Here is a 53467-nt window from a genome sequence, read left to right as displayed (position 1 = left end):
TGGGGGGGGGGGGTGTTTTTTTTTGTTCCCCCCCCCCCCCCCCTCCCCCCCCCCCCCTCCCCCCCCCCCCCCCCCCCCCCCCCCCCCCCCGCCGCTCAAGGCGCTACCGCCCGTTGAACGCGTCCTTCAGGCGCGAGAACAGCCCCTGCTGCCCCGGCTGGAACTGCCCCGTGGGCCGCTCCTCGCCGCGCAGCTGCGCGAGCTCCCGCAGCAGCCGCTCCTGCTCGGGGTCGAGCTTGGACGGCGTGAGCACCTCGACGTGCACGATGAGGTCACCGCGCCCCCCGCCCCGCAGGTGGGTGACGCCCCGCCCGTGCAGGGGGATCGACTGCCCGGACTGCGTGCCGGGCCGGATGTCGACCTCCTCCATGCCGTCCAGCGTCTCCAGCGGCACCTTCGTGCCGAGCGCGGCCGCCGTCATCGGCAGCGTGACGGTGCAGTGCAGATCGTCCCCGCGCCGCTGGAACACGGCGTGCGGCAGCTCGTGGATCTCCACGTACAGGTCACCGGCGGGACCGCCGCCGGGCCCGACCTCGCCCTCACCGGCGAGCTGGATCCGGGTGCCGTTGTCGACACCGGCCGGGATCTTCACCGTGAGCGTCCGCCGGGAGCGGATGCGCCCGTCGCCCGCGCACTCCGGGCACGGCGTGGGCACCACGGTGCCGAAGCCCTGGCACTGCGGGCAGGGCCGCGAGGTCATGACCTGGCCGAGGAAGGACCGGGTGACCTGGGACACCTCGCCACGGCCGCGGCACATGTCACAGGTCTGCGCGGAGGTGCCGGGCGCGGCCCCTTCGCCGGAACACGTCGTACAGACGACGGCCGTGTCGACCTGGATGTCCTTGGTGGTGCCGAAGGCGGCCTCTTCGAGGTCGATCTCCAGGCGGATCATGGCGTCCTGGCCGCGCCGGGTGCGCGAACGCGGCCCGCGCTGCGACGCCGTACCGAAGAACGCGTCCATGATGTCGGAGAAGTTGCCGAAGCCACCCGCTCCGAAGCCGCCCGCGCCACCGGCGCCGCCGGCCTGGGACAGCGGGTCGCCGCCGAGGTCGTAGACCTGCTTCTTCTGCGGGTCCGACAACACCTCGTACGCGGCGTTGATCTCCTTGAAGCGCTCTTGCGTCTTCGGGTCAGGATTGACGTCCGGGTGCAGCTCGCGTGCGAGCCGCCGGAAGGCCTTCTTGATGTCGTCCTGGGAAGCGTCGCGGCGCACGCCTAGTACGGCGTAGTAGTCCGTGGCCACTTACGACTCCGCCAGGATCTGTCCGACGTAACGTGCCACTGCGCGTACTGCTCCCATCGTTCCCGGATAGTCCATGCGGGTCGGTCCGACCACGCCCAGCTTGGCCACTGCCTCGCTCCCCGAACCGTAGCCGACGGAGACCACCGACGTGGAGCTGAGCCCCTCGTGGGCGTTCTCGTGCCCGATCTTGACGGTCATGCCCGAATCCGTCGCCTCACCAAGCAACTTGAGGAGGACGACCTGCTCCTCCAGGGCCTCGAGGACCGGCCTGATGGTGAGGGGAAAGTCATGTCCGAAGCGGGTGAGATTGGCGGTGCCGCCGATCATCAGCCGCTCCTCGGTCTCCTCCACCAGCGTTTCGAGGAGGGTGGAAAGGACCGTGGTCACCGTCCCCCGGTCGTCCTTGTCGAAGGATTCGGCCAGGTCCTGCACCAGCTGCGGCACGTCCGAGAAGCGGCGGCCCGCGACCCGGCTGTTGAGCCGCGCCCGCAGGTCCGCGAGCGACGTCTCGCCGAACGGCGCCGGGCAGTCGATCATGCGCTGCTCGACCCGACCGGTGTCGGTGATGAGGACCAGCATCAGGCGGGCCGGGGCCAGCGAGAGCAGTTCCACGTGCCGCACCGTGGAGCGGGTCAGCGACGGATACTGCACCACCGCGACCTGCCGGGTCAGCTGCGCGAGCAGCCGCACCGTGCGCCCGACGACGTCGTCCAGGTCGACCGCGCCGTCCAGGAAGTTCTGGATCGCGCGCCGCTCCGGCGCCGTCATGGGCTTGACGCCCGCGAGCCGGTCCACGAACAGGCGGTACCCCTTGTCGGTCGGGATGCGCCCGGCGCTGGTGTGCGGCTGGGCGATGAACCCTTCCTCCTCCAGGGCGGCCATGTCGTTGCGGACCGTGGCCGGGGAGACGCCGAGGTGGTGGCGTTCGGTGAGCGCCTTGGAGCCGACGGGCTCCTCCGTGCCCACGTAGTCGTGGACGATGGCGCGCAGCACTTCCAGCCTGCGTTCACTGAGCATCGCGCACCTCCAGCTGCCGTCCCTCGCCCCGAGCCCCCGGTGGTGGCCCCTCGCCCTGGCACTCACCCCGGGCGAGTGCCAGCCTTCACCGAGTCAGTGTACGGCCGGTGGGTACAGGCCCGGCAAGGGCCGACCCCGTTGTCATGCCGACGGGTGCCGCCCTTGTCCTGCCTTGTCACGCCGACGGCCGCCGCCGCTGTCGCCCCAGGTCCCGCGGACGGGTGCCGCCGCCGTCGTGCCACGCCACGCCGACGGGTGCCGCCGCCCGCCCCCGCCCTGCCCCCCGCGCCCCGGCGGCGCTAGCGTCACCCCATGGACACGATCACGCCCTCCCCCGCCCCCGCCCCGGCCTGGGAGGAGGCGGGCTGGGAACGGCTCGCCGCGCGCGTGGGGCGGTGCAGGCTGCCCGTGTGGGACTGCACGGCCGGGCTCGTCGTCGGCACCGGCGCCGCCCTCATGATCGAGGCCGGGTCCAGCCTGCGCGAGGGCTCCCGGCTGCGCGCCGACGCCCGGCGGCTGCTCGGCGGCGACCGGCGTGTGACCCATCTCGCCCTCACCCACCCCCACTTCGACCATGTGCTCGGCGCCGCCGCGTTCGCGGGCGTCGAGGTGTTCGGCGCCGTCGGCCTCGACACCGTCCTGGAGCACGACCGCGACGGCCTGCGCGCCGACGCCGTCGCCCAGGGCCTCGACCCGACCGCCGCGGCCGAGGCCGCCGACCTCCTCGTCCACCCCCGCCACCTGGTGTGCGGGGAGTGGACCCTCGACCTCGGCGGGCTCCAGGTGCTGCTCGCCAACGTCGGCCCCGGGCACACCGGCCACGACCTCGCCGTCCTCGTGCCCGGCGGCCCGGGCGAGCCCGAGGTCGTCTTCTGCGGCGATCTGGTCGAGGAGTCCGGCGCACCGCAGGCAGGGCCGGACGCGGCGCCCCGGCACTGGCCCGCCGCCCTCGACCGGCTCCTCGACCTCGGCGGCGAGGACGCGGTGTACGTGCCCGGGCACGGGGCCGTCGTCGACGCCGCTTTCGTACGCCGCCAACGCGACGAGCTGGCCCGGCGGTTCGGTGTCGCCTGACGCCATGCCATAACGTCTGGCCCATGCGCAGCTACCACCCGGACCTGACCCCGCCCTGGAAGAAGCCGGCCGCCGTCCCCGAGGTGCCCGCCGAGGCCGACCTGGTCGTGGAGGAGGTCACCACGGGCTTCTGCGGCGCGGTGATCCGCTGCGAGAAGACGGCCGAGGGGCCGACGGTGACCCTGGAGGACCGCTTCGGCAAGCACCGCGTGTTCCCGATGGCGCCGCGCGGCTTCCTCCTGGAGGGCAGGGTGGTCACGCTGGTCCGCCCGACGGCGACCGCCGCACCCCGCAAGCCCGCGCGCACCGCGTCCGGCTCGCTGGCCGTGCCGGGGGCGCGGGCGCGGGTGGCCAGGGCGGGGCGGATCTATGTGGAGGGGCGGCACGACGCCGAGCTCGTCGAGAAGGTCTGGGGCGACGACCTGCGCATCGAGGGGGTCGTCGTCGAGTATCTGGAAGGCATCGACGACCTGCCCGCCATCGTGGCCGAGTTCGCCCCCGACGCCGACGCCCGCCTCGGCATCCTCGTCGACCACCTGGTCCCCGGCTCCAAGGAGTCCCGGATCGCCGCGGCCGTCAGCAGCGACCACGCCCTGATCGTCGGCCACCCCTACATCGACGTGTGGGAGGCCGTGAAGCCGTCTTCCCTGGGCATCACGGCCTGGCCCCGGATCCCCCGCGGCCAGGACTGGAAGACGGGCGTGTGCCGCGCCCTCGGCTGGCCGGAGAACACCGGCGCGGCCTGGCAGCACATCCTGCGCTCGGTCCACAGCTACAAGGACCTGGAGCCCGCGCTCCTGGGCAGGGTCGAGGAGCTGATCGATTTCGTGACGGCTCCATAGCCGGCCCCCTGCCAGGCGCCGGACGAGGAGATATCAGCCCGTCCGGCGCTTGAGGACGAGGCGCGGAGCGCCGACAGGGGGGACAGGGGCGCAGCCCCATACAGAACGCTCAGTCGACCAGATCCCGCACGACGGCGTCGGCAAGCAACCGCCCCCGCAGGGTGAGAACGGCCCGCCCCTCCACGAAGGGCCCGGCCTCCAGCAACCCATCAGCCAGCGCCCGCCGGGCCGCGGCAAGCCCGGCCTCCTTCAGCAGCCCCAACGGGCACCCCTCAAGCAGCCGCAGCTCAAGCAGCACCCGCTCGACCCGCCGATCCTCCTCCGAGAGGACCTCCCGCCCGGCCCCGGGCGACCGACCCCCCGCGAGCGCGGCGGCATACGCGCCGGGATGCTTCACGTTCCACCACCGCACACCCCCCACGTGGCTGTGGGCCCCCGGCCCGGCCCCCCACCAGTCGGCGCCCCGCCAGTACAACTCGTTGTGCAGACACCGCCCCGCCTCGGACGTGGCCCAGTTCGACACCTCGTACCAGTCGAACCCGGCACCCCCGAGGACCTCGTCGGCGATCAGATACCGGTCCGCGTGCACGTCGTCGTCGGTCATGGGCACCTCCCCGCGCCGGATCCGCCGGGCGAGCTGCGTGCCCTCCTCGACGATCAGCGCGTACGCCGACACATGGTCGGGCCCGGCCCCGATGGCGGCGTCCAGGGAGGCCCGCCAGTCGTCGTCGGTCTCCCCGGGGGTGCCGTAGATGAGGTCGAGGTTGACGTGCTCGAAGCCCGCGGCGCGCGCCTCGGCGACACAGGCCTCGGGCCGCCCGGGCGTGTGCGTACGGTCGAGGATCTTCAGGACGTGCTGCTTGGCGCTCTGCATGCCGAAGGAGACCCGGTTGAAGCCGCCTTCGCGCAGGGCGCTCAGATAGGCCGGGTCGACGGACTCCGGGTTGGCCTCCGTGGTGATCTCCGCGTCGTCGGCGAGCCCGAACTCGTCGCGTACGGCGGCGAGCATCCGTACGAGATCGTCGGCGGCGAGCAGCGTGGGCGTACCGCCGCCGACGAACACGGTCCGTACGGGGCGGGGGTCGTCGCCGAGGACCTTGCGGGCGAGGCGGACCTCGTCGACGAGGGTGTCGGCGTAGTTGTCGCGGGAGGCGAGGACGCCGCCGCTGCCGCGCAGCTCGGTGGCGGTGTAGGTGTTGAAGTCGCAGTAGCCGCAGCGGGTCGCGCAGTACGGCACGTGCAGATAGAACCCGAGCGGCCGCTCACCCGCTCCGAGCAGGGCGGAGGCGGGCAGCGCCCCGTCCTCGGGCATGGGCTCACCATCGGGCAGTACGGAAGGCATGCCTGCCATTGTCCCGGACGCCCCGGGCTCTCGGCGCGCCCCCGCCACTGACAGCCCGCCCGGCGGGCGCGCCCCGCCATTGACAGCCCCTCCGGCGTTTGAGGAGCGGGGTCCGGGGCGGAGCCCCGGTTTCGGGAAAGGGGTGGGTCCGGGGCGCCCCGCGAAGGCCCCCGCCCCCTCACTCCGCCTTGAGCACCAGCAACGCCAGATCATCGTCCGGCGGCCGCTGGGAGAATTCGTGGACCAGACGGCGGATGCGCTCGGCGACGAGCCCCGCGTCGAGTCCCGCGCACCCCGCCAGCGCCTTGGCGAGCCCGTCCCCGTCGTCGAAGAGGTGCAGCCCGGAGCGCCGCTCCGTGACCCCGTCGGTGACGCACAGCAGCGTGTCACCGGTACGCAGCTCGAAGGTGGTGCTGGTGTACGTCTCGTCGTCGACGACCCCGAGCAGCATCTGCGGCGCGGCCACGGGCCACACCTGCCCCTCGGCACCGAGCACCAGCGGCAGCGGATGCCCGGCGCACGCCACGGTGCACCGCACGCCGCCGTCGAAGGGCACCAGCTCGCCGTAGAGGAGGGACAGGAAGCGGGAGGTGGGGCCGTCGGTGGGCTCGTCCTGGCCGCCGGCGAGGGCGAGGACGGCCGCGGCGGCGTCGGCGGCCTCCGTGGCGTCGTCGAGGAGGAGCTGGTTGAGCCGGTCCAGGACCTCCGCGACCTGGTAGCCCTCGCGGGCGAGCAGCCGCAGCCAGGGCCGGGCGAGCCCGATCACGACGGCCGCCTCCGGCCCCTTGCCCTGGACGTCCCCGAGGGCGAAGCACCAGCGGCCGTGCCCGGCGGGGAACACGTCGTAGAAGTCGCCGCCCGGCCCGCCCTGCTCCCGGGGCTCGTACACGACGCTGCTCTCCACGCCGGGGATCTCCGCGACGGCGCTCGGGAGCAGGCCGCGCTGGAGGACCTGGCTGATGGTGGCCTGGCGCTGATAGCGGCGGGCGGCGCTGATGGCGAGCGCGACGCGGCGGCTGAAGTCCTCGACGAGCCCGGTGGCCTCGTCCGGGAAGCGCACGAGCCCGGCCCGTCCGATCACCAGGGTGCCGAGCTTCCGGCCGCCCGCCACCAGGCGGTACGCCAGCGCCGCGCCGCCCGACTCCCCGCCGCCCAGGGCGTCCCCGGGCCACAGCACGGCCACCGCGCCGGAGCCCACCGCCTCGGTCAGCCGCGGCGGCTCCTTCTCCAGGAGCCGCCGCAGCTCCTCTATGCGTTGTTCGCTGGTGTGCCAGACGCGCGCGAGGCGGGTGCCGGGGGCGCGGCCGTCGGCGGTGCGCCCGGGGCCCTCGGCCTCGTCGTCGAGCCAGACCGCGCACCAGTCCGCGAGGCGCGGTACGAGCAGCTGTCCGGCGAGCGCCGCGACCAGGTTCTCGTCGAACTGTCCGGCGAGCAGGTCGGAGGCCTCGGCGAGGAAGGTGAGCGCGCCGCGGTTGATCCACTCGGTGTCGTGGGTGGTTCTTCTGGGCATCGGCGCGAGGATCTCGGCGGAGCGCAGGCCGCGGTGCAGGACCTGTTCCCCGGCGTACGTCTCGATCTCCTGGACCAGGGGGAGCCCTTCGACGGGCAGCCGGGCCCAGACCGTCTTGGTGCCGGAGCGGTAGGTGATGCCCCAGGACTCGGAGAGGGTGGCGACGAGTTGCAGGCCGCGGCCGTACTCGGGGGTGCCGGGCTGCGGGCCGCGGGGCTCGCTGCGCACGGCGCGCGCCGGGTGGTGGTCGGACACCTCGACGACCAGGGCGTCGGTGCTCTCGCCCGGGCTGCCCTCGTCGAAGCGGCACAGGACGTCGACGGCGGTGCCCGCGTGCACGACGGCGTTCGTCACCAACTCGCTGACCAGCAGCACCGAGTCGTCGGCGAGCCGGTCGGTGATGCCGGTCGCGGCGGGCGCCCCGAGGTCGGCCCAGTCGGCGAGCGCCGCCCGGACGAACCGGCGGGCCGCGGCGGGCGCCAGCGGGTTTCCGGGCAGGGACGTGCGCACCACGGCCAGTGGCCCGGGGCGCGCCGCGGGCTGGGCGGAAGCACGAAAAGCAGTCTCCCGTTGCATCGGAATGGCCCCCACAGTGCGGCTCCTGAGCAGTTCGGACGAATACGCCTCAGGCGACACGGACAGAGTGACAGACTGACTGGGCCCATAAGCACCGAGTTACCGAAGTGGGCCACCATGAGTGAGAACAGTGCTACGCCCGCGCTCGGACGCGGTCAGATTCCGTCATCCGCCGATACGGGCAGTCCTGCGCGGATTTCGGCCCCGGGTGCCGCCGCGGCTCCCGGCCCAACGCCCCCACCGGCCGTCCCGGATCCGGGTGACCGATTCCGGCCTTCGGCGGCAGCCGTGGCGCCCGGCGAGATTCGGCCAGCCGGCGCGGGCAGCTCCGGCCGCGCCCCAGCTCCCTCGCCCCCGCAGCTCCCTGACCCTCTGTCACCGTCAACTGTCGCTGCCATACCGGGACTTGATGCCCCGAAGGGGCCCGGATCGACCGCCTCCGGAACCCCGCGCGCGTCCACACCACCGGCGCTCGACCCCTTGCCCACGCCCCCGGCGCCGGAGTGCTCCCACTCGGTTCACGCGGCCGAACAGCGCCCCGGGCGCTCTGTCCGCGCCAAGATCCCGTCCCCGTCGGGGGAGCCGTCCGCGTCCGGGGGTGGGCCCACGTCCGCGAAGACGCCCACGCCCAGGAAGGCGCCCACCCCCGGCAAGGCGCGCAAGGCCCTCGCTCCGGCCGCAGCGCCGCCCACCGTCCCCGCCGCACCCGCGGCTCCGCCCAGGCGGTCACCCAAACGCCCGCCCAAGTCCACCCGGACGCCGGACCCGGGCCCCGTCTCCGTCCCGGAGGCCGTCCCCGGCGACCCCTCGGGCGCGTCCGCCGCCGATCTGCGCGCCCTGCTCGCCGCCATGCGGGCCGCCCGCGACGGCAACTTCACCAAGGCCCCGCACACCAGCTCCGGCCTGGTCGCCGAGCTGGTCACGGTGTTCAACGAGCTGGTGGACCGCTCCACTCACTTCGACGGCGAACTCCTCCGCGTACGCCGGGAGATGGTCCGGCACGGCCGCCTCGACACCCGGTTCACGGCGAGCCCGGGGCAGGGCAGCTGGGCCACCCGGATCATCGAGGTGAACTCGCTCCTGGACTCCCTGGTCGCGCCCGCCACCAACGCGACCCGGGTCCTGAACGCCGTCGCGGGCGGCGACCTCACCCAGCGCGTCGACCTGCACGACGGGTCCCGGGAGCTGCGCGGCGATCTGCGCCGCCTGGGGCGCGCCGTCAACACGATGGTCGACCAGTTGTCACTCTTCACGGGAGAAGTGACGCGGGTGGCCCGCGAGGTCGGCACCGAGGGCAGGCTCGGCGGGCGCGCCAAGGTCCGCGGTCTGTCCGGGAGCTGGCGGGACGTGACGGAGGCCGTGAACACGATGGCCTCCCGGCTGACCGCGCAGGTCCGCGACATCGCGCTGGTCACCACGGCCGTGGCGCAGGGCGACCTGACGCGCACGGTCACCGTCGAGGCCACCGGTGAACTCCTTGAGCTGAAGCTCACGGTGAACACGATGGTCGAACAGCTCTCCGCTTTCGCGGCGGAGGTGACGCGTGTCGCCCGCGAGGTCGGCACGGAGGGGCGGCTCGGCGGGCGCGCGCAGGCCCGCGGTGTGTCGGGGGTGTGGAAGGACCTCACCGACAACGTCAACTTCATGGCGTCGAACCTCACCTCCCAGGTGCGCAACATCGCCCAGGTCACCACCGCCGTCGCCAACGGCGACCTGAGCCAGAAGATCACCGTGGACGCGCGCGGCGAGATCCTGGAGCTGAAGGACACCGTCAACACGATGGTCGACCAGCTCTCCGCCTTCGCCGACGAGGTGACGCGTGTCGCCCGCGAGGTCGGCACCGAGGGCAACCTCGGCGGGCGCGCCCATGTGCGCGGGGTGTCCGGGGTGTGGAAGGACCTCACCGACAACGTCAACTTCATGGCGGACAACCTCACTTCGCAGGTCCGCAACATCGCGCTCGTGTCGACGGCGGTCGCCCAGGGCGATCTGTCGAAGAAGATCACCGTGGAGGCCAAGGGCGAGATCCTGGAGCTGAAGTCGACGATCAACACGATGGTCGACCAGCTCTCCGCCTTCGCCGACGAGGTGACGCGTGTCGCCCGCGAGGTCGGCACCGAGGGCAACCTCGGCGGTCAGGCGCAGGTGCGGGGCGTCAGCGGCGTCTGGAAGGAGCTGACGGACAACGTCAACTTCATGGCGTCGAACCTCACCTCCCAGGTGCGCAACATCGCCCAGGTCACCACGGCCGTCGCCAACGGCGACCTGTCGAAGATGATCACGGTGACGGCGCGCGGCGAGATCCTGGAGCTGAAGGACACCGTCAACACGATGGTGGAGCAGCTGCGCGCCTTCGCGGACGAAGTCACGCGTGTGGCGCGCGAGGTGGGCACGGACGGCAGGCTCGGCGGGCGCGCGCAGGTGCTCGGCGTATCGGGGGTCTGGAAGGACCTCACCGACAACGTCAACTACATGGCGGACAACCTCACCGGGCAGGTCCGCAACATCGCGCAGGTCGCGACGGCCGTGGCGCAGGGCGACCTGTCGAAGAAGATCGACGTGGACGCGCGCGGCGAGATCCTGGAGCTGAAGACCACCATCAACACGATGGTGGACACCCTGTCGTCGTTCTCCTCCGAGGTCACCCGCGTGGCCCGCGAGGTGGGTTCGGAAGGGCAGCTCGGCGGTCAGGCCCGGGTCGAGGGCGTGTACGGCACCTGGAAGCGCCTGACCACGAACGTGAACGAATTGGCGCTGAACCTGACCACGCAGGTCCGTGCCATCGCCGAGGTCGCCTCCGCGGTGGCACAGGGCGACATGTCCCGCTCCATCACCGTGGAGACCCGGGGCGAGGTCGCCGAGCTGAAGGACAACATCAACCTGATGGTGTCCAACCTGCGCGAGACCACCCGCGCCAAGGACTGGCTGGAGTCCAACCTCGCCCGCCTCGCCGGTCTGATGCAGGGCCACCGGGACCTGATGGAGGTCGCCGACCTGATCCTGCGCGAGCTGACCCCGCTGGTGAACGCCGGGTACGGCGCGTTCTTCCTCGCCGACCCGGACGCCGACGGCACCGCCCCGCTGCAGGCCTCCCCCGCCAAGGGCCTCGCCTTCATCGCCGGATACGGCTCCGCGCAGGGCAGCGCCACCGAGGAGGAGGGCTTCCTCGTCGACACCGGCGGCATGCCCGCGCACGGACTGGTACGGCAGGCGGCCCTGGAGAAGAAACGCATCCTCCTCGACGAGGTGCCGCCCGACTACATCAAGATCCACTCAGGGCTCGGGGACGCGTCCCCGGCCAGTGTCGTCATCATCCCGATCCTGTTCGAGGACAAGCTGCTCGGCGTCATCGAACTGGCCACGTTCTCCCGCTTCTCCGACGTCCACCTGGCCTTCTTCGACCAGTTCGTGAACACCATCGGCGTCGCCATCAACACCATCATCGCCAACTCCCGCACCGAGTCCCTGCTCAGCGAGTCCCAGCGGCTCGCCACGCAGTTGCAGGAGCGCTCCGACGAACTCCAGCGCCAGCAGGCCGAGCTACGCCGCTCCAATGCCGAACTGGAGGAGAAGGCGGCGCTGCTCGCCACCTCCTCGCAGTACAAGTCGGAGTTCCTCGCGAACATGTCGCACGAGCTGCGCACCCCGCTGAACTCCCTGCTCATCCTGGCCCGGCTGCTCTCCGACAACCCCGACAACCACCTCTCCGACCAGGAGGTGCAGTTCGCGACCACCATCCACCGCTCGGGCTCCGACCTGCTCCAGCTGATCAACGACATCCTCGACCTGTCGAAGATCGAGGCGGGCCGCATGGACGTACGCCCCAAGAAGCTCCCGCTGATCAAGGTCCTGGACTATGTGCACGCCACGTTCCGGCCGCTCACCATCGACCGCGGCCTCGCCTTCGACGTGACGGTCGGCCACAACGTGCCGCGGGAGATGTTCTCCGACGAGCAGCGGCTCCAGCAGATCCTGCGCAACCTCCTGTCGAACGCGGTCAAGTTCACCGCGAACGGCCGCGTCGAGCTGCGCGTGCAGCACGTCACGCACTCCCCCGACCCGCTCCTGAGCGACCGCGGCGACCTGATCAGCTTCTCCGTCCAGGACACCGGCATCGGCATCCCGCCCGAACAACTCCCGGTGATCTTCGAGGCGTTCCAGCAGGTCGACGGCACCACCAACCGCAAGTACGGCGGCACCGGGCTCGGCCTGTCCATCAGCCGCGAGATCGCCGGTCTGCTCGGCGGCCGCATCACAGCCGAGAGCAGGCCCGGCGAGGGCTCCACCTTCACGCTGTACGTGCCCGTGGTGCACCCCGGCCACGGCGCGGCGGCCGCGGCGTACGCCTCCGCGCGCACCTTGCCCGCCCCCGTCCCGCACGACGAGACCACCTCGACCACGCACACCCTGCCGGAGACCGACGACAACTGGCCGGCGCCGACCAAACTGGAGGTGTGGAAGGAGGGGCGCGCGGGCCGGATACTGCCGGGCCGCCGGGTGCTCATCGTCGACGACGACATCCGCAACGTCTTCGCCCTGACCCATGTCCTCAGCCGCGTGGGCCTGGTGGTGCTGTACGCCGAGAACGGCCGCGAGGGCATCGAGACGCTGGAGCGCAACCCCGACACCGACCTGATCCTGATGGACATCATGATGCCGGAGATGGACGGCTACGAAACCATCGCCGCCATCCGCCGCACCCCCCGCTGGACCGGCCTGCCGATCGTCGCCCTCACCGCGAAGGCGATGCCCGGCGACCGCGAGAAGGCCATCTCGCAGGGCGCCACCGACTACGTACCGAAGCCGGTGGACGTGGACCAACTCCTGATGGCCGTCTGCGCGCTCCTGGACCCGGAGGGCGCCTCGTTCTACAAGCAGGCCAACGCGGCCCTCGAAGACCCCGCCGACCCGGAGCAGCCGGAGCCACCCGCCGCCGACCGGAGAGAGGCCGACCCCATCGGCCCCGTCGATCTCGTCGCCCCCATCGACCAGGTCGACCTCGTTGGACCCCGTGAATTCGTTGACTCGGAGCAGCCCGGCACGCAGGGGGAGCCTGCCGCGCCGCCCACGACTGAGTGAGGCACTTGCCACCATGAGCACAGAGGCGCCGACCGACAACCGTGCCAGCATCCTCCTGGTCGACGACATGGAGGACAACCTGATGGCCCTGGAGGCGGTCCTGGGCTCCCTCAACGAGCCGCTCGTGCGGGCCCGTTCCGGGGAGGAGGCGATGAAGGCCCTGCTGCGGCAGCGGTTCGCCGTGATCCTCCTGGATGTGCGGATGCCAGGCATGGACGGCTTCGAAACGGCGTCCAACATCAAGCGCCTCGACCAGACGAAGGACGTGCCGATCATCTTCCTGACCGGCACGGACAACGACGCGGGCTACGCCTTCCGCGGCTACGCGACCGGCGCGGCGGACTACCTCACCAAGCCCTTCGACCCCTGGGTGCTGCGCGCCAAGGTCACCGTCTTCCTCGAACTGCACCGCAAGAACCAGCAGTTGGAGCACATGCTGGCGCGCGAGCAGGTGCAGTTCGACGAACTGTCCGAACGGCTGTCCGCGATCGAGCGACATATGGCGGCGAGCAGCCTGACCGACGTACTGGAACTGCGCCACCACGTGGCGCACATGGAGGAACTGCTGCGGGAGATGCGGCGCGTGCGGGGCACGTGAGCGCCGGGGGCACGCGGGCGCGTGGGTCTCGCCCGACCCGCGCGCGGTCACCGCCCCGCGCGCCCGCGTGCGCTCACGCCTCGCGCGAGCCCGCGTACATCTCCTCGATCAGCGCCTTGTACTCGCGCTCCACGACCGGCCGCTTCAGCTTCAGGCTGGGCGTCAGCTCGCCGTGCTCGACATCGAGGTCGCGGGGAAGCAGCTTGAACTTCTTGACGGTCTGCCAGCGCTGCAGGCCGTCGTTCAGCTGCTTCACGTACCCCTCGATGAGCGTGACCGTCGCCGGGGCCGCGATCACCTCGGCGTAGGACTTGCCACCGAGGCCGTTCTCCTCGGCCCAGCCCATGATCGACGGCTCGTCGAGGGCGATGAGCGCGGTGCAGAAGTTCCGGTCGGCGCCGTGCACGAGGATGTTGGAGACGTACGGGCACACGGCCTTGAACTGACCCTCGACCTCGGCGGGCGCGATGTACTTGCCGCCGGAGGTCTTGATCAGGTCCTTCTTGCGGTCGGTGATCCGCAGATAGCCGTCGGGCGACAGCTCCCCGATGTCGCCGGTGTGGAACCAGCCGTCGGACTCCAGGACCTCGGCCGTCTTCTCGGGCTGACCGTGGTAGCCCTCCATCACGCCGGGGCTGCGCAGCAGGATCTCGCCGTCGTCCGCGATCCGCACCTCGGTGCCGGGCAGCGGCTTGCCGACGGTGCCGGTGCGGTACGCCTCGCCGGGGTTCACGAAGGACGCGGCGGAGGTCTCGGTGAGGCCGTAGCCCTCCAGGATGTGGATGCCGGCGCCCGCGAAGAAGTACCCGATCTCGGGCGCGAGCGCCGCCGACCCGGACACCGCGGCCCGCAGGCGCCCGCCGAAGGCCTCCCGCAGCTTGCTGTAGACGAGCCTGTCGGCGACCGCGTGCTTGGCGCCGAGCCCGAACGGCACCGAGGCCGCCCCGGTCCTGCGGAAGTTGTCCTGGCTGGTCTTCGCGTACTCCCGGGCGACCTCCGCCGCCCACTGGAAGATCTTGTACTTCGCGCCGCCACCGGCCCGCGCCTTGGCCGCGACACCGTTGTAGACCTTCTCGAAGATCCGCGGCACGGCGGCCATGTACGTGGGCTGCACCACCGGCAGATTCTCGATGATCTTGTCCACGCGGCCGTCGACGGCCGTGACGTGCCCCAGCTCGATCTGCCCGCTGGTCAGCACCTTGCCGAAGACGTGCGCGAGCGGCAGCCACAGGTACTGCACGTCGTCGGCCGTGAGCAGCCCCGTCGCCGCGATGGCCTTCGCCATGTACGACCAGTTGTCCTGCGGCAGCCGCACGCCCTTGGGACGGCCCGTGGTCCCCGACGTATAGATGATGGTCGCGAGGTGATCGGACCTGATCGCGTCGATCCGCTCCTTGACCACCTGCGGGTTCTTCTCCAGATAGGCGGCGCCCCGGGCCTCCAGCTCGGCCAGCGTCAGGACCCAGCCCTCGGGGTCGTCCGCCGCGGGCTCGACGCCCTCCGCGTCGAACACCACCACATGCTTCAGCTCGGGCAGGTTCGCCCGCTGCTCGCGCGCCTTCGCCAGCTGCTCGGCGTTGTCCGCGATCAGGACGCGGCTGCCGGAGTCACCGAGGATGAACGCCGACTCCTCGGCATTGGTCTGCGGGTACACCGTCGTCGTGGCCGCCCCGGCGCACAGGATGCCCAGGTCGGCGAGGATCCACTCGACGCGGGTCGCGGAGGCCAGCGCCACCCGGTCCTCGGGGTTCAGGCCCAGGTCGACCAGGCCGGCCGCGATGGCGAAGACCCGCTCGGAGGCCTCCGCCCAGCTCAGCGACCGCCACTCGTCGGGGCCCTCCCCCGAGGCCGCCGGGACGGGATAGCGGTAGGCCTCGGCGTCGGGTGTGTCCGCCACCCGCTCCAGGAAGAGGTGCGCCACCGAAGGCGGACGGTTCTCGATCAAGGTCTGTGTGTCGCTCACGACATCCTCCGGGCCCGCGACGGTGCGTCCTGACGGTGCGTTTCTACTGGCTACGTGACTGCGGTCGCTGCGCTCCCGTGCCTCTCCGGGCACTTGTTTAACTTGCGAGTAACCTACGAGCAGTGATCAGAGTAAAGGCCGGACGCCATGTGCGTAAGGGGCTGCAGCCTGTCACTTCCTACAGGTTCCGCCTCACAACGGATCCACCCGCCGGGTGAGGGCGAGACGCGAGGAGCGCCTGCCCGGTCACCGGGCAGGCGCTCCTCACCACACGTCCGGACCGCGCCGGGGGCTACTTCTTCTTGCCGGAGCCCTCGTCGCTGGACAGCACCGCGATGAAGGCCTCCTGCGGGACCTCCACGGAGCCGACCATCTTCATCCGCTTCTTGCCTTCCTTCTGCTTCTCCAGCAGCTTGCGCTTACGCGAGATGTCACCGCCGTAGCACTTGGCGAGGACGTCCTTGCGGATGGCGCGGATCGTCTCGCGGGCGATGACCCGGGAGCCGATCGCGGCCTGCACGGGCACCTCGAACGCCTGCCGCGGGATCAGCTCCCGCAGCTTGGCGACGAGCCGCACACCGTACGCGTACGCCGCGTCCTTGTGCGTGATCGCCGAGAAGGCGTCCACCTTGTCGCCGTGGAGCAGGATGTCGACCTTGACGAGCTGCGCGGACTGCTCGCCCGTGGGCTCGTAGTCCAGCGAGGCGTACCCGCGCGTCTTGGACTTCAGCTGGTCGAAGAAGTCGAAGACGATCTCCGCGAGCGGCAGCGTGTACCGGATCTCGACACGGTCCTCGGACAGGTAGTCCATGCCGAGCAGGGTGCCGCGCCGGTTCTGGCACAGCTCCATGATCGAACCGATGAACTCGGACGGAGCGAGGATGGTGGCCCGCACGACGGGCTCGTACACCTCGTCGATCTTGCCCTCGGGGAACTCGCTCGGGTTGGTGACGACGTGCTCGGTGCCGTCCTCCATGATCACGCGGTAGACCACGTTGGGGGCGGTGGCGATCAGGTCGAGCCCGAACTCGCGCTCCAGGCGCTCGCGGATCACGTCCAGGTGCAGCAGGCCGAGGAAGCCGACGCGGAAGCCGAAGCCGAGCGCGGCGGACGTCTCCGGCTCGTACACCAGCGCGGCGTCGTTGAGCTGCAGCTTGTCCAGGGCGTCGCGCAGCTCCGGGTAGTCCGAGCCGTCCAGCGGATAGAGCCCCGAGAAGACCATGGGCTTGGGGTCCTTGTAGCCGCCGAGCGGCTCCGTGGCGCCCTTGTGCAGGGAGGTGATCGTGTCACCGACCTTGGACTGGCGGACGTCCTTCACACCGGTGATGAGATAGCCCACCTCGCCCACGCCGAGCCCGTCGGCGGCGAGCATCTCGGGCGAGTTCGTCCCGATCTCCAGGAGCTCGTGCGTCGCGCCCGTCGACATCATCCGGATCCGCTCACGCTTGTTGAGCTGACCGTCGACGACTCGTACGTACGTCACCACGCCCCGGTACGAGTCGTACACCGAGTCGAAGATCATCGCGCGGGCGGGCGCGTCGGCGACACCGACCGGCGGCGGCACCTCGGCGACGACCTTGTCCAGCAGCGCCTCCACGCCGAGCCCGGTCTTCGCGGAGACCTTCAGGACGTCGTCCGGGTCGCAGCCGATGAGGTTGGCCAGCTCCTCGGAGAACTTCTCGGGCTGGGCCGCCGGCAGGTCGATCTTGTTGAGCACCGGAACGATCTTGAGGTCGTTCTCCATCGCCAGATACAGGTTGGCGAGGGTCTGCGCCTCGATGCCCTGGGCCGCGTCGACCAGGAGGACCGTGCCCTCGCAGGCCGCGAGCGAACGGGAGACCTCATAGGTGAAGTCCACGTGGCCGGGGGTGTCGATCATGTTCAGGATGTGCGTCGTGCCCTCGTCGGGGCCCTCGGTCGGGGCCCAGGGCAGACGCACGGCCTGGGACTTGATCGTGATGCCGCGCTCGCGCTCGATGTCCATACGGTCGAGGTACTGGGCGCGCATCTGCCGCTGCTCGACCACACCGGTCAGCTGCAGCATGCGGTCGGCAAGCGTGGACTTGCCGTGGTCGATGTGCGCGATGATGCAGAAATTGCGGATCAGAGCCGGGTCGGTACGGCTCGGCGCGGGCACATTCTTAGGGGTCGCGGGCACGCAGGGTCCTGTCTCTTGAGGCGCCTTATGCCTCGGGTCGGATCGATACGTAGCCTCCATCGTCCCACGGGTGGGCCGCGAGGATCGGTTTGGGCCGGTCGCGGGGCGACTGGTAACGTGGGCAGCTGTGTCTCTCAGCCCTCTCGGCCGTGTGGCACATGTCAGAGAAATCAGCAGTACCTGAACCTGAGAAGGCTCTTTCGTGGCGAACATCAAGTCCCAGATCAAGCGGAACAAGACCAACGAGAAGGCGCGCCAGCGCAACAAGGCCGTCAAGTCCTCGCTGAAGACCGCGATCCGCAAGGCCCGCGAGGCCGTTGCCTCCGGTGACACCCAGAAGGCGACCGAGCTGACCCGCGAGGCTTCGCGCCAGCTCGACAAGGCCGTCTCCAAGGGCGTCATCCACAAGAACCAGGCCGCCAACAAGAAGTCGGCGCTTGCTTCGAAGGCCGCGTCCCTCTAAGGCCGACCAGTGATGTAACCGCCGGGAGGACCAGAGCGGGCCCTCTCTCATCCGCTCCCGACCGGCACCCCGATCCACACGCGGCCTGCGTTCGCCACGCGGGTGTGGATCTTTGAAGAGCTTGAACCGAAGACCCCGTGCAGTGCCCTTCCCCAGGGTGGTGTGCGGGGTTCTTCGGTTTTGGGGGCTTCGGGGTTCAGGAAGGGGCGAGGGCTGTCCAGGGTCCGGGGCGGAGCCCCGGTTTCGGGAAGGGGTGGGCTCGGGGAAAGAAAATCCCGCCGCGACGGCGAGCACCCCTCACAAACCATCCCGGCGGTGCCCACCCCACCCCCGTCCCCCGGAGCGGGAAAACCTACCCCCGGCGAAGCCGAGCCGCCCGAGCAACGGCGACGACAGCCTTCTCCAACGCGTACGCAGGATCGTCCCCACCCCCCTTGACGCCCGCGTCAGCCTCCGCACAGGCCCGAAGCGCCACAGCAACCCCCTCCGGCGTCCACCCCCGCATCTGCTGCCGCACCCGATCGATCTTCCACGGCGGCATCCCCAGCTCACGAGCAAGATCAGCAGGCCGCCCCCCGCGCGCGGAGGACAGCTTCCCGATGGCCCGCACCCCCTGCGCCAACGCCGAGGTGATCATCACGGGCGCGACCCCGGTCGCCAGAGACCACCGCAACGCCTCAAGCGCCTCCGCGGCCCGCCCCTCCACGGCCCGGTCGGCCACGGTGAAGCTGGACGCCTCCGCCCGCCCCGTGTAGTACCGCCCGACGACCGCCTCGTCGATCGTGCCCTCGACATCCGCGACGAGCTGCGCCGCGGCGGACGCCAGCTCCCGCAGATCACTGCCGATGGAGTCGACCAGGGCCTGGCACGCCTCGGGTGTCGCCGACCGCCCCAGCGCCCGGAACTCACCCCGCACGAAGGACAGCCGGTCCGCGGGCTTGGTCATCTTCGGGCAGGCCACCTCCCGCGCCCCCACCTTGCGCGCGGCGTCGAGCAGCCCCTTGCCCTTGGCCCCGCCCGCGTGCAACAGCACCAGGGTGATCTCCTCGACGGGCGCCCCCAGATACCCCTTCACGTCCTTGACGGTGTCCGCCGACAGGTCCTGCGCATTGCGTACGACGACGACCTTGCGCTCGGCGAACAGCGACGGGCTGGTCAGCTCGGCGAGGGTGCCGGGCCCCAGCTGGTCGGGGGTGAGGTCACGGACGTCGGTGTCGGAGTCCGCGGCCCGCGCGGCGGCGACGACCTCCTGCACGGCGCGGTCGAGCAGCAGGTCCTCCTGCCCCACGGCGACCGTGAGGGGAGCGAGCGGATTGTCGTTTGCGTTCTTCCTGGCCATCGCGGTCAAGCATCCCACGCACCACTGACAGCTCGGGGCGAGGCGGCATTCGGCGGGGGCAGCCCGGGGGGCGGGAGCGAGGGCGGGGGCCGGACCGCCGGGCGGGTCCGAGGGCGGGGGGCCGGGACCGCCGGGCCGGACGCGGGGCGCAGCCCGACGTCGCCGTATCGGAGAATGGGCAGGTGACCGACGTACGACATGTCCTGGTGCTGCCCGACCGCGACGCCGCGGAGCAGCTCGCCGAAGAGCTCCCCGACCGCTTCGGCGTCCCCGAAGAACCCCAGCTCGTCCGGGACGCACTGGCCGGCGAGGACGACGCGGAGGACGCCCAGTGGCTGGTGGTCGTCGAGGACCCCGAGCGCCGCCTCGACCCGAAGGAACTGGACGCGCTGGCAGCCGAGTTCGAGGGCTGGCTGGAGGCACCTTAGGGCCTGTCCGGCGGGTCGGCTAGGAGCGGGTGCCTGCCGGATCGGCACGGAGCGGGTGTCCGTCGGGTCGGCGTGGAGCAGGTGTGCGCCGGGTCGGCGCGGAGCGGGGAGCCGCGGCTCAGGCCTTGGGCAGGACCTGGATGTCCAGCTCGATGGTGATGCTGGCGCCGACCGCCGCGATCCCCCGGGCGAGCATCGTCTGCCACGTGATCGTGAAGTCGTCGCGGTGCAGCTCGGTCGTCGCCCGGCACGCGGCCCGCGTCTCCCCCTCGAGCCCGTGCCCGACGCCCAGGTACTCCGTGTCCAGGGTGACCGTCCGCGTCACACCGTGCAGCGACAGGGCGCCCGTGATCGCCCAGCGCGCACCGCCCTTGTGCACGAACTTGTCGCTGTAGAACTCCATCGTCGGGAACCGCGCCACGTCCAGGAAGTCACCCGACCGCAGATGGTCGTCGCGCATCTTGACGGCCGTGTCGATGGAGGACGCGTCGATCACGACGTGCATCGCCGAGTCCTCCATCCGCTCGGCCAGACGTATCGCCCCCGCGAACGTGTTGAACCGGCCGTGGATCCGCGCGAGCCCGATGTGCCGCGCCGTGAACGCGATCGAGGAGTGCATCGGGTCGATGTCCCAGTCCCCGGACTCCGGCAGCCCCGGGAGCGGCGCGATCTGCAGCGTCACATCCCCCATCGACGCGTGCGCACCCTCGCCCACCGTGACGTTCGCCCGGTACGGCGTGAACCCCTCCGCCGACACCGCGAGCCGGTACTCCCCCGCCGGCACCGTCGCGACGAACGACCCGAACGGATCCGTCCCCCCACTGACGATCTTGCGGCCCATGGCATCGCTGACCGAGAGCTCCGCGTGCTGCACCGCCTCATTGACGGGATCGAGCACCCGGCAACTCAGCACCCCGGCACCGGTCGGCACCGTCATCGCCGACAGCGGCCCGGACCGCCCGCCCCGGCCCCAACGGTTTCCCAGCCAACGGCCGAACACTGCGACACACCCCGCACACCTTGACAACACCTGCAACAAAAAGGCATTCGATCACCGTTGCGGCATTCGATGCAAACGCAACCACTTCAACAAGAACATTGCGGAATTGGCCGGAGCGCCTGCACTGTCGCAGTGGCCCCAATTAACAGTTCCGCCCCACTTCGCCTTCCCTCCTCCCTTCCCCCCGGGGGGCCTCCCCCCTCCTCTCCCCTCCCCTCCCCCCGCCCCCCCACCCCGTCGCCCTGGCCTCACCCAGACAGCCAGGGCGCGCCCCGCCCCCTCACCTGCGCGTCGCCACCCCCAGCTCAGCCGCCCCACCCTCGCCCGCACCCGGGCCTCTCCCCGGTGGCTCCGCGCGTGCCCCGGCGCGTCCTCCCGTGACCGCGATGGCGCCGCTCGTGTCCGTCCGCAGCACCTGTGCGCCCCCGGCCCGCAGCGCCGCGACCGTCCGGGGCGAGGGGTGTCCGTACGGGTTGTCCTCGCCGCACGAGACCAACGCGAGCCGCGGCGCCGCCCGTCGCAACAGCAACGGGTCTTGGTACGCCGACCCGTGATGCGCGACCTTCAGCACATCCACCCGTGGCAGCGCGGCGCCCGCCGGGGTACGCAACAGGGCTCGCTGGGCCGGTGGTTCCAGGTCGCCGAGGAGAAGCAGGGTGAGCCCCGCGATCCGGGCGAGGAGGGTGACGCTGGCGTCGTTCGGGCCCTCCGGCCGCGCCCCCGGGCCGGGCGGCGGCCAGAGCACTTGCCACTCCAGCGGCCCGGCGCGTCTCCGCTCTCCTGCGACGGCCCGCGTCAGGGGAATCCCCCGTGCGGCCGCCTGCCCGCGCACGAACTCGGCCTGCCCCGACGGCTCCTGGAACCCCGTCGTCTGGATCGCCCCCACCGACCGCCCCCGCAGCACCCCGGGCAGCCCCGCCACATGATCCGCGTGAAAGTGCGTCAGCAGGACCAACGGCACCCGTGTGACGCCGAGCGAGCGCAGACACCGGTCGACGAGCACGGGATCGGGCCCCGCGTCGACGACCACCCCGGCGCCCCCGCCCGCCGCGAGCACGGTCGCGTCCCCCTGTCCCACATCACACATCACCAGACGCCACCCCTGCGGCGGCCAGCCCACGATGACCCGGGTGAGCGGCGGGGGTTGAACGACCGCCAGGAGGAGCAGCAGCACGCATCCCGCGCTCAACCACGGATGCCGGGCGAGCCTGCGGCAGGCCAGGACCACGGCGACGGTGACGATCGCCAGCAGCAGCGCGCCGCTCCAACTGCCGGGCCAGTCGATCCCGTTCCCCGGCAGCGCCGCCCCCGTCCGGGCGATTCCCGCGATCCAGCCCACGGGCCAACTCGCGCACCACGTGAGCGCCTTGGCCACCGGCATCGCCACCGGCGCCACCGCGAGCGCCGCGAAGCCCAGCACGGTGGCGGGCGCGACAGCGAACTCCGCGAGCAGGTTGCACGGCACCGCGACCAGGCTCACCCGCGCCGCGAGCACCGCCACGACCGGCGCGCACACCGCCTGCGCCGCCGCCGCGGCCGCCAGCGCCTCGGCCGGCCGCCCCGGTACGCCGCGCCGCCGCATCGCCGCACTCCACCTCGGCGCGAGCGTGAGCAGCGCCCCCGTCGCCAGGACGGACAGCAGGAAGCCGTAACTCCGCGACAGCCAGGGGTCGTACAACACCAGGAGCAGCACCGCCGTGGCCAGCGCGGGCAGCAGTGATCTGCGTCGGCCCGTGCCGATGGCCAGCAGCACGATCAGACCGCAGGCCGCCGCCCGCAGCACGCTCGGCTCCGGTCTGCACACGATGACGAACCCGAGCGTCAGCCCGCCTCCGAGCAGCGCCGTCGTCCGCAGCGGAATGCCCAACCTCGGTGCGAGCCCGCGTCGTTCCGCACGGTGGGCTGTGCCGGGCGGCCCGATGAGCAACGCCAGCACGATCGTGAGGTTCGCTCCACTGACCGCGAGAAGATGAGTGAGGTCGGTCGCCCGGAACGCCTCGTCCAGGTCCGGCGGCACCCGCGAGGTGTCCCCGATCACCAGCCCCGGCAGCAGCGCGCGGGCATCATCAGGCAGCCCGTCCGTCGCCTCCCGCAACCCCGCCCGCAGGTCCCCTGCGAACTGCTGCGTCGCCGACGGTGCCCCGACCACCTGCGGCGCCTGCCCCTCCGGCACCCGCAGGACGGCCGCGATCCGCTCGCTGTCCGACCATGGCACCGCGAGGCTTCCGCGCACCCTCAGCCGCGTGGACGGCAACAGGTCCAGCCACGGCGATCCTCGCGGCCGCGCATCCGTGCCCCCGGCACCTACGCCTTCCCGTGGGCCGCCGACCCCGGCCGGGCCGACACCACCGGCAGCACCGTCCGGGCCCTGTCCGCTGTCCGGCCGCCAGGGCCCCTGCCCCGAGCCCGCGTCGCCCCTCTCCCCCGGCTCCTCCCTCTGGCCTGCCCCCTTCTCCCCCTTCTCCCCTTTCTCCTCCTCCCTCTCCTCGCGCACGATGACCAGCACCGGCGCCCTCGTCCCGCTCGTCGTACCGTCGGCCTCCCTGACGCGGACGACCTCCCCGTTCAGCACGATGGACGGCGGGGCCGTGCGGTCGCCGGTCACCCGGGGGCGCGTACGGCGCGGGTCCGACGTCACCTCCACCTCCGCCGTCACCTCGGCGTACCGCTCCGCGAGTTCGGGTACCGGGCCGCGGTGCAGGTCCGCCCCGTGCAGCCCGGCCGAGGCAGCCGACGCCGCGGCGCACAGCAGGATCGCGGCCACACTCACCCGGCCCCACGCGAAGCGGCCCCGTCTCTCGGTCCGGACACGCCCCACCTGGACGTCGGCGCGCCCTCCCCCGGCATCGGCTCGCCCTGGTCCGGCGTGGCCAGCCCCTACCTGTGCAGGGGCACGCCCTCCCGTCCGGGCGCGGACACCCCTAGCGCGGGCCCGCCCACCCCCGCATCCCCACGTGGTCCACGTGGTCCACGTCACCAGGAGCACTCCGGCCACCGCCACGCAGACCACGACCGCGCCGACCACCACGCGGGGTGGGGCGCCCAACGAGAGGGCCGCCGCTGCCCAGGCCGCGAGGGCGGGTGGCACCAGGCGAAGGTCGGCGGGGCCCTCTTGGCGCGGGTCGGCAGAGTCGTGCTGGCGCGGGTCCGCAGGACCGTCTTGCTGCCGGTCGGGCGCGCCGGGGCTGGGACCAGTCCCGGGAGGGTTCGCCCGGCGCCTCATGAACGTCCCGGCGCCCCTCGTCGCCGTCCCCGTGCGCCTCATGGCCGTACAAGCTTCTGCAGATCGGCGAACCTCTTCTCGCCGATGCCGTTCACTTCCCGGAGTTCGTCCACCGAGCGGAATCCCCCGTGCTCCGTGCGGTAGTCGATGATGTGCTGCGCCAGGACGGGGCCCACCCCCGGCAGGGTGTCCAGTTGCTCGGCGGTGGCGGTGTTGAGCCCCACGGGTCCTGCCGCCGCCCCGGCGCCCCCTGTCGGCCCGGCCGCCGCGCCCCCGGCCGTCGATCCGGGGATGGAACCCGGTGGGACGGCCGCCGCGGAGCCCGGCTCCGGTGGGGCGGGGCCGCCCACCACGATCTGCTCGCCGTCGATGAGGAGCCGGGCGCGGTTGAGCCCGTCCGTCTTCGTGCCGGGGCGGACCCCGCCCGCCGCCCGCAGCGCGTCGGCGACGCGGGAGCCTCCCGGCAGTCGTTGCACACCAGGGCTGCGGACCTTGCCCCTGACGTCCACGACGACGCCCGCCGCCGCGCCCGCGCCGCTCCCCGTACCGGTGGCGTCGCCCGGCGCGCCCTGCGGGAGTCCCCCGTCGGGCGTGGGCGGCGTCCCGGGCGACGGGGACGGTCCTGGCTCTCCGCCGGGCCCCGCCGCCTCGCCCACCACGTCCGGTGCCCGGACCGGCTGGGTCCGCCCGGTCCAGAAGTGCTGCGCCGCGAAGACCGCGGCCACGATCAGGACCAGGCCGAGCGCGATGACGCTCCGCCGCTCCAGGCCGCACCGCAGCCGGAGCCAGAGCGGCAGCCTCTCCCGTACGGCGAGCCCGGCCCGCACCCGCCACGGCGGCCCCACCCGGGCATCGGCCCCGGAACCCTCGTCCGCCGCACCCGTCTCACCCGCAGGCTCCGCCCGGCCCACCCGCCCCGAGCCCACCAGGCCCACCGCGCCAACGGGGTCCACCAGGCCAGCAGGGTCCACCGGGCCAAGGGGGTCCACCCGGCCCGCCGCGTCCACCGCGTCCACCGCGTCCACCGCGTCCAGAGGGTCCAGAGGGTCCACCGGGCGAACCGGTCCCGCCGGGTCCACAACACGCCCAGCACCCCCAGCACCCCCGCCACTCCAACCACCAACACCCCCCACCCAACCGGGAGTTCGACGCCACCCCCGCTCAGGCGCCTCAGGCAGCACAGGAAAGGTCGGAGCCCGCCCCCGCCCTCCTCCCCGCACGCCCGGCTCGGCGAACAGCGCCTCGGCTCGCAGCCGCATGGCCTCCGCTGCCGCGCGCCTGCGTCGGGCCCGGCGCCGGGCGTGGCGTCGCGTCGCGTGCCCCATGGCCACGTGGTGTTCCTGCGCGCGCCCGTCCGAGCCCGGCGACCGTCCCGGGCCACTGTGCGCCGGGCCTGCCGCACCGCCGTCCAGCGAGTCTGCCGAACCGCCGCCCGGCGAGCCCACCGCACCGCCGCTTGCCGTCTCTGAAGCTGATCGAAGTCCCATGCCGAAAACGCTAGGCATCGCCACGGAAACTTGTTGATCTTGCTCAATTCCGGGGGATTACCCAGCAGTTGTGGATAACTCCATCACCCGCACGAGCGAACCTCGCCCGCACAGAGGCGAGACCACAGCCCCGCCGAGACGGGATTACCTCACCGAGGCGAGACCACAGCCCCGAGCAGCCCGGGCCCTGTGTGCGCCCCGATCACCGCGCCCACCTCGCTGACGTGCAGGTCGACAAGGCCGGGGACACGGTCCCTGAGACGTTCCGCGAGGGTCGCCGCGCGCTCGGGCGCCGCGAGGTGGTGCACGGCGATGTCCACGTCGTGCGCCCCGGCCCGCTCGATCACGATCTCCTCCAGACGGGCGATCGCCTTCGACGCCGTGCGGACCTTCTCCAGCATCTCGATGCGACCGTCGTCCAGCGAGAGCAGCGGTTTCACGGCGAGCGCGGAGCCCAGGAGCGCCTGGGCGGCGCCGATGCGGCCGCCGCGGCGCAGATAGTCGAGGGTGTCGACGTAGAAGTACGCGGACGTCGCCGCGGCCCGTTTCTCCGCGGCCGACACCGCCTCGTCGATCGTGCCGCCGGACTCGGCGGTCTCGGCCGCGGCGAGGGCGCAGAAGCCGAGGGCCATCGCGACCATGCCGGTGTCGACGACGCGGACCGGCACGGGTGCCTCGCGGGCGGCGAGGACGGCGGCGTCGTACGTTCCGGAGAACTCGGCCGACAGGTGGAGCGAGACGATGCCGGTGGCGCCCGCCTCGGCGACCTTGCGGTAGGTCTGGGCGAAGACCTCGGGGCTGGGGCGCGAGGTGGTCACGGGGTGGCGTTTCTGCAGGGCCAACGCGAGCGAGCGGGCGGAGATCTCGGTGCCCTCTTCGAGTGCCTGATTGCCGAGTACGACGGTCAGCGGCACCGCGGTGATGTCGTGCCGCTCCATCGTCCGCTGCGGCAAGTAGGCCGTTGAATCGGTGACGATCGCGACATGGCGGGACATGAGCTGGAGATTACCCGCAGGAACCCTGGTGCGGCAGTCCGACCCCTGCACGTGAGCGACGGGGGCGACGTGCTCCGACGGGGCTCCGGGCATGCCGAAGGGGCGGTCCTGCTGTGGCCCTGGCGGCGGGCTCCTCGGGTCAGGTGGTGCTTTCGGGCTTGGGCTTCTTCTGCCAGGGGTAGGTCGGCTGCGGTGTCGGCGGGGTGATGGCGGGCCTGGTCGGTTCCTGGGCGGCGCGGTCCCCTCCGGCCGCGCGGGCGGACGCCCCCGGCCGGGACGGCTTGTTCAGGTCGGCCGCCGCGGAGCCGGACGCGGTCTTCGCCTGGTCGGTCTGCGGGGGCGTCGCGGGGTCGGACCAGGAGGTGAGGGGCTGGTCGTCGGTCGGTCCGGCCGTCCAGTGCCGCAGCGCGCCCGCTTCCATGTCGATCTGCTCGCTGAGCAGGTCCAGGTCGTCGTCCGCGAACTTGTGGGCGCGGTCGCGGGCCGCCCAGCGGAGTGAGTCGGCGGCCTTGACGATCTGCTCGGTGCGCTCCTTCAGGGCGGGCAGGCGCTGGCTGAGCTCGATGCGGTCGGGCTCCCGCTCCAGGCGCTTGAGGTCGTCGTCCAGCTCGTGGCCGTGGGCGCTCAGGCGCTGGAAGAGCGCCAGGGACTCGTGCAGCGAGGAGTCCTCGGCGACGCCCGCGCGCAGCGAGTCCTGGGTGGCTCGCATGGAGGTGCGCAGCCGCAGCCGCAGCTGGGCCAGCTCACCGACGGCGCCGGGCTGGGCGAAGGTCCGCGCGCGCAGCGTGGTGTCCTCCACCGTGCGGCGGGCCTGCGTGATCGTGCGGTCCATGCCGCGGCGGGCCGCGCCGACCGCCTTGACCACCGCATACGCTCCCAGCGCCAGGAACAGCACGAAGAGCAGCGCGACCACTGCGATCACGGCTTCCACGATGCTTCTCCTTCGGCCCGGCGAATCGGTCCCCGGCGGTTCGGGGTGGTGCGAGGGATGGTGCGGGGTGATGCGGAGTCCTGCCGACGGCATCGATCTCTCCGTCTTCTCCACGGTAAACGCAGCAGGCCTCCTGAGGGTTCCAGCGGAACCCCCAAGCTGCCCGTAGGGGACTACCCCGATGCGCGTCGCCCGACCCGCAGTTGACCGGTCACCCAGGTCCCGGCCGCGACCAGGCCGCTGCCCGTCCGAGCCGCCGCCAAGCAGCACCGACCCGCCGCCGGGCAGCCACGACCAAAAAGCGGCGGGCCCCCTTAAGGGCCCGCCGCTCACCGACCACGCCGGTCCAGTCGGCCCGGCAGATCAGCTCAGCCGATCAGCTCGGCCGATCTGCTCAGCCGCGCCGCTCCGCCGATCCGCTCGGCCCGACCACACCACCCCGGCCAGACCGAATCGCCCCTCACGCCGGAACGATGTTCACCAGCTTCGGCGCCCGCACGATGACCTTGCGGATGCCTGCTCCGGCCAGCGCCGCGACCACGCGCTCGTCGCCCAGGGCCGTCTTCTCCAGCTCCTCGTCGGAGATGGTGGGCGGGACCTCCAGGCGGGCCTTGACCTTGCCCTTGATCTGCACGACGCAGGTCACGGTCTCGTCGACGACGTACGCGGGGTCGGCGACCGGGAAGTCCTGGTGGACGACCGAGTCGGTGTGGCCCAGCTTGCGCCACAGTTCCTCGGCGATGTGCGGGGCCAGCGGGGCGACCAGCAGCACCAGGCGTTCGGCGACGGAGCGCGACACGGGGCCCGCAGCCTTGGTCAGGTGGTTGTTCAGCTCGGTGATCTTGGCGATGGCGGTGTTGAACCGCATGCCGTCCAGGTCCTGGCGCACGCCGTCGATCGCCTTGTGCAGCGCCCGCAGGGTGTCCTCGTCGGGCTCGGCGTCGGTGACGGTCAGCTCGCCGGTGGCCTCGTCGACGATCAGGCGCCACATGCGCTGCAGCAGCCGGTACTGGCCGACGACGGCGCGGGTGTCCCAGGGGCGCGAGACGTCCAGGGGGCCCATCGCCATCTCGTACAGGCGCAGTGTGTCGGCGCCGTACTCCTCGCACATCTCGTCCGGAGTGACGGCGTTCTTCAGGGACTTGCCCATCTTGCCCAGCTCGCGCTTGACCGGCTCGCCTTCGAAGAAGAACTTTCCGTCGCGCTCCTCGACCTCGGTGGCGGGCACCGGGAAGCCGCGGCTGTCGCGGTAGACGTAGGCCTGGATCATGCCCTGGTTGAACAGCTTGTGGAACGGTTCGGCGGACGAGATGTGGCCCAGGTCGAACAGGACCTTCGACCAGAAGCGGGCGTACAGCAGGTGCAGCACGGCGTGCTCGGCGCCGCCGACGTACAGGTCGACGCCGCCGGTGGGCTGCCCCTCGCGGGGGCCCATCCAGTAGCGCTCGGCGTCGGGGGCGACCAGCTTCTGGTCGTTGTGGGGGTCCAGGTAGCGCAGTTCGTACCAGCACGAACCGGCCCAGTTGGGCATGGTGTTGGTCTCGCGGCGGTAGCGGCGCGGTCCGGTGCCGTCGCCCAGGTCCAGGGTGACGTTGACCCAGTCCTCGTTGCGGGACAGCGGGGTTTCGGGCTGGGTGTCGGCGTCGTCCGGGTCGAAGGTGCGCGGGCTGTAGTCGTCGACCTCGGGCAGTTCCAGGGGCAGCATCGACTCGGGCAGCGAGTGGGCCACGCCGTCCTCGTCGTAGACGATCGGGAAGGGCTCGCCCCAGTAGCGCTGGCGGCTGAACAGCCAGTCGCGCAGGCGGAAGTTGACGGTGCCCCGGCCGATGCCCTTGCGCTCCAGCCACTCGGTGATGCGGGCCTTGGCCTCGACGACGACCAGGCCGTCCAGGGTGATGTCGTCTCCGGAGGAGCCGATGATCTTCGCCTCGTAGGAGTCGAAGGAGTCGTCCCACGTGGACGGGTCGGTGCCGCGGTCGTCGGCGGGCTCCACGACGCAGCGCATCGGCAGTTCGAAGGCGCGCGCGAAGGCGAAGTCGCGGGAGTCGTGCGCGGGGACGGCCATGATGGCGCCGGTGCCGTAGCCCATCAGGACGTAGTCGGCGATGAAGACGGGGACCTGCTCGCCGCTGACGGGGTTCGTCGCGTACGCGCCGGTGAAGACGCCGGTCTTCTCCTTGGCGTCGGCCTGGCGCTCGACGTCGGACTTGGCGGCGGCGAAGGCGCGGTACTTGGCGACGGCTTCGGCGGGGGTGGCGTGGCCGCCCGTCCACACGTCGTGGGTGCCTTCGGGCCAGGCGGCCGGGACGAGGGTGTCGACCAGCTCGTGCTCGGGCGCCAGGACCATGTAGGTGGCGCCGAACAGGGTGTCCTGGCGGGTGGTGAAGACGGTGATGGCGTCGCCTTCGGAGCCGACGGGGAAGTCGACGCGCGCGCCTTCGGAGCGGCCGATCCAGTTGCGCTGCTGCAGCTTGATGGCCTCGGGCCAGTCCAGCGCGTCCAGGTCGTCGAGCAGGCGGTCGGCGTAGGCGGTGATGCGCATGTTCCACTGGCGCAGCTTGGCCTTGAAGACGGGGAAGTTGCCGCGCTCGGAGCGGCCGTCGGCGGTGACTTCCTCGTTCGCCAGGACGGTGCCCAGGCCCGGGCACCAGTTGACGGGGGCGTCGGAGGCGTACGCCAGGCGGAAGCCGCTCAGGACGTCGGCGCGCTCCTGGGCGTCCAGTGCGCTCCACGCGCGCGTGGAGTCCGGTACGGCGCGCTCACCGCTGTCGAACTGGGCGATCAGGTCGGCGATGGGGCGGGCCTTCTTCGCCTCGTCGTCGTACCAGGAGTTGAAGATCTGTACGAAGATCCACTGGGTCCACTTGTAGTAGTCCGGGTCGATCGTCGCGAAGGAGCGGCGCTTGTCGTGGCCCAGGCCCAGGGCGCGCAGCTGTGCCTTCATGTTCTCGATGTTGGCTTCCGTGGACACGCGCGGGTGCGTGCCGGTCTGCACGGCGTACTGCTCGGCGGGCAGACCGAAGGCGTCGAAGCCCAGGGAGTGCAGGACGTTGTGGCCCGTCATGCGCTGGAAGCGGGCGTAGACGTCGGTGGCGATGTAGCCCAGGGGGTGGCCGACGTGCAGGCCCGCACCCGAGGGGTACGGGAACATGTCCATGATGAACTTCTTGGGGCGCTCGACGATGGCGGGGTCGCCGGCCAGGTCGCCGCTCGGGTTGGGTGCTTCGTACGTGCCGTTCGCGTCCCAGAAGTCCTGCCAGCGTGCCTCGATCTCGGCCGCCAGGGCGGCCGTGTAGCGGTGCGGGGCGGCCGCCTCGGCGGCGGGGGCGCCTCCCGCGCCCGCCGCACCTTCAGCAGTGGCGGAGGAATTCGTCTCGCTCATGGTCCTCAAAGCTCCATCGATCGTCTCTGCCTGCGGAAATGGCCGGACGGCCCAATAAAAATGCCCCTCGCACAGGAGGGGACGCCGCGCCGATTCCGACCGCGCTCACTGGGCGGTCGGGACTGATCAGCGCGGCCCGCTAAGCAGAAGGCGTACGGCACGCATGGCGTCAGGGTACCGCAGCGCTTCGGAGCCGGGCCACGCGCTTTGTCCGTATCCCCGGAGAGCCGTGGCGCATCCCCGGAGGGCCCGGGAACCCCACCCCTGGCCAAGGGTTACTCCGCGTACCGACCACTATCGGGGCAACACCAAGATCGAGTCGCGCTTTGATAACAACGCAATAACTCAAACCACGTACCCATCGGTATGGCTCGACTTAGCATGCGGCGACCGAACCATTTCGGAGTCGCCCCCATGAACCCTCTGAACCCGCACCGCAAGAGCCGCGGAAGCCCCCCGTCGCCCGCGACGCCGCCGCGGCGCTCCCCCTCGCCGCGGCGCTCCGCCCCGGCGTCCGCGCCCTTCCCGCCAGCCGCACCGCCCGCGGCACCGGCGTTCCCGTCCTTCCGCACGCCGGGCAGAGCGGCCCGCGGCATCGTCACCACGGCCGCGCTGCTGCTGATACCCCTGCTCGTGTTCGCGGGCGGCGACGACTTCCGCGCCGCCCTCGACTTCACCACCGGCGTCCTGTCGCTGGTCTCCCTGACAGCGTCGGTGATGTGGGGCCTGGTCGCCTCCGACCGGCTCTTCCTGCGCTCGCGCCAGCGACTGCTCGCCCAGGCCGTGCACCGGGCCACGGCGGTCGCGTCCGTGGGTTTCCTGCTGCTGCACGGCACCGTGAAGCTCGCCCTCGACCATGTGTCCGCGGTGGGCGCCCTGGTGCCCTTCGGGCTCGGCTTCACGGGCGGCGACGGGCTCATCGGCCTGGGCTCGCTCGCCGGGCTCCTGATGATCACCACCAGCGTCACCGGCGCCCTGCGCAGCTCCTTCGCCTCACCGGTCCAGGTCGCGTCCCGGTGGCGGGCGCTGCACATGCTGGCCTACCCGGCCTGGTGCGCGGCCCTGATCCACGGCCTGTACGCGGGCCGCCCGCCGAAGCCGTGGGTGGTGGCCCTGTACTGCCTGTGCCTGGTCGCGGTCGCCGGAGCGGTGGCGCTGCGCGCGGCGCCGCGTCCGGTCAAGCGCAAGGTGGCCGCCCGGATCTTCGCCCTCCTCGAACCCGAGGCCCGGCCAGCGCCCGACGCCCGGCCCACCCCCGACCGCCCCCGCCGCGAGACCCCCGCACCCACCCGGGACACCGCGTCGGCGCCCCTGCCCGGCACCGCGTCGGGCCGCGCCGCCACCTCGGCCGACCAGCCCCCGGTCGTCGGCATCGCCGCCGCCTACCGCGCGCTGGCCACCCCCTCGGGGCCCGACTCGTCGCTGCCCCTGGACCTCCAGCCGACCGAGGTCCTGCCCACCATGACGCCGCGCTGGCCGGCGCCCTCCCCGCCCCCTCCGGCCGAGGCACCCTCGACCCCGTTGCCGTACGACTCCGTAGACGACGACTACGACTCCGTAGCGAGCGGATACGACTCCCTGGACGCCGGTTACGGACCCACCGGCAGGGGTGACGGCCGCCGCGACTCCCAGGACACACAGCACGACTACGGAGACAGGGGTTTCGGCTCCGGGGACACCGACCCGTACGACGCCTCGTACGACACCGGCCCGCAGCCCGCCTACCACCCGCCCCTGCACGATCCCGTGCACCCCGTGCATCCCGCGCACGACCCCGTGTACGACGACGGCCCCGCCACCCAACAGCTACCCGGCCCCTTCCAGGCGCCCAGCAGCGGCGAACCCTGGAACGCGTCCACCGGAGGCAGCAAGTGAACGCGTCACTGCCCGATGTCCCCGAAGTCCGCGTCGTCGGGCTTCCGCTGCTGACCTCGGGCTTCGATCTGGTCGAGCGGCTCGACCTGGCCATGCACCTGAAGGTGCACGGTCCGCTGGAACCCATCGCGGGCGAGCAGCTCGCCACGCTGGCCGAGCAGATCTCGCTGCGTGGCCGCGGCGGCGCGGGGTTCCCGTTCGCCAAGAAGCTGCGGGCCGTCGCCGAGGCCGCGATCCGCCGGGGCGTGCGCCCTGTGGTCGTCATCAACGGCAGCGAGGACGAGCCCGCGTGCCGCAAGGACACCGTGCTGATCAACCGCGCCCCGCACCTCATCCTGGACGGCGCGCTGCTCGCCGCCGAGGCGCTGGGCGCGCGCACGCTCGTCGTCGGCGTGACCCGGGACTCCACGGAGGCCTCGATGCAGGCGGCGCTCGCCGAGCGCGGGCTGAGCAACCGGCGCGGATCGGTCCTCCGCGCGCGCGTGCAGCGCAATCCCGTGCGCATGGTCACCGGCGAGTCCTCGGCCCTGGTGCGCTCCGCGGACGGCGGGCCGCCGCTGCCCCCGGGGCGCAAGGTCCGCACGTCGGACTCCGGCGTGGGCGGCGCGCCGACGCTCCTGTCGAACGCGGAGACCTTCGCGCAGCTGGCCGTCGCCGCCCGCATCGGCGCGGAGCGCTACCGGCGCACGGGCCTGCGCGACGAGCCGGGCACCGTGCTCCTGACGCTCTCCGGAGCCGTCGCCCGGCCGATGGTCCTGGAGGTCCCAACGGGCGTGCCCCTCCGGTACGTTCTACAGCTCGCCGGTGCTCCCCCGCTGCCGCAGGGCGTCCTCACGGGCGGCTATCACGGCAAGTGGCTGGACGCGGTCACCGCGCACGACGCGGTCGTGTCCCGGGCGGCCCTGGAGGCCTGCGGGGGCGCGCTCGGCGCGGGCGCGATCCTGCCGCTCGGCCCGGGCACGTGTCCGCTGGGCGAGGCGCTGCACGTGGCGAACTGGCTGGCGGCGGAGAGCGCCGGGCAGTGCGGGCCCTGCTATCTGGGGCTCCCGGCCGCCGCGCGGGGCCTCGCCGACGTCCTGGACGGCGGCGGGCCCACCGCCCTGGAGGCGCTGCGCGAGGTGACGCGGGCGGTGAAGCGGCGGGGTGCGTGCAAGCATCCGGACGGCTCGGCGGCGTTCCTGGAGTCGACGATCGCGGCGTTCACGGACGATCTCGCCGCGCACGTCCTGGGCGACGGGTGCGGGCGTCCCGTGGAGGGCGTCCTGCCGCTCCAGGACGACAGCCCCCAGGGCGAGGCGTCGAGCGGCCGCAAGCTCGCCGTCGACTGGACGCTGTGCCAGGGCCACGGCCTGTGCGCGGACATCGTGCCCGAGCTGATCCAGCTGGGCCCGGACGGCTTCCCCGCGGTCGCGGAGGCCGCCGTGCCGCGCTACTCCGAAGCGCGCGCCCAGCGCGCGGTGCGCCGCTGCCCCGCGCTGGCCCTGCGCATCGAGGAGGCCCCCGCGGCGATCCCGGCGCAGGCGCCGTCGGCGGGCCTGCCGATGCTGCCGCGGGGCCGCGGGCGCAGGGCGCTGGGCAGCGGGCGGTGAGGACGGGCTGAGCGGCCTGTCCGGGGAGAGCTTGGGGCGCGCGCCCCGGTTCTCCCCGGACAGGCCCAGGCTCTCCCTGGACAGGCCCAGGTCCTCCCCGTACGGGCCGAGCCCACCCCGTGTACGGGCCCGAGCCCTCCCCGCAAAGACCCAGGGCACACGAAAGAGCGGGCCACCCGATCCGGGTGGCCCGCTCATCTGCTGTGGAGCTAAGGAGAATTGAACTCCTGACCTCCTGCATGCCATGCAGGCGCTCTACCAACTGAGCTATAGCCCCTTGTTGCTGCTCCGCCCGGTTTCCCCGGCGGCTCCGCAAACATTACACGGTCACCCCCGTGGTCCACCAAATCGTTTCCGTCCCGGACACCCGAGGTCACTACGGTCCGGCCTCGTGTCCGTGATCGCCGTCGCCGTCATCCGCCGCCGTGTGCCCCTGGCCGCCGGGGCGTGCCTGCTCTCCTTCGTCCTCTTCTGGGCCGCGCAGCGCGCGGCCGACGTCTCGATGATCGACTTGATGGTCTACCGCGCGGAGGGCCAGGCCGCGCGTTCGGGCGCCGACCTGTACGCGATGCGCGCCACCGCGTACGACCTGCCCATGACATACCCGCCGTTCGCGGCGTTGTTGTTCACGCCGCTGACGCTGCTGGAGCCGGCGGACCTGCGTCCGCTCGCCACGCTCGGGAACCTGCTGCTCCTGTTCGCCTTCGTGCGGCTGTCCCTGAAGTTGGTCGGAGCGGGGCGGTACGCGCGCGTGGAGACCGCTCTGTGGGTGTCGGCGGTGGCTGTCTGGGCGGAGCCGGTGTGGACGACGCTGCGCTACGGGCAGGTGAATCTGCTGCTGGCCGTGCTGGTGCTGTGGGGGCTCACGCGGCGCCCGGACCACCGGTGGGCGGGTGTGGGCATCGGGATCGCGGCGGCCATCAAGCTGACGCCCGGGCTGTTCGCGCTCTTCCTGCTCCTGGTGGGTGCCGTGGCGGGGGTACGACGGGAGGCGTGGCGGCCCGCCGTGCGGCACGCGTGCGTGGCGGCCGCCGCGTTCCTGGGGGCGACGCTGGCCGCGGCCGTGGTGCTGCCGGAGGACTCCCGGAATTTCTGGACCCGGGTGGTCTTCGAGGCGGGCAGGGCCGGGCGGGCGGAGAACACCGCGAACCAGTCGGTGCGCGGGGTGCTCGCACGGCTGCTGCACACCCCGGAGCCGGGCGCCTGGTGGGCGGCCGGGGCGGCGGTGGTCTGCGTGGCCGGGCTCGCCGTGGCGGTGGCCGCGGCGGCGCGCGGGGAGCGGGCCTGGGGCGCGGTCGCCTGTGCGGCGACCGCGCTGCTCGTCAGCCCGGTGTCGTGGTCGCACCACTGGGTGTGGTGTGTGCCGATGGCGCTGCTGCTGTGGACGCGTGCGGCGCGGTGGGGCGGCCGGGGGCGGTGGGCGGTGGCGGGCGGTCTTGCGCTGGTGTTCTGCTCGTACGCGCTGTGGTGGGTGCCGCACGGCCATGGGCGGCGTGAACTCGCCCAGGATTTTGGCGAGATGACGCTGTCGGCGAGCTATCCACTGGCCGCTGTCGGCTTCCTCGCCGTCGCCGCGGCGGTCGCCCTGGGCTGTCCGCGACGGGATCAGGGCAGCGGCGCAGAGGGCCAGGGCGGCCGTGCAGGGGGGGCTCCTGGGGGCTCGCGGGCGCCTCAGGCGGTGGCGAACGAGTAGAAGCGCTTGAGGGTGCAGTGCTCGTCGAGCAGGCGGCCGTAGATCGGCTCCCCTTCGAGTTCGCGGTACGTCTCGATGGGGTCGCCCTTTATGATCAGCGCCCGCGCGCACTCCTCGCACCAGTACTGGTAGTCCGGGTTGACCGGTTCCATGTCGCGGACGATCGGCGTACCGCTGCCGCACCAGTCGCATTTACGCCTGTGTGCACCCATCGATCAGCTCCAGCTGTGGCCGCAGGCGGTGCACACGTAACTGACTCCGCCGTTGTCACCGAGGACTTGAGCCACGTGGGCCGAACCGCAGGAAGGGCAGTGGAGGAGCGTGGCATCGCCGACCTGTATGTCCGCCACTTCGAAGAGGCCCCCGGCCTCTTCGAGGATGCTCGCAGGCATCGCGCTCTCCCTCCCGTCGGGTCACCGTCGGCGCTTTGGTGCAGTCCCCTTCCGGCCCCGTCGATTCTGCCACGACCACGGCGAGACGGTCAGCGACGCATACGTACCAGTCCGGACACGGCCCCCAGGGCGGCCGCCGCGGCGAGCGCGTAGAAGCTCACCAGGAGCGCGTCCGCCGATGAATACGCCCCAGGAGCCCCCTGTGACTCAATCCCGGCGAGGAAAATCGCGCCGAAGACCGCGACGCCGGTGAGCTGTCCGAGCTGGGTGACGGTGGCGAGGAATCCACTGGCGTCCGCCGCGTCCTCGGGCCGCACGGTCGCGAGCGCGCGCGTGAGGGTCGGGCTGAATCCGAGCGAGAGGCCGATGCCGCCGCCCACGAACGCCACGTACAGCCACAGCCCGCCGTCGTCGCCGTCCCGCAGCAGCAGGCCCACCGCGAGGCACGACAGGGCCGCGAGGGCGAACCCGCCCGGGATCAGTGCGCGTTGCAGCGCCGCGGGCCACTTGCGCCAGGTCAGACCGACCACTCCGAAGACGATCGCGGACGGGGCGAACGTCAGCCCCGCGCGCAGCGCGCTGTAGCCGAGGCCGCCCTGCACGTGCAGCGACAGCACGAACAGGAATCCGGAGTTGACCGCCATCACCGCGGCGAGCCGGAACACGGCGAGGCCCATGCCCGGCACCCGCAGGACCCGCGGCGAGATCAGCGGCGCCCCACCGCGCCGGGCGAGCCGCGCCTCGTACCAGCAGAACAGGGCGAAGAGCACGGCGGCGGAGCCGAGGGACACCCAGGTCCACAGCGGCCAGCCCTCCTGCTCGCCGAGGACCAGCGGCACCGTGAACGCCGAGACGGCCGCGCCGAGCAGCACGAGCCCCGGCAGGTCGAGCCCGCGCGCCCGGCCCGCGTCGCCGCGGTCGTCGCGGGGCAGCACACGGGCGGCGACGAACAGCAGGGCCACGCCGACCGGCACGTTCACCAGGAACACCGGGCGCCAGCCGGTGCCGAACAGATCGGCGCTGACGAGGACGCCGCCGACGACCTGACCGGCCGCGGCGCCGGTGGCGAGGACCGCCGAGTACGCGCCGAGTGCCTTCATCCGCGCCTCGCCGGTGAAGTTCCGCTGGATGAGGCTGAGCACCTGCGGGATGAGGACGGCCGAGCCCGCGCCCTGCAGCAGCCGGAACGCGATCAGCTGACCGGTGCTCTGGCTCAGCCCGCAGGCCAGGGAGGCGGCCGTGAAGACGGCGAGCCCGACGAGGTAGACACGGCGGTGCCCGAGCCGCTCGCCGAGGCGCGCGCCGGTGATCAGCAGGACGGCGTACGTGATGGTGTAGCCGGCGATGACGAGTTGCAGCCCGGCGCCGGACGCGTGCAGTTCCTCGCGGATCGTGGGCGCGGCGACGTTGACGATGAACACGTCGAGCAGCGCCATGAACTGGGCGGTGAGCACGGCCGCGAGGAGCCGTCCGGGGCGGATGTCAGTGCCAGGGGCTTTACTGGATCCAGGAGTTGAGGCGGAGGTCGCCGCGGGTGGGGTCGTAGTCGTCATGCCCCGAGCGTGGTCGCGGGCGGGTACAGGTAGTGAGAGCCCGCTGATGCTGGTACTGGCAGCACCTGGCAAGGTCGACGGCGGGGACGGACGATGGGGGACGTGACGACGATGGACATGACGGGGACACCACGCACGGTGCGGCCCACCCGCACGGCACGCCCAGCGGGCACCGCACCGGCGGACGCACCGCTCCCAGCCGCGCCCGGTACCCTCCCCACCCCCGCACCCGGCACCCTGCCCGCACCGGCGCCCGCCCGCCGCCGCCCCGAGCTGGCCGCGTTCCTGCGGGGCCGCAGGGCCCTTGTCACCCCGGCCGACGTGGGCATGCCGCCCGGCCCCCGGCGCCGCACGCCCGGCCTGCGCCGCGAGGAGGTCGCCCAGCTCTCCGGCGTCGGTGTGACGTGGTACACGTGGCTGGAGCAGGGCCGCCCCATCAACGCCTCCGCCCAGGTCCTGGACGCCGTCGCGCGCACGCTGCGCCTGGACAAGGCGGAGCGCGAGCATCTGTACCACCTGGCGGAGGTGCCGTACGCGGCGCGGCACGAGGCGGCCGCGCGGACGGTGGGCCCGGAGATCCAGGGCATCATCGACGCCTTGGACCCGCATCCGGCGGTGGTGTACAACGCGCGGTACGACATCCTCGCCACCAACCCCGCCTACAGGGACCTCTTCCTCGTCCCGCCCATCGAGGCGATAGGCGTGGAGAACGTGCTGTGGACGCTGTTCGTCGTGCCGGAGAAGCACTGCCCGCTGGTCTTCCGGGACTCGGAGCTGCCGGTGATGGTGGCGACGCTGCGCGGGGAGTACGGACGGCATGTGGGCGAGCCCGCCTGGGAGAACTTCATCCGGGAACTGTCGCTGGCCAGCCCGGAGTTCGCCCGCCTGTGGGCGAGCGGCTACGTGGTGCCGCCGGGGCCGCGGGTGAAGACGTTCTGGCACGAGGCGGTCGGTGAGCTGCGGATGACGTCGGTGTCGCTGTCGATCAACGGCATGCCGGACTGCCGCATCGTGGCGTACACGCCGGACGACGAGGAGACGAAGGACCGGACGGCCCGGCTGCGCGAGCTGCGCCGCGACGACGTGTCCGTATGAGACGGGGGCACCGGAGAGAAGGGGCGCCAGGGAGGAGGCCCGCCGGGGAGCAGGAGCAGGTGCACCGGAGAGAACGTGCGCCGGACATGACGAAAGCGACGCGGCTCACGTTTTCCGTGAGCACACGCCGCTTCTCGTGCGAGTGGAGCTAAGGAGAATTGAACTCCTGACCTCCTGCATGCCATGCAGGCGCTCTACCAACTGAGCTATAGCCCCTTGCGTTCTTCCCGCTCGGCGGGCGAACAAGAAGAACTTTAGCCTGCGACCTGCCCGAATGCGAAATCCGGTCCCCGGCACCGGTGACCTGGGCTTCCGCCGGGACACGCCGGAGGCTAGTCGTCGTCGCCGAGCACCGGCTCGGGCAGCGTGCCCGCGTTGTGCTCGAGCAGGCGCCAGCCGCGCGCGCCCTGGCCGAGGACCGACCAGCAGCAGTTGGAGAGCCCGCCCAGGCCCTCCCAGTGGTGCGGCTCCAGGCCGAGGAGACGCCCGATGGTGGTGCGGATGGTGCCGCCGTGGCTGGCGACGACCAGCGTGCCGTTGTCGGGCAGCTTTTCCGCGTGCCGCAGCACGACCGGGGCGGCGCGGTCGGCCACCTCGGTCTCCAGCTCACCGCCGCCGCGGCGCACCGGCTCGCCGCGCTTCCACGCGGCGTACTGCTCGCCGTGCCGGGCGATGATCTCGTCGTGGGTCAGGCCCTGCCAGGCCCCGGCGTAGGTCTCGCGCAGGGCCTCGTCGTGGGTGACGTCGAGGCCCGTGACGGCGGCCAGCTCGGCGGCGGTGGCCGCGGCCCGCCTGAGGTCGGACGCGATGATCGCGTCCGGCTTCAGGGAGGCCAGCAGCCGGGCGGCGCGCCGGGCCTGACCGAGGCCGACGTCGGTCAGCTCGATGTCCGTGGTGCCCTGGAAGCGGCGCTCCAGGTTCCACGCGGTCTGGCCGTGCCGCCACAGGATGATCCGGCAGCCGCGGTTGCTCACCGCAGCTCACCGCCCAGCTCGCGCAGGGCTCCGGCCTCCTCGGCGGCCTGCTGCCGGTCGGCGTACTCGGCGGCCTTGCCGCGGGTGGCCTTGGCCTCGGCGGGCAGCTCGATCTCGGGGCAGTCCTTCCACAGGCGCTCGAGCGCGTAGAAGACACGCTCCTCGCTGTGCTGGACGTGCACGACGATGTCGACGTAGTCGAGGAGGACCCAGCGGGCCTCGCGGTCGCCCTCGCGGCGCACCGGCTTGGCGCCGAGCTCCTTGTTGAGGCGCTCCTCGATCTCGTCGACGATCGACTTGACCTGGCGGTCGTTGGGCGCGGAGGCGAGCAGGAAGGCGTCCGTGATCGACAGCACGTCGCTGACGTCGTACGCGATGATGTCGTGCGCGAGCTTGTCGGCGGCCGCCTGGGCGGCGACGGTGATGAGCTCGGTGGAGCGGTCCGTGGCGGTCACTAGAGAGCTTTCCTTCAGATGGGCAATACCCGTCAAGGGTCTCACGGACCGCCCATGGGTCCCCAGAAGATTGTTTCGACCACTCCGGGACCGCGCCGGGAGCACCGCGGGCGCCCTCCCACCCCGGGAAGGGCCCCCGCTCCGACCCGGCCTAGTAGTCCCCGCCGAGCACCACGGACACGTCCGCGTTCGGGGCCGTCTTGCCCTTGCGGACCGCGCCGGCGGGCAGGCCGAGGGTCTTGGCGACCTCCTGCGCCTCCGCCTTCTTGCCCGCGTCGGCGTACGTGACCTGCGACGACGTCGACGCGGATGTGCCGGAGCCGCCATCGACGAAGGTGTAGCCGCCGTTGACCAGCGCGATGCGGGCCTTCTCCGTGGAGTCCTTGTCGCCGGTGGCGTTGCGCACGCCGACCCGGACGGCCGCGCCCTGCTCGGGGCTCTTCACGGCGCCGCCGAGGACGTCCTTGACGACGCTGGTGCTGGCCTTCTCGGTCAGCGTCCCGTCGTCCTGGACCGGCAGCAGCGCGGTGGCGTAGTCGCCGCCCTTGGCGCGGTCGGCGAGCTTCGCGAGGAAGGTGCCGAGGTCCTTCTCCTTCAGCGACGGGTCGAGGATCTGCGCGAGCGACTGCACGGTGACGGTCGCGGCCTGCGGGTCGGACGACAGCTTGCGCAGCACGCCCTGCATGACCTGCCCGAACCGGGTGAGCTGCGCGGTCTCGGCCTCGCCCGAGGCGCGGTAGGTGGCGTACGCGACGGCCATCGGCCCGCTGAGGGTCTGCTGCTCGCCCTTCTTGACGAGCGGCGCCTCGCCCTTCTTCTTCGACTTCGGGTCGGGGACGTCGGCGTTGGTGTCGATGTCGATGTTGCCGACGAGTTCGACGAGGTTGTTGAGGTAGGGGGTGTCCAGGCGCCAGGTGCCCTCGACATGGGTGCCGAGGGCCGTGTCGATCTCCTCGCGCGTGCCGGTCGAGCCGTCGTCCTCGACGGACTTGGCGAGCGTCGTCGCGCTGCCGTCCTCGCCGGTCAGGGCCAGGGAGTCGGGGAGCAGGACGGTGCTGCCGCGCTTGGTGGTGGTGTTGTTCACGAGCAGCGCCGTGGAGGTGCCGCCGCCCTTGGTGTTGTGCAGGTGGACGACGATGACGTCGCGTTTCTGGGGTCCGTCGGCCGCCTGCGCGCCGGACTTCCCCTCCGAGCCGCCGGGCAGCTTGTCCGAGGCCCACAGGTAGCCGACGCCGCCGACGACAGCCAGCGCGAGCACGACGGCGAGGGCGACCACGCGCGAGCGCCCGCGCCGCTTGGCCTCCTCGCGGCGCTCGGTGCGGCTCTCGGTGAACTTCAGCCAGTCGATGACGTCTTCGGATTCCTCGTCCGGTTCCTCTATGAACGAGAACTGCTCGGTGCGGTACTCGGGCGCTTCGTCACCCTCGTGCGCCCGCTCCGGCCCGGCTTCCTGCTCGGGGGGCGGCTGTTGGTGCGAGGGCTGCTGATGCGACGGCTGTTGGTGCGACGGCTGCTGCACCTGCTGCTGCGGCTGCGCGTGCTGGGGCTGCTGGGGCGCCTGCGACTGGTACGACTGCTGCTGCGGAACCCACCCGGTCTGCTCCCGGGTGTCGTACGCCGACGGCGGCACCGCCGCCTGCTGCCCGGTCGAGCCCTGCGTCGCGTACGGGTCGTAGCCGTACCCCTGCGGCTGCTGCTGCGCGGCGTACGCGTCGTAGCCGGGCGTCGCCTGCGGGGGCACCTGGGGCTGCTGCACCAGTTGGTACACCGGCCGCCCGTACTCGTCGTACCCGACGACCTCGTACTGGTCCGCCGCGTCACCCGCGTACTGACCCGCGTACGGGTCCTGGCCCGCGTAGGGGTCGTACTGTCGGTCGTTCACCGGTGCCCCTCTCGGCTCAGTGGCCGCGGTACAGCTCGCGCTTGTCGATATAACGGACCACACCGTCCGGCACCAGGTACCAGACGGGGTCCCCCTTGGCGACTCGCGTACGGCAGTCCGTGGACGAGATCGCCAGGGCCGGGACCTCCACGAAGGAGACGCCGCCCTCGGGCAGGCCGGGGTCGGCCAGGGTGTGGCCGGGCCGGGTGACGCCGATGAAGTGCGCCAGCGAGAACAGCTCTTCGGTGTCGCGCCAGGTGAGGATCTGGCCGAGCGCGTCGGCGCCCGTGATGAAGAAGAGGTCGGTCTCGGGGTTGAGGCGGCGCAGATCGCGCAGGGTGTCCGTGGTGTACGTGGCGCCGCCGCGGTCGATGTCGATGCGGCTCACCGAGAACTGCGGGTTCTCGGCGGTCGCGATGACCGTCATCAGATAGCGGTCCTCGGCCGGCGAGACGTTCTTGTCGCTCTTCTGCCACGGCTGCCCGGTCGGCACGAACACGACCTCGTCGAGGTGGAACTGCGCGGCGACCTCACTGGCCGCCACCAGGTGTCCGTGGTGGATCGGGTCGAACGTCCCGCCCATGACGCCGAGTCGGCGCTTGGCGGCACTGGCCGGGCCCGAGCCCGGGCCGCCCTGCGGGCCGGTAGGCATGTCCTGCTCTCCCATGGGTGCAGACACTACCGGCCCCGCCGAGGGGCCCCGGTCTCAGCCGTCCGGGGCCGGGCCGGGGCGGCTCAGCGGTCGCGGTTGAAGCGGGTGGTGATCCAGAGCAGCAGGAGCAGCACGACGAAGGCGCCGCCGCCGGTCACGTAGGGGCTGATGCTCGCGTGCTCGTCGGCGTGCTCGCCGCCCTCGGAGGCGAGAGTGACCAACTGGGCGGCGGTGCTGTGGAGGCTCATCGTCAGCAGGACCTATCCGGTGTGGGATCGGGGTAAAGACTTGGGCACATCGTATGCGGGGCCCCCGGGTGCGGCCACGGCGCCCTGCCGGGCGCCCACCGGATGCCGACCGGCCTCAGTCCTTCCTCGGTCCTTCCTCAGTCCTTCCTCAGTCCTTGCGGTACCCGCGCAGCAGCAGCCACCCCACCAGGACGCAGCCCACCACCATCACGATCAGTACGACGCGCAGCAGGTTGCCGAGGCCTGGCTCGTCCTGGCTGCCCGCGGCCAGGACGAGGGCGTGAGCTGCGGAGATGTGCTCCATGGCGGATGACTCCTTCTGTGCGCTGCCCTGTCACGGTATCTCCGCCTAGGCTGGGCTCCACCTCGGGGGCAGGAACGAGGACACGACATGGGGGATGCGGCATGACCAACGGCAACCACGACGGCACCGACAACGGCGCGGGGAGCGGACAGGAGAACGTGCCGAGCCGGCAGCGCAGGCGCTTCCCCGGCATCTCCTCGCGGGCGTACGAACACCCGGCGGACCGCTCGGCCCTGGTGGCCCTGCGCAAGCTCAGCGGCTTCGACACGGTCTTCAAGGCCCTCAGCGGGCTGCTGCCGGAGCGCAGCCTGCGGCTGCTGTTCCTCTCGGACTCGGTGCGGGTGTCCGACGCCCAGTTCGCGCATCTGCACACGATGCTGCGGGACGCCTGTTACATCCTGGACCTGGAGAAGGTCCCCGCGATGTACGTCCAGCAGGACCCGAAGCCCAACGCCATGTGCATCGGCCTGGACGAGCCGATCATCGTGGTGACGACCGGCCTGGTCGAGCTGCTCGACGAGGAGGAGATGCGCGCGGTGGTGGGCCACGAGGTGGGCCACGCCCTCTCCGGCCACTCCGTGTACCGCACGATCCTGCTGTTCCTCACCAACCTCGCCCTCAAGGTCGCGTGGATCCCGCTGGGCAATGTCGCGATCATGGCGATCGTGACCGCGCTGCGCGAGTGGTTCCGCAAGTCCGAGCTGTCCGCGGACCGGGCGGGCCTGCTCGTCGGCCAGGACCTGCAGGCATCGATGCGCGGCCTGATGAAGATCGCGGGCGGCAACCACCTGCACGAGATGAACGTGGACGCGTTCCTGGAGCAGGCCGAGGAGTACGAGGCGGGCGGGGACCTGCGCGACTCCGTCCTGAAGATCCTGAACGTGCTGCCGCGTTCGCACCCGTTCACCACCGTGCGCGCCGCCGAGCTGAAGAAGTGGGCCGCGACCCGCGACTACCAGCGGATCATGGACGGCCACTACCCGCGCCGCGAGGAGGACAAGGACACGTCGGTCAGCGACTCCTTCCGCCAGTCCGCGTCGTCGTACGCGGAGAACGTCCGCACCAGCAAGGACCCGCTGATGAAGCTGGTCAACGACATCGCGGGCGGCGCGGGTGACCTGGGCGGCAAGCTGCGCGGGAAGTTCACCGGGCAGGGCGGCCAGAGCGGTGGCGGCGACGGCGGCTCCCCGTCCAACGGCTCGTCGGACCGCCCGTCCGACAACTAGCCGTACGACAACCAGCCGTCCGGCGACGAGCGCTCACGGCCCGTCCGAGGACGAGGGCCAGGACCGGCCAGGACCACTCGCATCCGAGGACCAGGACCACTCACAGCGAAGGCTGGGCGGACGCCGCGAGGGTCCCGCACAGCGCCGTGGCGCCCCCCGTCGCGTACGGGTCGGTGCCCGCGGGGCCGCCCGCCTTCGCCTTCTCGCCCGCGAGCAGCGGCCGCAGCTGCCGGGTGGCGTCGGCGGCGCAGGCGAGCGGTCCGGCCTGGACGTAGGAGGCGAGCAGCTCGGTCTGGTGCATGCGCAGGTCGTCGCGGTCGAAGCGGAAGTGCAGCTCGCGCCGGACGGTGAACAGGGAGGCCGGTGTCCGGGCGTCGGCGCGGGCCGGGCGCAGCGCGTAGACGAAGGTGTGGTCCGAGGCGACCTCAAGGGTGTCCTTGTCGGTCTCGGAGGCGCGCAGGCTGCCCTGGACGCGCACGCCGGGGTCGGCGAGCTGGGTCCGTGCCTGGTCGAAGCGGACCAGCCAGCCGGTGGGGGCGTGCCGCCCGTCGGCCGCGGGGCGGGTGAAGCTGCGGTCGAACTGGTCGAGCTGGCCGGGGTCGAGCAGGATGCGGGCGGGGCGCACGGCGCGCCCCATGAGCACCTCGGGGTCGAGCGCGGACTGCACGAGGTAGTCCTTGGCGGTGGCGAGCGCGGAGACGACCTGGCCCTCGGAGAAGTGGGCGGTGCGGCGGGCCGCGGGCAGGTTGATGCCGCCGGCGCCGATGCGGAACTGCGCCGCGGGGCTCTTGGCGAACAGGTCGGCGACCTTCGCGGAGCCGGGCACGCGGCCCTGGGGGGCGAGCGGTATGACGGTCATCCGCAGGGGGTCGGGGCGTTTGGCGGCCGGGGTGCCGTACGGGTGTCGTACGCCCATGTAGATCGCGGTGCCGAAGGCGACGGCGATGAGGACGACGAGGACGACGACCTGCCGGGAGAGGCGGCGGTGGGCGGTGGGCCTGCGGCGCACGGCGCGCGCGTGATCGCCCATCCGTTCCCGCGCGGAGAACTCCTGCAGCCGCGCAGCGCGCACGAACGACTCGTCGAAGACGACGGATCGGTACTCGTCCTCACCACCGGGAGCGCCCTCGGGTGTCCCCGCAGGTGGTTCTCCTGGCCCGCCCATACCTTCAGGGTAGGTCTCCGGGCCGTCAGGTAAACGCCCTGGTACACGACAACTTCCGACAACTCCTCACGCGGCTTGGCCAGTTGGGGGCGCCGGCGTGCGCGGGCGGTCGCGGTGGGGCTGGCCTGGGCGGATGCGCCCGGCGCTCAGGGGGTGCGGGGCTCGGCGGGGACCGGGGACTGGCCGAACTCCGCCGACGCGGAGGGGCCGGCGGAGTCGCCGGGGCCCGCGTTCTGTTCGACCTCGGTGGTGGCGGGCGGGGGTATCCGGTCCTGGCGGCCGGACGCCGCTCCCCGGTACACCGCGGCGAAGGCGAAGGCGACCATGCCTATGCCGAGGAGGAGGGCGAGCATCCAGGCCACCGGGCGGTGCCAGCGGACCTTGGCGCCGCGGCGGCCGTAGCGCCCGCGGCCGTCCTGGAGGAACTCGGGGTCGCCGAGGTCGTCGTAGTCGTCGAGGTCGCCGTCGCGGCCGAACTCACCGGTGCCGTAGCCCTCGTAGGGGTAGTCGTCGGCGTCGTCCGGTCCTGGGCCGTCGGTGCCGTGGGGGCCGCGGCGGCGGGCGCGGCCCCTGCGGGCCTCGGCCTCGGACGCCTCGGCGCGTGCCTGGGCGGCGGCGAGCAGCCGCTCCACCGCGGTGGGCTCATGGATCTCGGCGGCGCGCACGAAATCCTCGTCGAAGACCACGGAGGCGAACTCTTCGTCCGCATCCCCGTGGTCGCGGTCGTCGTCGGGTTCCCAGCCGTCGGGAAACGGCGAACCCCCCACGTCCTCCGGCACCCGTCCAGCGTAGACCTGGACGGGGCAATTTGGGCAGACGCAAAGGCGATTCGGGGGTTGTGACCCTCAACGCCCCACTCCCCCGCGGCGGTCACACGGCGTGACGCGCGCCGCGCGCGGCGGTCACCGGACGTGGCCGTCGCCGGTCACGATGTACTTCGTGGAGGTGAGTTCCGGCAGCCCCATCGGGCCGCGGGCGTGCAGCTTCTGGGTGGAGATGCCGATCTCGGCGCCGAAGCCGAACTGGCTGCCGTCGGTGAACCGCGTGGAGGCGTTCACGGCGACCGTGGTGGAGTCCACGAGCTGGGTGAAGCGGCGTGCGGCCTGCTGCGAGGTGGTGACGATGGCCTCGGTGTGCCCGGAGGTCCACAGCCGGATGTGCTCGACGGCCTGTTCGAGGGAGTCGACGACGGCGGCGGCGATGTCGTACGAGAGGTACTCGGTCTCCCAGTCCTCGGTGGTCGCCGGGACGACGGTGGCCTTGGAGCCGGGGGCGTAGGTCTGGACGCGTTCGTCGGCGTGCACGGTGACGCCGGCGTCGGCGAGGGCGTCGAGGGCGCGGGGCAGAAAGGCGTCGGCGATGTCGGCGTGGACGAGGAGGGTCTCGGCGGCGTTGCAGACGCTGACGCGCTGGGCCTTGGAGTTGATGAGGATGTCGACGGCCATGTCGAGGTCGGCGTGCGCGTCGACGTAGACGTGGCAGTTGCCGGTGCCGGTCTCGATGACGGGGACCGTGGACTCCTCGACGACAGTCCTGATCAGGGAGGCGCCGCCGCGCGGGATGAGGACGTCGACGAGGCCGCGGGCGCGCATCAGTTCGCGGACGGACTCGCGGCTCTCGCCGGGGACGAGCTGGACGGCGTCGGCGGGCAGCCCGGCGCCGTGCACGGCGTCGCGCAGGACCCGCACGAGCGCGGTGTTGGACTCGTACGCGGAGGACGAGCCGCGAAGCAGCACCGCGTTGCCGGACTTCAGGCAGAGCGCGGCGGCGTCGACGGTGACGTTGGGGCGGGCCTCGTAGATGATGCCGACGACGCCGAGGGGGACGCGGACCTGGCGCAGGTCGATGCCGTTGGGCAGGGTGGAGCCGCGGACGACCTCGCCGACGGGGTCGGGCAGGGCCACGACGTGGCGCACGTCGGCGGCGATGGCGCGGACGCGTTCGGGGGTGAGGGTGAGGCGGTCGACGATCGCCTCACTGGTGCCGGTCTCGCGGGCCTTCGCGATGTCCTTGGCGTTGGCCGTCACGATCTCCGCGGTGCGCACTTCGAGGGCGTCGGCGATGGCGAGCAGCGCGTCGTCCTTCTCGGCGCGTGGCAGCGGCGCGAGGGTGGCCGCGGCGGCGCGGGACCGGTAGGCGGCCTGGGCGACCGGGGACATGTTGTCGTAGGGCGAGAGCGCGGTCATGAGGGCAGCGTAACGGCGCGTCGGAGGGCGTCCAGACGCTGTTCCGCAGTACGAGACGCCTCGCGGGCCGTGCCGCGGACCATCCCGCGGACCCTGCCGTGGGCCGTGCCGGACGCCGGGCCGGAGATGGCTGGAATCGACGCCCTAAAAAGGGTGCACGCCGACGGGTGTCGCGGGCAGCGGCCCGTACCCCTCCGCGATCCGGTGGTGATACGTGTCGCGGTCGATGACTTCGAGGCCGACGATCTCCCACGGCGGCAGCTGCGCGCTCTGCCGGTGCTCGCCCCACAGGCGCAGCGCGACCGCGGCGGCGTCGTGCAGGTCGCGGGCCTCCTCCCAGTAGCGGATCTCCGCGTGGTCCTGGGCGTAGCGGCTGGTGAGCAGGAAGGGGTGGTCGTGGGCGAGCTGTTCCAGGCCCCGCCGGACCTCCTGGAGGGGTGCCTTGGCGCCGGAGACGCTCAGCGTGACGTGCCAGAGGCGGGGTGCGTCGGCCGGCTCGCCGCCGTCGCCGTCCCGTGCCTGGCTCTCGCGTGGCTCCCGGTCGTGGCCCTCGGCCACGTCGCCGCCGTACGCCGCCCCCGCGGCGACGCTCGTCAGCGCGCGCTCAGCCGACCCGCGGGACGCCGCCCCTGGGCGCACTCGTCTCACGACGGCCTCCTTCAACCAGTGATTTCAACCAGTGGTGGTGCGGATATGCAACGGTCGTGCGGAACTGCCTTGCAACAAAGTTGAGCAGGACAAGCGGTCCCGCGGGGCGGTTTTGCGGAGTTTCACCTCGGGCGAGCCAGCCGTGACACGGCGTTCGCGCCTGTTTTCGGCCTGTTTTGCGCTGGTGTCTCCGAGGCGGGCGGGACTAGGGGTGCACCGTCGGGCGGGGTGGATGGTGCACTGCCCCGCGGTCCGGTGGTGCACGGCCCGGGGTGGGTCAGGGATGCAGGACGACCAGGTCGTCGCGGTGCACCACTTCGCGCTCGTAGGCGGGGCCGAGCTCGCGGGCCAGCTCGCGGGTGGAGCGACCGAAGAGGCGCGGCAGCTCCTTGGCGTCGAAGTTCACCAGGCCGCGGGCGACGGCGCGGCCCGCGGTGTCCCGCAGCTCGACCGGGTCGCCCGCGATGAACTCGCCCTCGACCGCGGCGATCCCCGCAGGAAGCAGCGACTTGCGGCCCTCGACGACCGCCCGCACCGCACCGTCGTCGAGCGTGAGGGAGCCGCGCGGCGCGGAGGCGTGCTGGAGCCACAGCAGGCGGTCCGCGGAGCGGCGTCCGGTGGGGTGGAAGTACGTGCCGGTGTCGCGGCCCGCGAGGGCGTCGGCGGCCTGGCTCGCGGAGGTGAGGACGACGGGGATGCCGGCGGCCGCGGCGATCCGGGCGGCCTCGACCTTGGTGACCATGCCGCCGGTGCCGACGCCCGCCCTGCCCGCGCTGCCGATCTTGACGTGGGCGATGTCGGCGGGGCTCGCGACCTCGGCGACGCGGGCGGTGCCGGGGGCGGCCGGGTCGCCGTCGTACAGGCCGTCGACGTCCGAGAGGAGGACCAGGAGGTCGGCGCGGACGAGGTGGGCGACGAGGGCGGCGAGGCGGTCGTTGTCGCCGAAGCGGATCTCGTCGGTGGCGACCGTGTCGTTCTCGTTGACGACGGGCAGGGCGCCCATGGCGAGGAGCTTGTCGAGGGTCCGCGAGGCGTTGCGGTGGTGGGCGCGGCGGCTGGTGTCGTCGGTGGTGAGCAGGACCTGGCCGACGCGGACGCCGTAGCGCGCGAAGGAGGCGGTGTAGCGGGCGACGAGGAGGCCCTGGCCGACGCTGGCGGCGGCCTGCTGGCGGGCCAGGTCCTTGGGGCGGCGGCGCAGGCCGAGGGGGGCGAGCCCGGCGGCGATGGCACCGGAGGAGACGAGGACGACCTCGCGCTCCCCGCCGCTTCTGCTCTTGGCGAGCACGTCGACGAGCGCGTCCACGCGGTCGGCGTCGAGCCCGCCCGACGCGGTGGTCAGCGACGACGACCCCACCTTGACGACGACCCGGTGGGCCCCCGCGACGTCCGTCCGTCCCTTTGCCCCTGTCACGGCCCTTGTCACGTACTTCCCCAATGGTCCCCATGTGCTGTGGACCAGCAATGTACGTGAGGACGCGGCCGGGGCGCCCGTGCGTTTCGCCGGGCGGACGGGCGTACGGAAGTACAGGGGCCCTAAGTCGTCAAGAGGCCGAATTTCGGCCTCCGGGTTCCGTTACCTTTGCCCCTTTATCCGGTGATTAGCGTCACGGAAGATTGCTACCGAGGCACCGAGCGTCATACGGTCAGGGGTCTTCCACTAATCCGGATGAGTGTCGACCACTTATCCGGATGAGGGTCGTCCGCACCTGCCGGACCCCGCACAGCCCGCACCGCCCTCCCCCATCCGTTACGCCCCCCGCCAGGAGCCAAAGCCCGTGCCCTCCGCCGGACTCGCCCCCCGCCGCCGCGTCGTACAGCTCACCGCCCTGCTGTCGATGGTCGCGCTCTTCACGGCACAGCTCGTTTCCGCGCTCGTCCCGTACGTCCCGGTGTTCGTCGCCGCGGCGGCGGCGAACCTCGCGCTCGACATCTATCTGCAGTACAAGCAGCCGGGTCTGCTCTCCCTCCTGAGCAAGATCCGCTTCGATGTCACCGTCCGGCAGCTCCTGCGCGACATGCTGGTCCTCGTCGGCCTGCTGCGCATCGACGGCATCGAGCCGCTGGCCGAGCAGTCGCCGCTGACCGTCACGCTGCTCGCGTTCTACGCCCTGCACTTCTTCTGCCAGGCCGTCGCCGTCATGGTGCGCCGCGCCCGTACGCTGCCGATCGTCACCCGCAACATCGACGCCTCCGCGCTGCACCTGAGCGCCGCGCCGCCGCGCATCCTGGCCCGCCAGCAGGCGCGCCGCCTGCTCACGTTCTCGGTGCCCGCGACGGTCGGCCTGCTGCTCACCGCGGCCACCACCGACGCGTACTGGGGCGGCATCGGCCTCGGCGTCTCCGTCGTCCTGATGGGTGGCGGCGCCGCGTACCTGGCGACCTGGATGCTGCCGAAGAAGCGGGCGAAGAGCGACCAGGCCGTCATGGAGTGGCTCGACCAGTGGCTGGCCCAGTACCAGCCGACGGTCGCCATGTACTTCTCCGGCGGCACCACGTCCGCGTACCAGGCGAACATGTGGCTCTCCACGCTCTCCCAGCTCGACGGCAACCCGCTGATCGTGCTGCGCGAGCGCTTCATGGTCCAGAAGATCGACTCCACGGACGTGCCGATCATCTGCTTCCCGAAGGTCGCCACGATGTTCTCCCTGGAGACGTCGACGCTGAAGATGATGCTGCACCCGGCGAACGCCGCGAAGACCTCCCAGGTCCTGCGCATCCCCTCGCTCAAGCACGCCTTCATCAACCACGGCGAGAGCGACAAGCTGTCGTCCTGCAACCCGTACGCGAAGGCGTACGACGAGGTGTGGGTCGCCGGCCCCGCCGCCCGCGACCGCTACCAGCTCGCCGACATCGGCGTCGAGGACAAGGACGTGGTCGAGGTCGGCCGCCCCCAGCTCTCGCCGATCCGGCCGTACGCGGGCCCGCCCACGGGCGCGTACACGACCGTCCTCTACGCCCCGACCTGGGAGGGCTGGGACGGCAACCCCGGCAACACCTCGGTCGTGCTCGCGGGCGAGAACATCGTCCGGCACCTGCTCGCCGACCCGGCCGTGCGCCTCATCTACAAGCCGCACCCGATGACCGGCTCGCAGAACCCGGCCGCGGGCGCCGCCAACGAGCGCATCAAGGCCATGATCCGCGAGGCCGCCGCGAAGCGCTCCGGCGCCCGCCCCGGCCCCGAGGCCGCGGCCGAACTCGCCGCCCGCACGGACGCGTTGAACCTGCTCACCGCCAAGAAGTTCCGCCGGAGCGTGGACGAGCAGGAGCGGATGATGCTCCAGGGCACGCCCGACGGCGACAGCCGGGCCGCGATCGCCGAGGCGACCGCGGCGTGGGAGTCGGCGTACTGGGCCTCGCTGCCCGAGTGGGAGCACCAGATCATCACCGAGTCCCGCCCGGCGATCTTCTCCTGCTTCAACCAGGCCGACCTGCTGATCAGCGATGTCTCCTCGGTCGTCTCGGACTGGCTGAGCAGCGAGAAGCCGTACGCGGTGGCCAACACCTCCGGGATGTCCGAGGCGGACTTCCGGGCCGGCTTCCCGACCGTGCGGGCCGCGACGATCCTCGCGCCCGAGGCGGACGGCATGCCCGCCCTCCTGGACGCCGTGCGCACCCCCGAGCAGGACGTGTACGCGGAGGCCCGTGCCGAGCTGAAGGAGCACCTCCTCGGCCCGTCCGACCCGCCCTCCATCGTCCGCTTCAACGCGGCGGCCCTGGCCCTGTCCGCCAAGTCCGACGCCCGCCGCGCCCGCGCGGCGGCTCGCCAGGAGGCGGAGATCCCCGCTCAGCGCGACGAGTCCACGGACACGGTGGACGCCGCGGAGGCCGCGATGGACGCGGACCCGGCGGAGGAGCTGGAGTCGGCGTAGCGCGGCCCGGGCGGCAGCCGTAAGCCCCTCCGGGGCTTTCACCCACCCGCCCGCCCGTGACTGTCGGACCCGACGTGCCGTCGAAGCGCGACCCTCGGCACACAGCGAAGGGCCCCGGAGCGATGATTCGCTCCGGGGCCCTTCGCTGTGTCTCCAGGCGTGAGCCGACGGGCTACGCGGCCCCCGTCACTGCCCTCGGCGGCAAGCCGGGTCCGACAGTCACGGGTGGGCGGGGCGGCGGCCCTCCCCGCCCAGGGCCCCCGGCCAGAAGCCGCCTAGAACGGCTCGAAGTCGTCGTACGCCTTCTCCGCCTCGTCCCGCTCCGCGTCGCGGTCCCTGCGGCGCTGTGCGGCCGGACGGGGCGCCTCGAAGCGGTGGTCCTCGCCACGCCGTCCGAGCATCTCCGCGCCCGCGGACATCGAGGGCTCCCAGTCGAAGACGACCGCGTTGTCCTCGGGGCCGATGGCCACGCCGTCGCCCGCGCGGGCCCCGGCCTTCATCAGCTCGTCCTCGACGCCGAGGCGGTTGAGCCGGTCCGCGAGGTAGCCGACGGCCTCGTCGTTGTTGAAGTCGGTCTGGCGCACCCAGCGCTCCGGCTTCTCGCCGCGCACGCGGAACACGGCCTCGCCCTCGTCGTCCTCACGGGTGACGGTGAAGCCGGCGTCGTCGACGGCCTTGGGCCGGATGACGATGCGCGTGGCCTCTTCCTTGGGCTTCGCGGCCCGCGCCTCGGCGACGAACTCGGCGAGCGCGAAGGACAGCTCCTTGAGGCCCTTGTGGGCGACCGCGGAGACCTCGAAGACGCGGTAGCCGCGCTCCTCCAGGTCGGGCCGCACCAGGTCGGCCAGGTCCTGGCCGTCGGGGATGTCGACCTTGTTGAGGACGACCAGACGCGGCCGGTTCTCCAGGCCCGCGCCGTACTCCCGCAGCTCCGCCTCGATCACGTCGAGGTCGGAGACGGGGTCGCGGTCGGACTCCAGGGTGGCCGTGTCCAGGACGTGCACGAGGACG

The 53467-nt window shown here is 72.2% G+C and carries 40 protein-coding genes and 2 tRNA genes (1 of these 42 running past the window's edge); 12 read left to right on the top strand and 30 right to left on the bottom strand.

From position 1 onward, the window contains the following. Nucleotides 1–103 precede the first annotated feature (103 nt). Complete coding sequence (gene dnaJ, locus ACZ6AA_RS18745) at nucleotides 104–1243, bottom strand: molecular chaperone DnaJ (protein WP_030357717.1); 1140 nt, start codon at nucleotides 1241–1243, stop codon at nucleotides 104–106. Beyond that, nucleotides 1244–2260, bottom strand: coding sequence for a heat-inducible transcriptional repressor HrcA (gene hrcA, locus ACZ6AA_RS18740; protein WP_380857027.1), 1017 nt, complete (start codon nucleotides 2258–2260; stop codon nucleotides 1244–1246). It lies immediately after the preceding gene. 312 nt (nucleotides 2261–2572) lie between these two features. Here hrcA and ACZ6AA_RS18735 point away from each other — a divergent pair, with 312 nt between their 5' ends. Together ACZ6AA_RS18735 and ACZ6AA_RS18730 are read left to right on the top strand one after the other, a co-directional pair. Beyond that, a complete protein-coding gene (locus ACZ6AA_RS18735) occupies nucleotides 2573–3334 on the top strand; it encodes an MBL fold metallo-hydrolase (protein WP_468480820.1) in 762 nt (253 codons plus the stop codon). A gap of 23 nt (nucleotides 3335–3357) precedes the next feature. Continuing rightward, nucleotides 3358–4176: a DUF3097 domain-containing protein gene (locus tag ACZ6AA_RS18730; RefSeq protein ID WP_471458958.1), complete on the top strand. Its 819-nt coding sequence runs from the start codon at nucleotides 3358–3360 to the stop codon at nucleotides 4174–4176. 109 nt (nucleotides 4177–4285) lie between these two features. On the opposite strand, the gene hemW is transcribed toward ACZ6AA_RS18730, so the two are convergent. Continuing rightward, nucleotides 4286–5518 (bottom strand): radical SAM family heme chaperone HemW, encoded by a 1233-nt coding sequence (gene hemW / locus ACZ6AA_RS18725; protein ID WP_468449673.1) that lies wholly within the window; start codon nucleotides 5516–5518, stop codon nucleotides 4286–4288. A 178-nt stretch (nucleotides 5519–5696) separates the two neighbouring features. Beyond that, a complete protein-coding gene (locus ACZ6AA_RS18720; protein WP_468449674.1) occupies nucleotides 5697–7604 on the bottom strand; it encodes a SpoIIE family protein phosphatase in 1908 nt (635 codons plus the stop codon). Nucleotides 7605–8453: 849 nt separating this feature from the next. Between ACZ6AA_RS18720 and ACZ6AA_RS18715 the strand changes: the two genes are divergently transcribed. Continuing rightward, nucleotides 8454–12683, top strand: coding sequence for a HAMP domain-containing protein (locus tag ACZ6AA_RS18715; protein ID WP_468480909.1), 4230 nt, complete (start codon nucleotides 8454–8456; stop codon nucleotides 12681–12683). Nucleotides 12684–12696: 13 nt separating this feature from the next. Continuing rightward, a complete protein-coding gene (locus ACZ6AA_RS18710; RefSeq protein ID WP_087884062.1) occupies nucleotides 12697–13281 on the top strand; it encodes a response regulator in 585 nt (194 codons plus the stop codon). 73 nt (nucleotides 13282–13354) lie between these two features. Here the strand turns inward: ACZ6AA_RS18710 and ACZ6AA_RS18705 are convergent, their stop codons facing one another. Then, on the bottom strand, nucleotides 13355–15244 hold the full coding sequence (locus ACZ6AA_RS18705) for an AMP-dependent synthetase/ligase (RefSeq protein ID WP_468480818.1): 1890 nt from the start codon (nucleotides 15242–15244) through the stop codon (nucleotides 13355–13357). Between the two features lie 292 nt (nucleotides 15245–15536). Beyond that, complete coding sequence (gene lepA / locus ACZ6AA_RS18700) at nucleotides 15537–17402, bottom strand: translation elongation factor 4 (protein ID WP_468449676.1); 1866 nt, start codon at nucleotides 17400–17402, stop codon at nucleotides 15537–15539. Between the two features lie 202 nt (nucleotides 17403–17604). Between lepA and rpsT the strand changes: the two genes are divergently transcribed. Continuing rightward, a complete protein-coding gene (gene rpsT / locus ACZ6AA_RS18695; RefSeq protein ID WP_030357727.1) occupies nucleotides 17605–17865 on the top strand; it encodes a 30S ribosomal protein S20 in 261 nt (86 codons plus the stop codon). 352 nt (nucleotides 17866–18217) lie between these two features. Here rpsT and holA read toward each other — a convergent pair whose 3' ends face one another. Beyond that, entirely contained in the window at nucleotides 18218–19204 is a 987-nt protein-coding gene (gene holA / locus ACZ6AA_RS18690) for a DNA polymerase III subunit delta (RefSeq protein ID WP_468449677.1), read from the bottom strand. 182 nt (nucleotides 19205–19386) lie between these two features. On the opposite strand from holA, the gene ACZ6AA_RS18685 reads away from it, so the two are divergent. Continuing rightward, nucleotides 19387–19632 (top strand): hypothetical protein, encoded by a 246-nt coding sequence (locus ACZ6AA_RS18685; protein ID WP_468449678.1) that lies wholly within the window; start codon nucleotides 19387–19389, stop codon nucleotides 19630–19632. 118 nt (nucleotides 19633–19750) lie between these two features. Here the strand turns inward: ACZ6AA_RS18685 and ACZ6AA_RS18680 are convergent, their stop codons facing one another. From ACZ6AA_RS18680 to leuS, 6 genes are all read right to left on the bottom strand, one after another. After that, nucleotides 19751–20632 (bottom strand): YceI family protein, encoded by an 882-nt coding sequence (locus ACZ6AA_RS18680; RefSeq protein WP_468449679.1) that lies wholly within the window; start codon nucleotides 20630–20632, stop codon nucleotides 19751–19753. Nucleotides 20633–20912: 280 nt separating this feature from the next. Then, on the bottom strand, nucleotides 20913–23450 hold the full coding sequence (locus tag ACZ6AA_RS18675) for a ComEC/Rec2 family competence protein (RefSeq protein ID WP_471458955.1): 2538 nt from the start codon (nucleotides 23448–23450) through the stop codon (nucleotides 20913–20915). A 443-nt stretch (nucleotides 23451–23893) separates the two neighbouring features. Further along, entirely contained in the window at nucleotides 23894–24781 is an 888-nt protein-coding gene (locus ACZ6AA_RS18670) for a ComEA family DNA-binding protein (protein WP_471458980.1), read from the bottom strand. Between the two features lie 710 nt (nucleotides 24782–25491). Further along, complete coding sequence (locus ACZ6AA_RS18665; protein ID WP_468449682.1) at nucleotides 25492–26337, bottom strand: DegV family protein; 846 nt, start codon at nucleotides 26335–26337, stop codon at nucleotides 25492–25494. A gap of 139 nt (nucleotides 26338–26476) precedes the next feature. After that, on the bottom strand, nucleotides 26477–27268 hold the full coding sequence (locus ACZ6AA_RS18660; protein WP_468449683.1) for a hypothetical protein: 792 nt from the start codon (nucleotides 27266–27268) through the stop codon (nucleotides 26477–26479). Nucleotides 27269–27728: 460 nt separating this feature from the next. Beyond that, on the bottom strand, nucleotides 27729–30650 hold the full coding sequence (leuS, locus tag ACZ6AA_RS18655; protein ID WP_468480815.1) for a leucine--tRNA ligase: 2922 nt from the start codon (nucleotides 30648–30650) through the stop codon (nucleotides 27729–27731). A 414-nt stretch (nucleotides 30651–31064) separates the two neighbouring features. Here leuS and ACZ6AA_RS18650 point away from each other — a divergent pair, with 414 nt between their 5' ends. Both ACZ6AA_RS18650 and ACZ6AA_RS18645 read left to right on the top strand, forming a co-directional pair. Beyond that, nucleotides 31065–32525 carry a cytochrome b/b6 domain-containing protein gene (locus ACZ6AA_RS18650; protein WP_471458953.1) on the top strand — a complete coding sequence of 487 codons (1461 nt, stop codon included), beginning with the start codon at nucleotides 31065–31067 and terminating at the stop codon, nucleotides 32523–32525. Beyond that, a complete protein-coding gene (locus tag ACZ6AA_RS18645) occupies nucleotides 32522–34114 on the top strand; it encodes an NADH-ubiquinone oxidoreductase-F iron-sulfur binding region domain-containing protein (RefSeq protein ID WP_468449686.1) in 1593 nt (530 codons plus the stop codon). Before ACZ6AA_RS18650 ends, ACZ6AA_RS18645 begins: the two co-directional genes overlap by 4 nt. A gap of 204 nt (nucleotides 34115–34318) precedes the next feature. On the opposite strand, the gene ACZ6AA_RS18640 is transcribed toward ACZ6AA_RS18645, so the two are convergent. Next, nucleotides 34319–34391, bottom strand: a tRNA-Ala gene (locus tag ACZ6AA_RS18640). 114 nt (nucleotides 34392–34505) lie between these two features. Between ACZ6AA_RS18640 and ACZ6AA_RS18635 the strand changes: the two genes are divergently transcribed. Beyond that, nucleotides 34506–35807, top strand: coding sequence for a glycosyltransferase 87 family protein (locus tag ACZ6AA_RS18635; RefSeq protein WP_471458951.1), 1302 nt, complete (start codon nucleotides 34506–34508; stop codon nucleotides 35805–35807). Here the strand turns inward: ACZ6AA_RS18635 and ACZ6AA_RS18630 are convergent. From ACZ6AA_RS18630 to ACZ6AA_RS18620, 3 genes are all read right to left on the bottom strand, one after another. Beyond that, a complete protein-coding gene (locus ACZ6AA_RS18630) occupies nucleotides 35786–36019 on the bottom strand; it encodes a hypothetical protein (RefSeq protein ID WP_016643127.1) in 234 nt (77 codons plus the stop codon). The two genes, ACZ6AA_RS18635 and ACZ6AA_RS18630, sit on opposite strands and share 22 nt — an antisense overlap. A 3-nt stretch (nucleotides 36020–36022) precedes the next feature. Beyond that, complete coding sequence (locus ACZ6AA_RS18625) at nucleotides 36023–36199, bottom strand: hypothetical protein (RefSeq protein ID WP_169786645.1); 177 nt, start codon at nucleotides 36197–36199, stop codon at nucleotides 36023–36025. 89 nt (nucleotides 36200–36288) lie between these two features. Next, entirely contained in the window at nucleotides 36289–37752 is a 1464-nt protein-coding gene (locus tag ACZ6AA_RS18620) for an MFS transporter (RefSeq protein ID WP_468449688.1), read from the bottom strand. A gap of 102 nt (nucleotides 37753–37854) precedes the next feature. Here ACZ6AA_RS18620 and ACZ6AA_RS18615 point away from each other — a divergent pair, with 102 nt between their 5' ends. Beyond that, complete coding sequence (locus ACZ6AA_RS18615; protein WP_468449689.1) at nucleotides 37855–38847, top strand: helix-turn-helix transcriptional regulator; 993 nt, start codon at nucleotides 37855–37857, stop codon at nucleotides 38845–38847. 143 nt (nucleotides 38848–38990) lie between these two features. Here the strand turns inward: ACZ6AA_RS18615 and ACZ6AA_RS18610 are convergent. From ACZ6AA_RS18610 to ACZ6AA_RS18580, 7 genes are all read right to left on the bottom strand, one after another. Further along, a tRNA-Ala gene (locus tag ACZ6AA_RS18610) sits at nucleotides 38991–39063 on the bottom strand. Between the two features lie 116 nt (nucleotides 39064–39179). Then, complete coding sequence (locus ACZ6AA_RS18605; protein ID WP_380856968.1) at nucleotides 39180–39821, bottom strand: histidine phosphatase family protein; 642 nt, start codon at nucleotides 39819–39821, stop codon at nucleotides 39180–39182. Beyond that, the gene (gene rsfS, locus ACZ6AA_RS18600; RefSeq protein WP_030362627.1) at nucleotides 39818–40276 is read right to left on the bottom strand and encodes a ribosome silencing factor; all 459 of its coding nucleotides are present in this window, start codon (nucleotides 40274–40276) and stop codon (nucleotides 39818–39820) included. Before rsfS ends, ACZ6AA_RS18605 begins: the two co-directional genes overlap by 4 nt. A 151-nt stretch (nucleotides 40277–40427) precedes the next feature. Then, the gene (locus ACZ6AA_RS18595) at nucleotides 40428–42158 is read right to left on the bottom strand and encodes an LCP family protein (RefSeq protein WP_471458948.1); all 1731 of its coding nucleotides are present in this window, start codon (nucleotides 42156–42158) and stop codon (nucleotides 40428–40430) included. A gap of 16 nt (nucleotides 42159–42174) precedes the next feature. Beyond that, the gene (gene nadD / locus ACZ6AA_RS18590) at nucleotides 42175–42825 is read right to left on the bottom strand and encodes a nicotinate-nucleotide adenylyltransferase (RefSeq protein ID WP_468449691.1); all 651 of its coding nucleotides are present in this window, start codon (nucleotides 42823–42825) and stop codon (nucleotides 42175–42177) included. A gap of 68 nt (nucleotides 42826–42893) precedes the next feature. Further along, on the bottom strand, nucleotides 42894–43058 hold the full coding sequence (locus tag ACZ6AA_RS18585; protein WP_468449692.1) for a hypothetical protein: 165 nt from the start codon (nucleotides 43056–43058) through the stop codon (nucleotides 42894–42896). 148 nt (nucleotides 43059–43206) lie between these two features. Beyond that, nucleotides 43207–43362, bottom strand: a complete 156-nt coding sequence (locus ACZ6AA_RS18580; RefSeq protein WP_468449693.1) for a hypothetical protein — start codon at nucleotides 43360–43362, stop codon at nucleotides 43207–43209. A gap of 101 nt (nucleotides 43363–43463) precedes the next feature. Between ACZ6AA_RS18580 and ACZ6AA_RS18575 the strand changes: the two genes are divergently transcribed. Next, the gene (locus tag ACZ6AA_RS18575) at nucleotides 43464–44588 is read left to right on the top strand and encodes a M48 family metallopeptidase (protein ID WP_468449694.1); all 1125 of its coding nucleotides are present in this window, start codon (nucleotides 43464–43466) and stop codon (nucleotides 44586–44588) included. 100 nt (nucleotides 44589–44688) lie between these two features. On the opposite strand, the gene ACZ6AA_RS18570 is transcribed toward ACZ6AA_RS18575, so the two are convergent. The 5 genes from ACZ6AA_RS18570 to proB form a co-directional block, all read right to left on the bottom strand. Then, nucleotides 44689–45753: an SCO2583 family membrane protein gene (locus tag ACZ6AA_RS18570; RefSeq protein ID WP_471458946.1), complete on the bottom strand. Its 1065-nt coding sequence runs from the start codon at nucleotides 45751–45753 to the stop codon at nucleotides 44689–44691. A gap of 146 nt (nucleotides 45754–45899) precedes the next feature. After that, nucleotides 45900–46532 carry an SCO2584 family spore wall biosynthesis protein gene (locus tag ACZ6AA_RS18565; RefSeq protein ID WP_468449696.1) on the bottom strand — a complete coding sequence of 211 codons (633 nt, stop codon included), beginning with the start codon at nucleotides 46530–46532 and terminating at the stop codon, nucleotides 45900–45902. A 123-nt stretch (nucleotides 46533–46655) separates the two neighbouring features. Next, nucleotides 46656–47939, bottom strand: coding sequence for a glutamate-5-semialdehyde dehydrogenase (locus tag ACZ6AA_RS18560; RefSeq protein ID WP_471458944.1), 1284 nt, complete (start codon nucleotides 47937–47939; stop codon nucleotides 46656–46658). Nucleotides 47940–48083: 144 nt separating this feature from the next. After that, the gene (locus ACZ6AA_RS18555; protein ID WP_468449698.1) at nucleotides 48084–48587 is read right to left on the bottom strand and encodes a hypothetical protein; all 504 of its coding nucleotides are present in this window, start codon (nucleotides 48585–48587) and stop codon (nucleotides 48084–48086) included. Between the two features lie 277 nt (nucleotides 48588–48864). Continuing rightward, nucleotides 48865–49998, bottom strand: coding sequence for a glutamate 5-kinase (gene proB, locus ACZ6AA_RS18550; protein WP_468449699.1), 1134 nt, complete (start codon nucleotides 49996–49998; stop codon nucleotides 48865–48867). Nucleotides 49999–50362: 364 nt separating this feature from the next. On the opposite strand from proB, the gene ACZ6AA_RS18545 reads away from it, so the two are divergent. Further along, entirely contained in the window at nucleotides 50363–52456 is a 2094-nt protein-coding gene (locus tag ACZ6AA_RS18545) for a hypothetical protein (protein WP_468449700.1), read from the top strand. A 275-nt stretch (nucleotides 52457–52731) separates the two neighbouring features. Here the strand turns inward: ACZ6AA_RS18545 and obgE are convergent, their stop codons facing one another. Continuing rightward, nucleotides 52732–53467 carry the 3' portion of a GTPase ObgE gene (gene obgE / locus ACZ6AA_RS18540; protein ID WP_468449701.1) on the bottom strand. The gene runs 713 nt beyond the window's last position, so the window shows 736 of its 1449 coding nt (coding positions 714–1449); its start codon lies beyond the right edge, outside the window — the gene reads right to left on this strand; its stop codon occupies nucleotides 52732–52734.

The sequence above is a fragment of the Streptomyces sp. NPDC040610 genome, assembly GCF_055594065.1.
This window is presented reverse-complemented; position numbering and strand designations above follow the sequence as displayed.

What these genes read in the sequence shown, in the direction of transcription:
- ACZ6AA_RS18580 (WP_468449693.1), bottom strand. Translation starts at nt 43,362, where the DNA reads ATGGAGCACATCTCCGCAGCTCACGCCCTCGTCCTGGCCGCGGGCAGC.
- ACZ6AA_RS18735 (WP_468480820.1), top strand. Translation starts at nt 2,573, where the DNA reads ATGGACACGATCACGCCCTCCCCCGCCCCCGCCCCGGCCTGGGAGGAG.
- holA (WP_468449677.1), bottom strand. Translation starts at nt 19,204, where the DNA reads ATGGCCAGGAAGAACGCAAACGACAATCCGCTCGCTCCCCTCACGGTC.
- ACZ6AA_RS18665 (WP_468449682.1), bottom strand. Translation starts at nt 26,337, where the DNA reads ATGTCCCGCCATGTCGCGATCGTCACCGATTCAACGGCCTACTTGCCG.
- ACZ6AA_RS18710 (WP_087884062.1), top strand. Translation starts at nt 12,697, where the DNA reads ATGAGCACAGAGGCGCCGACCGACAACCGTGCCAGCATCCTCCTGGTC.
- ACZ6AA_RS18625 (WP_169786645.1), bottom strand. Translation starts at nt 36,199, where the DNA reads ATGCCTGCGAGCATCCTCGAAGAGGCCGGGGGCCTCTTCGAAGTGGCG.
- nadD (WP_468449691.1), bottom strand. Translation starts at nt 42,825, where the DNA reads ATGGGAGAGCAGGACATGCCTACCGGCCCGCAGGGCGGCCCGGGCTCG.
- ACZ6AA_RS18730 (WP_471458958.1), top strand. Translation starts at nt 3,358, where the DNA reads ATGCGCAGCTACCACCCGGACCTGACCCCGCCCTGGAAGAAGCCGGCC.
- ACZ6AA_RS18715 (WP_468480909.1), top strand. Translation starts at nt 8,454, where the DNA reads ATGCGGGCCGCCCGCGACGGCAACTTCACCAAGGCCCCGCACACCAGC.
- ACZ6AA_RS18720 (WP_468449674.1), bottom strand. Translation starts at nt 7,604, where the DNA reads ATGCAACGGGAGACTGCTTTTCGTGCTTCCGCCCAGCCCGCGGCGCGC.
- ACZ6AA_RS18560 (WP_471458944.1), bottom strand. Translation starts at nt 47,939, where the DNA reads ATGACCGCGCTCTCGCCCTACGACAACATGTCCCCGGTCGCCCAGGCC.
- ACZ6AA_RS18575 (WP_468449694.1), top strand. Translation starts at nt 43,464, where the DNA reads ATGACCAACGGCAACCACGACGGCACCGACAACGGCGCGGGGAGCGGA.
- ACZ6AA_RS18585 (WP_468449692.1), bottom strand. Translation starts at nt 43,058, where the DNA reads ATGAGCCTCCACAGCACCGCCGCCCAGTTGGTCACTCTCGCCTCCGAG.
- ACZ6AA_RS18650 (WP_471458953.1), top strand. Translation starts at nt 31,065, where the DNA reads ATGAACCCTCTGAACCCGCACCGCAAGAGCCGCGGAAGCCCCCCGTCG.
- leuS (WP_468480815.1), bottom strand. Translation starts at nt 30,650, where the DNA reads ATGAGCGAGACGAATTCCTCCGCCACTGCTGAAGGTGCGGCGGGCGCG.
- ACZ6AA_RS18630 (WP_016643127.1), bottom strand. Translation starts at nt 36,019, where the DNA reads ATGGGTGCACACAGGCGTAAATGCGACTGGTGCGGCAGCGGTACGCCG.
- hrcA (WP_380857027.1), bottom strand. Translation starts at nt 2,260, where the DNA reads ATGCTCAGTGAACGCAGGCTGGAAGTGCTGCGCGCCATCGTCCACGAC.
- ACZ6AA_RS18570 (WP_471458946.1), bottom strand. Translation starts at nt 45,753, where the DNA reads ATGGGCGGGCCAGGAGAACCACCTGCGGGGACACCCGAGGGCGCTCCC.
- hemW (WP_468449673.1), bottom strand. Translation starts at nt 5,518, where the DNA reads ATGCCTTCCGTACTGCCCGATGGTGAGCCCATGCCCGAGGACGGGGCG.
- ACZ6AA_RS18620 (WP_468449688.1), bottom strand. Translation starts at nt 37,752, where the DNA reads ATGACGACTACGACCCCACCCGCGGCGACCTCCGCCTCAACTCCTGGA.